The sequence below is a fragment of the Niabella sp. CPT15-335-S11 genome (assembly GCF_058792415.1).
On record NZ_JBYTEI010000004.1, the window covers coordinates 1 to 57,671 of the forward strand.

At 46.1% G+C, this 57,671-nt stretch carries 48 protein-coding genes (1 of these 48 running past the window's edge); 26 read left to right on the forward strand and 22 right to left on the reverse strand.

Going from position 1 to position 57,671, the window contains the following annotated elements:
- Positions 1-264 precede the first annotated feature (264 nt).
- Positions 265-1,038, forward strand: coding sequence for a nucleoside phosphorylase (locus AC3WS5_RS12735; RefSeq protein ID WP_492467772.1), 774 nt, complete (start codon positions 265-267; stop codon positions 1,036-1,038).
- A 68-nt stretch (positions 1,039-1,106) separates the two neighbouring features.
- Here the strand turns inward: AC3WS5_RS12735 and dnaK are convergent, their stop codons facing one another.
- Both dnaK and AC3WS5_RS12745 read right to left on the reverse strand, forming a co-directional pair.
- On the reverse strand, positions 1,107-3,029 hold the full coding sequence (dnaK, locus tag AC3WS5_RS12740) for a molecular chaperone DnaK (RefSeq protein ID WP_492467773.1): 1,923 nt from the start codon (positions 3,027-3,029) through the stop codon (positions 1,107-1,109).
- 160 nt (positions 3,030-3,189) lie between these two features.
- Entirely contained in the window at positions 3,190-3,654 is a 465-nt protein-coding gene (locus tag AC3WS5_RS12745) for a GtrA family protein (RefSeq protein ID WP_492467774.1), read from the reverse strand.
- Positions 3,655-3,927: 273 nt separating this feature from the next.
- Here AC3WS5_RS12745 and argS point away from each other — a divergent pair, with 273 nt between their 5' ends.
- Positions 3,928-5,703 carry an arginine--tRNA ligase gene (argS, locus tag AC3WS5_RS12750; protein ID WP_492467775.1) on the forward strand — a complete coding sequence of 592 codons (1,776 nt, stop codon included), beginning with the start codon at positions 3,928-3,930 and terminating at the stop codon, positions 5,701-5,703.
- 58 nt (positions 5,704-5,761) lie between these two features.
- Here argS and AC3WS5_RS12755 read toward each other — a convergent pair whose 3' ends face one another.
- Both AC3WS5_RS12755 and AC3WS5_RS12760 read right to left on the reverse strand, forming a co-directional pair.
- The gene (locus AC3WS5_RS12755) at positions 5,762-6,667 is read right to left on the reverse strand and encodes a ribonuclease Z (RefSeq protein ID WP_492467776.1); all 906 of its coding nucleotides are present in this window, start codon (positions 6,665-6,667) and stop codon (positions 5,762-5,764) included.
- A gap of 116 nt (positions 6,668-6,783) precedes the next feature.
- Complete coding sequence (locus AC3WS5_RS12760) at positions 6,784-7,194, reverse strand: STAS domain-containing protein (protein WP_492467778.1); 411 nt, start codon at positions 7,192-7,194, stop codon at positions 6,784-6,786.
- A gap of 90 nt (positions 7,195-7,284) precedes the next feature.
- Here AC3WS5_RS12760 and AC3WS5_RS12765 point away from each other — a divergent pair, with 90 nt between their 5' ends.
- Entirely contained in the window at positions 7,285-9,816 is a 2,532-nt protein-coding gene (locus AC3WS5_RS12765; RefSeq protein WP_492467779.1) for an ATP-dependent Clp protease ATP-binding subunit, read from the forward strand.
- 120 nt (positions 9,817-9,936) lie between these two features.
- Here the strand turns inward: AC3WS5_RS12765 and AC3WS5_RS12770 are convergent, their stop codons facing one another.
- The gene (locus AC3WS5_RS12770) at positions 9,937-10,758 is read right to left on the reverse strand and encodes a hypothetical protein (RefSeq protein WP_492467780.1); all 822 of its coding nucleotides are present in this window, start codon (positions 10,756-10,758) and stop codon (positions 9,937-9,939) included.
- A 167-nt stretch (positions 10,759-10,925) separates the two neighbouring features.
- Here AC3WS5_RS12770 and deoC point away from each other — a divergent pair, with 167 nt between their 5' ends.
- From deoC to AC3WS5_RS12795, 5 genes are all read left to right on the forward strand, one after another.
- Positions 10,926-11,594, forward strand: coding sequence for a deoxyribose-phosphate aldolase (deoC, locus tag AC3WS5_RS12775; protein ID WP_492467781.1), 669 nt, complete (start codon positions 10,926-10,928; stop codon positions 11,592-11,594).
- Between the two features lie 56 nt (positions 11,595-11,650).
- Complete coding sequence (locus AC3WS5_RS12780; protein WP_492467782.1) at positions 11,651-12,907, forward strand: PQQ-dependent sugar dehydrogenase; 1,257 nt, start codon at positions 11,651-11,653, stop codon at positions 12,905-12,907.
- Between the two features lie 6 nt (positions 12,908-12,913).
- Complete coding sequence (locus AC3WS5_RS12785; protein ID WP_492467783.1) at positions 12,914-13,384, forward strand: c-type cytochrome; 471 nt, start codon at positions 12,914-12,916, stop codon at positions 13,382-13,384.
- Positions 13,385-13,663: 279 nt separating this feature from the next.
- The gene (locus AC3WS5_RS12790; RefSeq protein ID WP_492467784.1) at positions 13,664-16,153 is read left to right on the forward strand and encodes a YfhO family protein; all 2,490 of its coding nucleotides are present in this window, start codon (positions 13,664-13,666) and stop codon (positions 16,151-16,153) included.
- Positions 16,150-17,283: a glycosyltransferase family 4 protein gene (locus AC3WS5_RS12795; protein WP_492467785.1), complete on the forward strand. Its 1,134-nt coding sequence runs from the start codon at positions 16,150-16,152 to the stop codon at positions 17,281-17,283. The genes AC3WS5_RS12790 and AC3WS5_RS12795 overlap by 4 nt, the downstream gene beginning before the upstream one ends.
- On the opposite strand, the gene AC3WS5_RS12800 is transcribed toward AC3WS5_RS12795, so the two are convergent.
- On the reverse strand, positions 17,284-18,315 hold the full coding sequence (locus AC3WS5_RS12800; RefSeq protein ID WP_492467786.1) for a glycosyltransferase family 2 protein: 1,032 nt from the start codon (positions 18,313-18,315) through the stop codon (positions 17,284-17,286). It lies immediately after the preceding gene.
- A gap of 72 nt (positions 18,316-18,387) precedes the next feature.
- On the opposite strand from AC3WS5_RS12800, the gene AC3WS5_RS12805 reads away from it, so the two are divergent.
- From AC3WS5_RS12805 to AC3WS5_RS12825, 5 genes are read left to right on the forward strand one after another with little or no spacing between them, the layout of a single operon-like run.
- On the forward strand, positions 18,388-19,194 hold the full coding sequence (locus AC3WS5_RS12805) for a TylF/MycF/NovP-related O-methyltransferase (RefSeq protein WP_492467787.1): 807 nt from the start codon (positions 18,388-18,390) through the stop codon (positions 19,192-19,194).
- Positions 19,181-19,900, forward strand: a complete 720-nt coding sequence (locus AC3WS5_RS12810) for a class I SAM-dependent methyltransferase (protein WP_492467788.1) — start codon at positions 19,181-19,183, stop codon at positions 19,898-19,900. The genes AC3WS5_RS12805 and AC3WS5_RS12810 overlap by 14 nt, the downstream gene beginning before the upstream one ends.
- Positions 19,897-21,033 (forward strand): glycosyltransferase family 4 protein, encoded by a 1,137-nt coding sequence (locus tag AC3WS5_RS12815; RefSeq protein ID WP_492467790.1) that lies wholly within the window; start codon positions 19,897-19,899, stop codon positions 21,031-21,033. Before AC3WS5_RS12810 ends, AC3WS5_RS12815 begins: the two co-directional genes overlap by 4 nt.
- Positions 21,034-21,042: 9 nt before the next feature.
- Positions 21,043-22,155 carry a non-hydrolyzing UDP-N-acetylglucosamine 2-epimerase gene (wecB, locus tag AC3WS5_RS12820; protein ID WP_492467791.1) on the forward strand — a complete coding sequence of 371 codons (1,113 nt, stop codon included), beginning with the start codon at positions 21,043-21,045 and terminating at the stop codon, positions 22,153-22,155.
- Positions 22,152-23,078 (forward strand): glycosyltransferase family 2 protein, encoded by a 927-nt coding sequence (locus tag AC3WS5_RS12825; RefSeq protein ID WP_492467792.1) that lies wholly within the window; start codon positions 22,152-22,154, stop codon positions 23,076-23,078. The genes wecB and AC3WS5_RS12825 overlap by 4 nt, the downstream gene beginning before the upstream one ends.
- A gap of 30 nt (positions 23,079-23,108) precedes the next feature.
- On the opposite strand, the gene AC3WS5_RS12830 is transcribed toward AC3WS5_RS12825, so the two are convergent.
- Positions 23,109-23,849, reverse strand: coding sequence for a menaquinone biosynthetic enzyme MqnA/MqnD family protein (locus AC3WS5_RS12830; protein ID WP_492467793.1), 741 nt, complete (start codon positions 23,847-23,849; stop codon positions 23,109-23,111).
- Between the two features lie 126 nt (positions 23,850-23,975).
- On the opposite strand from AC3WS5_RS12830, the gene purB reads away from it, so the two are divergent.
- The 4 genes from purB (at position 23,976) to AC3WS5_RS12850 (ending at position 27,320) form a co-directional block, all read left to right on the forward strand.
- Entirely contained in the window at positions 23,976-25,313 is a 1,338-nt protein-coding gene (gene purB, locus AC3WS5_RS12835; RefSeq protein ID WP_492467794.1) for an adenylosuccinate lyase, read from the forward strand.
- A 293-nt stretch (positions 25,314-25,606) separates the two neighbouring features.
- Entirely contained in the window at positions 25,607-26,347 is a 741-nt protein-coding gene (gene bamJ / locus AC3WS5_RS12840; protein WP_492467795.1) for a BamJ family beta-barrel-assembly machinery protein, read from the forward strand.
- 354 nt (positions 26,348-26,701) lie between these two features.
- Positions 26,702-26,890: a type II toxin-antitoxin system HicA family toxin gene (locus AC3WS5_RS12845; protein ID WP_492467796.1), complete on the forward strand. Its 189-nt coding sequence runs from the start codon at positions 26,702-26,704 to the stop codon at positions 26,888-26,890.
- 28 nt (positions 26,891-26,918) lie between these two features.
- Positions 26,919-27,320 carry a helix-turn-helix domain-containing protein gene (locus AC3WS5_RS12850; protein ID WP_492467797.1) on the forward strand — a complete coding sequence of 134 codons (402 nt, stop codon included), beginning with the start codon at positions 26,919-26,921 and terminating at the stop codon, positions 27,318-27,320.
- A gap of 200 nt (positions 27,321-27,520) precedes the next feature.
- Here the strand turns inward: AC3WS5_RS12850 and AC3WS5_RS12855 are convergent, their stop codons facing one another.
- Positions 27,521-28,027: an Lrp/AsnC family transcriptional regulator gene (locus tag AC3WS5_RS12855; protein ID WP_492467798.1), complete on the reverse strand. Its 507-nt coding sequence runs from the start codon at positions 28,025-28,027 to the stop codon at positions 27,521-27,523.
- Positions 28,028-28,262: 235 nt separating this feature from the next.
- On the opposite strand from AC3WS5_RS12855, the gene ahcY reads away from it, so the two are divergent.
- Together ahcY and AC3WS5_RS12865 are read left to right on the forward strand one after the other, a co-directional pair.
- Complete coding sequence (gene ahcY / locus AC3WS5_RS12860; protein ID WP_492467799.1) at positions 28,263-29,591, forward strand: adenosylhomocysteinase; 1,329 nt, start codon at positions 28,263-28,265, stop codon at positions 29,589-29,591.
- 148 nt (positions 29,592-29,739) lie between these two features.
- Positions 29,740-30,249 (forward strand): DUF4251 domain-containing protein, encoded by a 510-nt coding sequence (locus tag AC3WS5_RS12865; RefSeq protein ID WP_492467800.1) that lies wholly within the window; start codon positions 29,740-29,742, stop codon positions 30,247-30,249.
- 4 nt (positions 30,250-30,253) lie between these two features.
- Here the strand turns inward: AC3WS5_RS12865 and AC3WS5_RS12870 are convergent, their stop codons facing one another.
- The 8 genes from AC3WS5_RS12870 to AC3WS5_RS12905 all read right to left on the reverse strand — a co-directional run bounded on the left by AC3WS5_RS12870 (position 30,254) and on the right by AC3WS5_RS12905 (position 38,491).
- Positions 30,254-31,630 carry a methyltransferase RsmF C-terminal domain-like protein gene (locus AC3WS5_RS12870; protein ID WP_492467801.1) on the reverse strand — a complete coding sequence of 459 codons (1,377 nt, stop codon included), beginning with the start codon at positions 31,628-31,630 and terminating at the stop codon, positions 30,254-30,256.
- Between the two features lie 16 nt (positions 31,631-31,646).
- Positions 31,647-33,062 carry an NAD(P)(+) transhydrogenase (Re/Si-specific) subunit beta gene (locus AC3WS5_RS12875; RefSeq protein WP_492467802.1) on the reverse strand — a complete coding sequence of 472 codons (1,416 nt, stop codon included), beginning with the start codon at positions 33,060-33,062 and terminating at the stop codon, positions 31,647-31,649.
- A gap of 99 nt (positions 33,063-33,161) precedes the next feature.
- Positions 33,162-33,470, reverse strand: coding sequence for an NAD(P) transhydrogenase subunit alpha part 2 (locus tag AC3WS5_RS12880; protein ID WP_492467803.1), 309 nt, complete (start codon positions 33,468-33,470; stop codon positions 33,162-33,164).
- Positions 33,471-33,505: 35 nt separating this feature from the next.
- Complete coding sequence (locus AC3WS5_RS12885; protein ID WP_492467804.1) at positions 33,506-34,645, reverse strand: Re/Si-specific NAD(P)(+) transhydrogenase subunit alpha; 1,140 nt, start codon at positions 34,643-34,645, stop codon at positions 33,506-33,508.
- Between the two features lie 129 nt (positions 34,646-34,774).
- Positions 34,775-35,458, reverse strand: a complete 684-nt coding sequence (locus AC3WS5_RS12890) for an O-methyltransferase (RefSeq protein ID WP_492467805.1) — start codon at positions 35,456-35,458, stop codon at positions 34,775-34,777.
- A gap of 203 nt (positions 35,459-35,661) precedes the next feature.
- Positions 35,662-36,153: a dihydrofolate reductase gene (locus AC3WS5_RS12895; protein WP_492467806.1), complete on the reverse strand. Its 492-nt coding sequence runs from the start codon at positions 36,151-36,153 to the stop codon at positions 35,662-35,664.
- A 117-nt stretch (positions 36,154-36,270) separates the two neighbouring features.
- Positions 36,271-37,092, reverse strand: a complete 822-nt coding sequence (locus AC3WS5_RS12900) for a thymidylate synthase (protein WP_492467807.1) — start codon at positions 37,090-37,092, stop codon at positions 36,271-36,273.
- A 157-nt stretch (positions 37,093-37,249) separates the two neighbouring features.
- Positions 37,250-38,491, reverse strand: coding sequence for a proline dehydrogenase family protein (locus AC3WS5_RS12905; protein ID WP_492467808.1), 1,242 nt, complete (start codon positions 38,489-38,491; stop codon positions 37,250-37,252).
- 155 nt (positions 38,492-38,646) lie between these two features.
- Here AC3WS5_RS12905 and AC3WS5_RS12910 point away from each other — a divergent pair, with 155 nt between their 5' ends.
- Positions 38,647-39,159, forward strand: coding sequence for an acyl-CoA thioesterase (locus tag AC3WS5_RS12910; RefSeq protein WP_492467809.1), 513 nt, complete (start codon positions 38,647-38,649; stop codon positions 39,157-39,159).
- Between the two features lie 20 nt (positions 39,160-39,179).
- Here the strand turns inward: AC3WS5_RS12910 and glgB are convergent, their stop codons facing one another.
- The gene (glgB, locus tag AC3WS5_RS12915) at positions 39,180-41,144 is read right to left on the reverse strand and encodes a 1,4-alpha-glucan branching protein GlgB (protein ID WP_492467810.1); all 1,965 of its coding nucleotides are present in this window, start codon (positions 41,142-41,144) and stop codon (positions 39,180-39,182) included.
- A gap of 203 nt (positions 41,145-41,347) precedes the next feature.
- Between glgB and AC3WS5_RS12920 the strand changes: the two genes are divergently transcribed.
- Both AC3WS5_RS12920 and AC3WS5_RS12925 read left to right on the forward strand, forming a co-directional pair.
- Positions 41,348-44,191 (forward strand): outer membrane beta-barrel protein, encoded by a 2,844-nt coding sequence (locus AC3WS5_RS12920; RefSeq protein ID WP_492467811.1) that lies wholly within the window; start codon positions 41,348-41,350, stop codon positions 44,189-44,191.
- A 12-nt stretch (positions 44,192-44,203) separates the two neighbouring features.
- Entirely contained in the window at positions 44,204-44,944 is a 741-nt protein-coding gene (locus AC3WS5_RS12925) for a GLPGLI family protein (protein WP_492467812.1), read from the forward strand.
- A 4-nt stretch (positions 44,945-44,948) separates the two neighbouring features.
- Here the strand turns inward: AC3WS5_RS12925 and AC3WS5_RS12930 are convergent, their stop codons facing one another.
- From AC3WS5_RS12930 to AC3WS5_RS12945, 4 genes are all read right to left on the reverse strand, one after another.
- Complete coding sequence (locus AC3WS5_RS12930; RefSeq protein WP_492467813.1) at positions 44,949-46,787, reverse strand: glycoside hydrolase family 13 protein; 1,839 nt, start codon at positions 46,785-46,787, stop codon at positions 44,949-44,951.
- A gap of 95 nt (positions 46,788-46,882) precedes the next feature.
- On the reverse strand, positions 46,883-48,400 hold the full coding sequence (locus AC3WS5_RS12935; RefSeq protein ID WP_492467814.1) for an MFS transporter: 1,518 nt from the start codon (positions 48,398-48,400) through the stop codon (positions 46,883-46,885).
- Positions 48,401-48,563: 163 nt separating this feature from the next.
- Positions 48,564-49,844 carry a glucose-1-phosphate adenylyltransferase gene (locus tag AC3WS5_RS12940; protein ID WP_492467815.1) on the reverse strand — a complete coding sequence of 427 codons (1,281 nt, stop codon included), beginning with the start codon at positions 49,842-49,844 and terminating at the stop codon, positions 48,564-48,566.
- 64 nt (positions 49,845-49,908) lie between these two features.
- Positions 49,909-51,333 (reverse strand): glycogen synthase, encoded by a 1,425-nt coding sequence (locus tag AC3WS5_RS12945; RefSeq protein ID WP_492467816.1) that lies wholly within the window; start codon positions 51,331-51,333, stop codon positions 49,909-49,911.
- Between the two features lie 316 nt (positions 51,334-51,649).
- On the opposite strand from AC3WS5_RS12945, the gene AC3WS5_RS12950 reads away from it, so the two are divergent.
- Positions 51,650-53,002 carry an MFS transporter gene (locus tag AC3WS5_RS12950; protein ID WP_492467817.1) on the forward strand — a complete coding sequence of 451 codons (1,353 nt, stop codon included), beginning with the start codon at positions 51,650-51,652 and terminating at the stop codon, positions 53,000-53,002.
- A gap of 55 nt (positions 53,003-53,057) precedes the next feature.
- Positions 53,058-54,026, forward strand: a complete 969-nt coding sequence (locus AC3WS5_RS12955; RefSeq protein WP_492467818.1) for an ROK family protein — start codon at positions 53,058-53,060, stop codon at positions 54,024-54,026.
- 71 nt (positions 54,027-54,097) lie between these two features.
- Here the strand turns inward: AC3WS5_RS12955 and AC3WS5_RS12960 are convergent, their stop codons facing one another.
- On the reverse strand, positions 54,098-54,589 hold the full coding sequence (locus AC3WS5_RS12960; RefSeq protein ID WP_492467819.1) for a hypothetical protein: 492 nt from the start codon (positions 54,587-54,589) through the stop codon (positions 54,098-54,100).
- Positions 54,590-54,812: 223 nt separating this feature from the next.
- On the opposite strand from AC3WS5_RS12960, the gene AC3WS5_RS12965 reads away from it, so the two are divergent.
- Together AC3WS5_RS12965 and AC3WS5_RS12970 are read left to right on the forward strand one after the other, a co-directional pair.
- Positions 54,813-55,718, forward strand: coding sequence for a DUF4382 domain-containing protein (locus AC3WS5_RS12965; protein WP_492467820.1), 906 nt, complete (start codon positions 54,813-54,815; stop codon positions 55,716-55,718).
- A gap of 157 nt (positions 55,719-55,875) precedes the next feature.
- A protein-coding gene (locus tag AC3WS5_RS12970) for an endonuclease MutS2 (RefSeq protein WP_492467821.1) crosses the window boundary here: on the forward strand, positions 55,876-57,671 show its 5' portion. The gene runs 310 nt beyond the window's last position; the window shows 1,796 of its 2,106 coding nt (coding positions 1-1,796); its start codon is at positions 55,876-55,878; the stop codon falls past the right edge of the window.

A 57,671-nucleotide genomic window follows, 5' to 3' on the forward strand; every position in this document is an offset into this window, starting at 1 on the left:
AAAGCTGCCTAATGAAAAAGAAAGAAATCTTAACTTAGCAATCAACCCTGATGGTCCTAAAATTGGGGAGTGTTATACAATACTTGGTCGTGGCACTTGTCTTAGTAGTTGCGATAACAATGCCCCCAAAGGTTTGTAAGTTTAATTATATAACAAATTTATATAAACTGATTCGGAAAAGCGCTAAAACATTAACGTTTTAAAATTTAATGTCGCAGTATCATTTAAATGGGCTTAATCACAATTAAAACCAACTATCGAAACATGTTTGAGACCAAGAACTATTCTGAGGATTCTGTATTTACGCCTGAAAATCTTTTACGGGAAGCCCGTAGGCAAAAGAATATTACTGAAGGCAATATTCCTAATATATGTATCCTCGACCCTGATGGTGATATTGTCAAGTATTTGGTAAAAACCAATCGGGCGGTTTTAGACAGCCATTGGGCATGTTATCATACCGACTTATTCCGATTTCAATATAAAGAACATACTTTAGGGATCATTGGGAATGCTGTTGGGGCATCATTTGCGGTACTTTTAGCCGAACAATTATTTGTTTCCGGTTGTGAACTATTAATTAGCATAACTTCTGCCGGTATTATTAATGAACCCAAAAACAATTCCCGTTTTATACTTATCGAATCAGCATTACGTGATGAAGGTACAAGCTATCACTACATAGCTCCGGAAATAACTGCTACAATAAACAAAGAAATATTTAATAAGATAACAGACTTATTTGGGGTTAAAGAATTATCTCTTGAATCCGGTCTAAGTTGGACTACCGACGCCCCCTATCGTGAAACAAATTCAGCTATTGAAATGGCAAAGAGGAAAGGAGTAACCGCCGTTGAAATGGAGGCGTCTGCCCTTTATGCTTTTAGCATAGCAAAGAAAAAAAATGTAGTCTGTTATGCACATTTAACCAATTCGTTGGCACAGCATGAAATTGACTTCGAGAAAGGTATTGAAAACGGCAGTATTGATTCATTGAATTTGATCTATCATACTATTAACAAATTAAAAATTACCTAAAAAAAATCGCTGTAAATTAGATATTTACAGCGATCTGATAATTTTTGCTCAGCGATGCTAGTCCGTCATTATTTCACTTCCTCATAGGGAACATCCGTAACATCTTCTGCTCCGCCAGATGCATCATGACTTCCATCACCAGCAGCACCCTGACCATCACCGCCAGGATGACCACCGGCCTCCGGACCCTGGCCGCTCTTGTAAATATCTTCGCTGGCCGCAGTCCAGGCTGCGTTCAGCTCCTGCATGGAACTATCAATTTCCGCGATATTCTGAAGCTTGTGTGCTTCTTTCAGTTTTTCAACAGCAGACTCAATAGTGGCCTTTTTATCAGCGGGGATCTTGTCGCCATATTCTTTAAGTTGCTTTTCCGTTTGGAACACCAGACTGTCGGCAGCGTTAAGCTTGTCGATCTTTTCCCTTTCAATTTTATCTGCCGCCTCATTGGCCTTAGCTTCAGTCTTCATCTTTTCAACTTCATCTTTGCTCAATCCGCTGCCGGCTTCAATATGGATCTTTTGTTCCTTGCCTGTGCCCTTATCTTTAGCGGTCACGTGCATAATACCATTCGCATCAATATCAAAGATCACTTCAATCTGCGGTACTCCCCTGGGAGCAGGCGGAATCCCATCCAGGTTAAAGATACCAAGGCTCTTATTGTCTTTGGCCATCGAACGCTCACCCTGCAGTACATGAATCTGTACGCCCGGTTGGTTGTCACTCGCCGTGGAGAAAGTCTCAGATTTTTTTGTAGGAATTGTGGTGTTTGATGGGATCAGGGTGGTCATTACGCCGCCGAGGGTTTCGATACCCAGTGAAAGCGGGGTCACATCCAGCAACAGCACATCTTTTACTTCTCCGGTCAGTACGGCACCCTGTATGGCAGCGCCTACGGCAACTACTTCATCGGGGTTCACGCCCCTGTTGGGTTTCCGCCCGAAGAACTTCTCAACCAGTTCCTGCACTTTCGGAATACGGGTACTACCGCCTACCAGGATCACTTCTTCAATTTCGCTTGCGTTCATTGATGCGTCTTTCAACGCAGCCTCACAAGGCTTCAGGCAACGGGCGAAAAGATTATCGGCCAATTGTTCAAATTTGGCACGGGTCAGCTTTTTCACCAAGTGCTTGGGTACACCATCAATAGCGGTAATATAAGGAAGGTTAATTTCTGTTTCTATAGATGAGGATAATTCGATCTTTGCTTTTTCAGATGCTTCTTTCAGGCGTTGAAGGGCCATCGGGTCTTTCCGAAGATCCACGGCTTCTTCTTTCTTGAATTCATCAGCCAGCCAATCCATCACCACCTTATCAAAATCGTCACCACCGAGGTGGGTATCCCCATTAGTAGATTTTACTTCAAAAACACCGTCGCCCAATTCAAGGACGGAGATATCAAAGGTTCCGCCACCCAGGTCAAAGACCGCAATTTTATGGTCTTTGCCGCCTTTGTCGAGCCCGTAAGCGAGCGCGGCTGCAGTAGGTTCGTTTACAATACGGCGGACTGTCAGTCCGGCAATTTCCCCGGCTTCTTTGGTCGCCTGACGTTGTGCGTCGTTAAAATAGGCCGGAACAGTAATTACAGCTTCGGTAATTTCCTGACCAAGGTAATCTTCGGCAGTCTTTTTCATCTTCTGCAACACCATGGCCGAAATTTCCTGGGGGGTGTACAGCCTGCCATCAATGTCTATTCTGACTGTATTATTGTCGCCTTTGGCCACTTTATAACTCCAGTGGCTAATCTCGTCCGTCACTTCGTCGAACCGTCGACCCATAAAACGCTTTACGGACATAATGGTGTTTTGCGGGTTAGTGATCGCCTGCCTTTTTGCGGGATCACCCACTTTCCGCTCACCATTTTTCAGAAATGCGACAACTGACGGCGTCGTGCGCCTGCCTTCGTCATTTGCTATGACGACCGGTTCACTGCCTTCCATCACGGCAACGCAGCTATTCGTGGTACCCAGGTCTATACCAATAATTTTGCCCATATAAATAAATTTTTTCCGGTTTATGCTAAACCGCAATTCGCGGCATCATTTCTTCGGCAATGATTGTGCCGTCCGGACCAAATATGAAAAAATGGCAGAAAATCTGGAAGCGGATGGGTGCCTGATAACCAGCGAGCTGAGTTTGCGAGACTTTGCAGGATTACTCCGAAGCGCTATCCCGGTCCGTGTCTTCCTCCAGGTAACCGGGCTCATCAGCTTTCTTAAACGTAAAATGCCGCTGGGCCAGATAGCTGAAAAGAATGATCACCGTGGTAGTTCCCACCTGGGCGAATACCGGGTAAATATGCCAGATTTCCACAGCAATTTTCAGTAACAGATAGTTCATGAACAAATTGAAGACATTGACCATCAGATACCTGAAAAGCTGAACCCTCCCCTTGATCTTGCTGTCGTCAAAAACCACGTATTTCATCAGAAAAAAACCAACCACGAAGGAAATACAAAAGGAGACAAACAACGCGGCAATGTGGGATTTGAAGGCAAAGAAACCAAAATGAAAATCCTGTCGCCTTAAAATAAACCGAAATGTGATGTAGTAACTCACCCACCCCAAAACTGTATTCGCCAGGCCGGATCCCATGTAGCGGAAAGTCTGGATAGGCATTAACCGTCTGAATAGCGGATAAAAAAAATCGAGGACAGGCAAAATAAGATTCCGGATACGATAAAAGTGCTGCCTCATGAGGTTGCGAAGATAAAGCAGCCATAGCAATTCAAAAAAATGAAAATATGAGAATACTGGGTAAACCCTATGCGTTTTGCTCAAAAACTTCTCATTACATGGAGATTTTCTTTATTTTAACAAAGCGGGCATCCATGGTGTATCTGAAATATGACTAAAGATGATTATCGCTTACATTTGCACAAACTTGAAAAAATGAACATCGCAGCGGTATTGAAATCGATGGTGGCAGGCGCACTGAAAGACCTGTACGGGAAAACGGTTGAAGAAGCTTCTATTACCATTAATATAACGAAACCCGAATTTGAGGGTGACTACACGCTGGTATTATTTTCACTGCTCAGGGAGCTCAGGAAGAAACCCGAAGAACTGGGTCATGAAATTGGCGAAAAACTACTGCAGGATCATCCGGAAGTAATTCAGGGATTCAATATCATCAAAGGTTTTTTAAACCTTGCAATCACCGATAGCTGGTGGCACCAGTACCTCCAGGATCAGTATACCAATGCGGGTACCGGAAAAATAATCAGCTCCGGGGAGAAGGTAATGGTCGAATACGCATCTCCCAATACAAACAAACCCCTCCATCTGGGACACCTGCGAAACATTTTTTTGGGATGGTCTATCGCCGAGATCCTGAAATCACAAGGTGCAAAAGTCAGGAAGACATCGGTTGCGAATGACCGCGGCATTCATATTTGTAAATCGATGGTAGCCTGGCTGCGGTTCGCCAATGGCGCTACACCTGAAAGTACGGGCATTAAAGGCGACCACCTGGTTGGCGATTATTACGTGATGTTTGGCGAAAAGCACAAAGCCGAGGCAGCAGAGCTGGAGAAGCAGGGCATGTCAAAAGAAGAAGCTGAAAAAAACACACCCCTCATGCTGGCTGCACAGAAAATGCTGGTCGATTGGGAAAATGGTGACCCGGAGGTGGTGGCCCTCTGGAAAATGATGAATCATTGGGTTTACGAAGGGTTTGACCAGACTTACAAAAGGATTGGGGTTGATTTTGACAAGACCTATTACGAGAGCGATATCTACCTGCTTGGAAAGAAATTTGTTGAAGAAGGCCTGAAGACAGGTGTTTTCTATAAAAAAGAGGATGGCAGTGTCTGGATCGATCTCACGGCTGAGGGGCTGGATGAAAAACTGGTACTTCGCAAAGACGGGACCTCAGTCTATATGACACAGGATCTGGGGCTCGCTGAAGAAAAATATAAGGACTTCCCTTACGACCAAAGCATTTACGTGATTGCAGATGAGCAGAACTATCACATGAAGGTATTGAAACTGATCCTGCAAAAATTAGATAAACCCTACGCGAATGGAATCTACCACCTCAGCTATGGTATGGTGGAACTGCCTTCCGGCCGCATGAAAACCCGGGAAGGCACGGTTGTGGATGCCGATGAACTGCTTGATGTACTGGTTAATGTGGCGGCTGCCAAAACGGAAGAACTTGGCAAAGTGAAGGATTTTAATGAGACGGAACTCGGGGATCTTCACCAGATCATCGCACTTGGAGCGTTGAAATTTTTCCTGATGCGGATGGATCCCAAGAAAAGAATGGTCTTCAATCCGGAAGAAAGCATCGATTTTCACGGATTCACCGGGCCTTTTATTCAATACACCTATGCCCGGATCCGGTCTATGTTGCGCGCGGAGACTATTGAGTCGGGCAAAGTGGCAACCTCTCCCCTGCTGCCCCTGGAAAAAGAACTTATCTTCCTGTTGGAACAGTTTGATACGATTAAGCTGCAAGCCGCAGCCGAACACAACCCTTCTGTAATAGCGATATATGTATATAGTATAGCCAAGACCTTCAACAGTTTCTATGCTGCACATTCGGTGCGAAGCGCAGAAACAGCGGAGAAAAAGATCCTTCGTCTGAAAATCTGTACCCTCACCGCAAATACGCTTTCATCAGGGATGGCACTGCTGGGCATCAGGATGCCGGAACGGATGTAAATCTGTACAGGTAGAAATCTTCCGGCCAGTCCGGGATGTATTGGCGCTTCCTGCCGCTTTACAATAGATAAGTAACTCCTTCAAGCGCCAGTTCAGTATTAGGGAATACCTCCCTGGTTTCATTCGCGAAATCATCCAGGTTCTCATATTTGCTGCTGAAATGTCCGATCAGCAATTTTTTCACACCTGCTTTCCTGGCAATCGTACCGGCCTGCCGGGTGGTAGAATGAAACCGCTGACCCGCTTTTTCAGCAAAATTATCCAGGTAGGTCGTCTCGTGATATACCAGGTCCACACCCTCGATATGCGGTATCAGTGATTCATCATATTTTGTATCTGCACAAAAAGCGTAGGTTTTGCCCGCCGGCGCAGGACTGGTGAGCAGTACGTTTTTAATGACCTTACCCGTAGATTCACTCACATAATCATCCCCTTTCTGCAAGCTCGCAAGGGACGAGAACGGAATATCGTACTTCATGATTTTCTCCGGATCGATCTTTCTGGGGTTTCTTTTTTCCCGAAAGAGAAAACCGTAACATTCAATCCGGTGGTTGGTTTTGAAACAGGAAATATCTATATCGTTCACGGTCATCAGAAAGCCCGGATTTCTGATCGTATGAAAATGCAGATCGTAGGTTAGCTGGGTGTGGGCCACATTCAGTTGGAATTCCATGATCTGTTGCAGCGGAGCCGGCCCAACGACGTGTAATTCCTGAATACGCCCCAGCAGTGCAAAGGAATTGAGCAGGCCGATTAATCCGAAATAATGATCCCCGTGTAAATGGGAAATGAAAATATGGGAAATCCGGCTGCGCCTGATCTTATAGCGCATCATTTGGATTTGCGTTCCCTCACCGCAATCAACCATAAACTTACCTTTTGAAGTAGCAATGATTTGGCTGGTCGGGTGCCGGTCAAAGGCCGGAACGGCAGAATTATTTCCCAGGATAGTAATTCCAAGCATGAACGGAGGCAATAATGACTTAAACGCCAAAACTAAACCCTAAATTCCAATTTCGGCTTCAAAATACCAAAAAAAGCGCCGTTAATACGTTCTAATTGATCGGATTGGTCATTTTTTCAGAGAAGTTCATCATCGATTTCCTCCAGGTGGGGGTCGTCAGAATCCATCAATTCCCGTTCAATTTCTTCCATGAGTATGATATCACCCGCTTCGCTTTCGGTAGGTGTGCTGTTGAACAATTCCATGATCCCTGCCTCTGACAGAAAGTCTACCACTGGTTTTTGAAGGGCACAGGTGACGAAAGAAGCATTATTTTCGTAAAATTCCCGTTGAATTTGTAAGAGTTGCAGTGCAGCATCCCTGTCTATTTCCTCTACTGACTGAACGTTTAATATAATATTTTTAATTTCATTTTGCAGAAAAGGAAGCAACGCTACACGCATCCCGTCTGTCATAGTTGCAGGAAGAATGCGGTCTGAGGTGCTGATTACGTGAAAATTCTCTTTGGTATCAATTTTGACTTGCATAATTTACATTTTGGGGCCGATGTTCAGAAACTTGCTGAACCAGTACCAAATATATTTGTTAATATTGTAATTAATCATTTTATCTTTAATATGGATAATAATTTTTCATCACAGGTAAAAGAAATCATCTCCTACAGCAGGGAAGAAGCGCTGAGATTGGGGAATGATTTTATTGGTACCGAACACCTGCTGCTTGGGTTAATACGTGAGGGCGATAATACCGCAATCCGTATCCTGAAAAGCTTTAACGTGGACATTTTTGAGTTGAGGAAAGAAATCGAACTTGCCATCAAAGACAAGACAGGCAAGAATATAGCTAATATCAACAGCCTTCCCCTGACCAAACAGGCAGAAAAGGTGATCCGTGTAACCGTACTAGAGGCAAAGGCCCTTAAAAGCAATATGGTGGAAACTGAACACCTGATGCTGTCTATCCTTAAGAACAAGGAAAATATCGCCACGCAGATACTAAATCAGTACGATGTGGATTATGACCTGTTCCGCCAGGAACTGGGTATTCTGAAATCGAATGAACCCCGTGCGGAATTTGGCGAGGAAGGTGAAGATGAATTTGAAGAAGAAAAGAAATACGCCCAACAGCCCCGAGGTACTGCAGCCAAAGGCAACGTAAAAAGCAAAACGCCGGTGCTGGACAATTTTGGCCGTGACGTAACAAAGCTGGCAGAGAGCGGCAACCTGGATCCGATCGTCGGACGGGAAAAGGAAATTGAAAGGGTGTCGCAGATCCTCAGCCGCCGGAAAAAGAATAACCCGATCCTGATCGGTGAACCCGGAGTTGGAAAAACGGCCATCGTGGAAGGGCTCGCCCTGCGTATTGTGCAGCGGAAAGTGAGCCGCGTGCTGTTTGACAAAAGGGTTATTTCACTTGATCTGGCATCGTTAGTTGCGGGAACTAAATACCGTGGGCAGTTTGAGGAAAGAATGAAGGCCATCATGAACGAACTGGAAAAGAACCGGGACGTGATCCTCTTCATCGATGAAATGCACACGATAGTAGGTGCAGGTGGAGCCAGTGGTTCTCTGGATGCCAGCAATATTTTTAAACCCGCATTGGCCCGGGGCGAACTCCAGTGCATTGGAGCGTCCACACTTGACGAATACAGAATGTATATTGAGAAGGACGGAGCACTCGATCGGAGATTCCAGAAGGTGATGGTAGATCCGCCCAGTGTGGATGAAACCATCGAAATCCTGAACAATATCAAATCCAAATACGAAGATTTTCACAGTGTAACTTACACGGACGAAGCTATTGATGCCTGTGTAAAACTCAGCGATCGCTATGTGACCGACAGGCTGCTTCCCGATAAAGCCATCGATGTGATGGACGAGGTTGGCGCCAGGGTGCACCTGAAGAACATCAACGTGCCCCAGAATATTGTGGAGCTTGAGAAAAAGATCGAGGACGTGAAGAATGAGAAAAACCGGGTCGTGAAGAGCCAGAAATTTGAAGAAGCAGCTTCTCTGAGAGATACGGAGAAACGTCTGGCCGAAGACCTCGAAAAGGCAAAAACGGATTGGGAAGAGGAAAGTAAACATAAAAGATACCCCATCACCGAGGAAGATATCGCTGAGGTGATCCACAGTATGACCGGCATACCTGTCCGGAAAATGGTTGAAGCTGAAACCGAAAAGCTCCGGAAAATGTCTGAAGATATGAAAGGCATGGTAGTCGGTCAGGATGAAGCGATTTCCAAGGTAGTTAAAGCCATCCAGAGAAACCGCGTCGGGCTGAAAGATCCCAGGAAACCAATCGGCACCTTTATTTTTCTTGGTCCCACCGGGGTTGGTAAGACCGAAATGGCGCGTTCCCTGGCCAGGTATCTTTTTGATGCTGAGGACGCCCTGGTACGGATCGATATGAGTGAATACATGGAAAAATTCACGGTGAGCCGTTTGATCGGTGCACCTCCCGGATATGTGGGTTATGAAGAAGGCGGACAGTTGACGGAGAAAGTACGCCGTAAACCGTACAGCGTTATACTGCTGGACGAGATCGAAAAGGCACACCCTGATATTTACAATATCCTGCTGCAGGTGCTGGATGACGGACAACTGACTGACGGGCTGGGCAGGAAGGTTGATTTTAAAAATACAATCATTATCATGACGTCTAACATCGGCGTCAGACAATTGAAAGATTTCGGTTCCGGTGTTGGTTTTGCAACCTCGTCTAAAGTGGAAAGTCAGGATGAAGAAAACAAGGCAGTGATCGAAAAAGCACTTAAACGTACTTTTTCACCCGAATTCCTGAACAGGATTGATGATGTCGTAATCTTTAACAGTCTTTCCAGGGACAATATTTTCAGCATTATCGACATTTCAATGAAAGGCGTGTTGAAGCGGATCGAAAACCTTGGCTATGGGCTGGAACTCACCGAAGAAGCTAAGAACTTCCTGGCAGATAAAGGCTATGACCAGCAGTTTGGGGCCAGACCGCTCCACAGAGCCATCCAGAAATACCTCGAGGACCCGCTGGCAGAAGAAATCCTGAATATGAACGTGAGACCAGGGGATATCCTGCTGGTGGAACTCAACAAAGAACAGGACAAGCTGTTTTTCACGGTTAAAAAAACCGAAGAACAGATCCACAAGGCCTAAAAAAAGAGCCTCACAGTTGATTAGGGTCGCTGGCACAGGCTATATTACAGAACGACCCCGATAAGATATAGAAACCGGTTCCGGTCACGATGACGGGAGCCGGTTTTATTTACAGGTTGCTTAGAAAACAAATGCTACACCTCCCTTAAAAATAAAGATAGATTTCGGGTAACTGGCAGATCCATAATATCCATCCAGTCCCTTCGTATTTTCAGGAATTGCGAGCAGTGGGGTAGCAAGCAACTGAACATGCTTGCTTAATCCCAATTTGACAGGGAGGCTAAATTCCAGCGACATCGGCTGAAACGTCTTGAAATTTTCACTTGTTGTAGTTGTTGGCGCGCCTTTTCCTCTATGTTTTGTATAGTGCGATTCTGCAAAGGACTGTGTTCCAAACCAGACATAAGCCGAGGGGGTCATTGAAAAACTCCCCGACTTGAACACGTGATCCGCTGATATTTCTTTGGTCAAACCTGCGCCAAGAACAAAATCGGTATTGCCATCGCCGAAGCTAAAATTAGGTTCCACATTCAGGGTAACAACTTTGGCATTGTAAGATAAATATCCACCAATTGAAGTACTGATCGCCGATTTTATCAAACGACTCTGCGTGTCGAAGAAATATTTGCTGACAGCGGCGCCGCCGTTCCAGTCGCCCTTATCAAACTCATATCCGGCAGCAACATATCCCCCATCTACTTTGTGGTCATTTAGATTAAAATAACCTTCACCTTCCAGAAAAAGTCCGCCTTTTGTTGAGAACCGGGCATTGGGAACGATCAGCGGGATTGTGAGTGAATCCGTCCTTCCCAAATACTGCATCCGGTTCTGATATTGGGCTCCAATGGTGAACTGGTTGTGTTTGGCTTCCTGTCCGAATGCGGAAACACCGTTGACGATGGACGAAAGTCCAACTATCACGTAGAGTAATAATTTTTTCATTTTGATTTAGTCTTAAGGTGCAAAATTATAATCTGTTCCATGATTTTTTTATGAAAAACTGATACTCAAGGCACAAGGAATAAGTTATTTGCAAATATTTAACTGGATTCTGACTGACTGGCATTTCCGCTGAATCAGTTAGGTTTGCATATAAATTTATCAGTCATATGCATATCGCATCGTTTATCGATCATACGATTTTAAAGCCTACCACGCTGATAGGAGACATTGAAAAACTCTGCAGTGAAGCCGGAGAATACCAGTTTGCAGCCGTTTGCGTACCCCCGCCTTTTGTGAGAAAGGCAAAGGAATTGCTTCAGGGGAGCAGTGTGAAGACAGCCACAGTCATCGGATTTCCGTTTGGATACTCCGCCGTCGAAGCCAAGTTGGCCGAGGTCGTGCTGGCGCTGGTTGACGGAGCCGATGAGCTGGATATCGTCATCAACCTGATTGCTTTGAAGAACAATGACTGGCAATACCTGGCCAATGAAATCAACCATTTACTGCCCATCATCAGAGAGAAAGGAAAGGTGGTGAAAGTTATTATTGAAAGCGGGGTCCTGACCGATGATGAGATCATTCAGTGTTGCAAATTGTATGGCATAGCGGGAATCGATTACCTCAAAACCTCAACCGGCTATGCGGAAAAAGGAGCCAGTCTGCACGCCGTGGAACTATTCAAGAAACACTTACCGGCCGGGGTAAAAATCAAGGCTTCGGGAGGCATCAGGGATTATGAGTTCGCGAGGCAATTGGTGGAAGCCGGCGCAAGCCGGTTAGGTTGCAGTGCCAGTGTTGCTATTGTGAAAGGTGAGCAGGGAGCGGCCAACTATTGAACATTTTTTTTAACTTAGCGCAAATCAACTTTAAAAAAATTAAAAAAATATTTCCAATGATAACCATCCGCACACCCATGAGGTGGTATTTGATTATTGCCTGCCTTGCATTTTTTTCCCTGAACACATCGGCCCAAAATACTACTGGCCTTGCTCTGGAAAAGGGTTTCACCGCGAAAGCTGTCGCCGAGAACCTGGGAAGGGCCAGGGATCTGGCCATAACAAAAAATGGTGATCTTTATGTAAAACTCGCCAGACCAAAAGACGGTCATTCTGTGTTGTATTTACAAGACAAGAATAAAGACGGCGTTTATGAACAGGTATCTGGATTTGGCGATTATGCTGGCACCGGACTTCTTCTGAAAGACAATTATCTCTATACTTCATCAAACAGCGATGTTTACAGGTACAAACTAGACGCCAATCAGAAGGTAATCGATACCAATGCGCCCGAAACGATTATTAAAGGTTTGATCAACCGGCGGCAACACGAAACCAAGTCTTTTACGTTTGACACAAATGGGAATATCTACGTTAATGTTGGCGCCTACTCCAATTCCTGTCAGGTTCAGGACCGCCGGAAAGAATCCCCTGGCATTAAACCCTGCCCGGTATTAGATTCAGCCGGTGGCATCTGGCAATTCAAGGCAGATAAGCAAAACCAGACCTACGGAGACGGTACCAGGTTTGCCTCAGGCATCAGGAATGTGGTTGGTCTGGATTGGAACAAGCAGACCCAGTCATTATTTGTGATGCAGCACGGCCGCGATCAGTTGACTATGTTCCCGGAATATTTTGACGACCAGAAATCCGCTGATCTTCCGGCCGAGGTGATGTTCGAGTTGAAAAAAGGGGATAATTGCGGCTGGCCCTACATTTATTACGATGGCGTTCAGAAAAAAAATGTACTGGCTCCGGAATATGGCGGTGACGGGAAAAAAGAAAGTCCTGAAAAATATACATTACCGGTAGCTGTCTATCCTGCACACCTGGCTCCCAATGGTTTGTTATTTTATACGGGTAGTATGTTTCCCGAAAAATACAAAAATGGTGCTTTCATAGCCTTTCATGGCTCCTGGAACCGGGCGCCGCTTCCCCAGGAAGGATTCTACGTAGTTTTCCAGCCTTTTAAGAATGGAAAGCCTTCAGGTGACTGGGAGATCTTTGCTGATAATTTCTCGGGGTCAAAGGAAAATACGGCATCAGGAAAAGCTGAACACCGCCCCAGCAGCCTGGCTCAGGGTCCGGATGGCGCCTTATACGTTTCCGATGATAAAGCTGGTACTATTTATAAAATCACATTCACCAGATAAACACCTATGATCAAAAAAGTTTTTGCCCTGGCAGGATTTCTGTTTTTCTGCCTGGGTGCATGGTCACAAACTGTGTCCAAAGCCCGTTCCGGATCGTCTGCAAAATCCGCCCACTCCAAACGCCCTGCAGCCAGCCCTTTCGCCATGGCCATGCAAAGAGGCAGTGTTGTGTATCGTAAAGAATGCCTGACCTGCCACCAGGCCGATGGCGGCGGTGTGCCCAATCTGAACCCGCCGCTCATCAAGACCTCTTACGTTCTTGGAAGTAAAAACAAGCTGATCCAGATCCTGCTGAAAGGAATGGATCAGGAAATAGAAATCGGCGGAGATTATTTCAGTAACCCGATGCCTCCGCATAATTACCTCAGTAACCGCCAGATTTCCGATGTCCTGACCTACGTGCGCAATAGCTTTGGGAACAAGGCGGGGTCTGTTTCTGAAGAAGAAGTGAAGAAACAGCGCGGGGCCGCGAAATAATTTAACTGGGAGATTTGCGGTGCGTGCGCCGATAATAAGTTTGCGGCCAGTCGGGAAAACAAATTTTCCCGGGCGCTGATCGTTGATTTTTCCTTTGCGTTCAGATTATAAATTCCCGTTTTACGAATAATCGGTTTAATTACCTGTATTATTCGTGGAGAATATGGATAAATCCGGTAAAATAATCTTATTTTGCCCCAATAATGGTGTATAGCCAATACCAATTTCCGGAAGATAATCCGACCGGGAACTAACATTAAACATACACAAAAATTATATATGAAGATCCGGCTGAACAAGATTACTCCCCATCTCGCTGCCATCGCAGTTTTCGTGCTTGCCTCCCTGTTGTTCTGCAAACCTGTGTTGGAGGGCAACGTGTTGCAACAACACGATATCATCGGTTGGAAAGGCGCAGCCCAGGAGTCATTTGAAGTAAAAGCAAAGACGGGGCATATGCCGCTTTGGAATACCCATGTCTTCAGTGGTATGCCTAACTACCAGATTGCCCTGGAGGGTAAGCAATCACCATTACCCAATCTGCAAAAAGTTTTTGGACTATGGTTGCCGAACCCGGCAAATTTCTTTTTTATTGCCTGCATCACCTTCTATATACTTGCGCTGGCGCTAGGTTTGAATCCGCTGACGGGCATTCTGGGCGGACTTGCTTTCGCTTTTTCAACGTATAATCCGGTCATCATTTCGGCAGGACATGAGACCAAGATGTACGCCATCGCGTTCATGCCGCTGTTGCTGGCGGGTCTGATACTGATCTTCAACAAAAAATATTGGGTAGGCCTCGCGGTTGCCACGCTCGGCGCCCACATGGAACTGACGGCCAATCACCCGCAGATCAACTATTACTTCTTTATCGTGGCTGCTTTTATATCGCTTTTTTATGCCATTGAATGGATCCGGCAAAAAGACTTTAAACATATCTTTATCACGCTTTCCCTGGTTGTGGTTGCTGCATTGGCGGGGCTTGGCACTTACTATCTGGCCTATTCAACTACTAAAGAATACGCTGCTTTTACGATGCGAGGCGGCAAGACAGTAGAAATTCAGGGAAACCAGGTTAAGGCTGTGAACACAAAAGGCCTTGATGACGATTATGCACTATCGTACAGCATGAAAATCGCTGAGCCATTGGTGATGCTGATGCCCAATGCATTCGGGAGCAGCAGCAGCCAGGTGATCGGTGAGAATTCCAAAGTGATTGAAAAGCTGGTCCAACGGGGAATTCCCGAGACCGGCGCAGCTCAACTCGCCACCCTTCCTGCTTACTGGGGGGGAATGATCAAAGCGAGTGAGGTAGGTACGAGCGGACCACCCTATGTAGGTGCTATCATCTGTCTGCTGGCGCTGATCGGCTTTGTATGCGTATCCCACCCGCTGAGGTGGGGATTGCTGGCTGCGACTGTCTTAGCGATTTTCATGAGCTGGGGCAGCTATTTCCCGTCTTTTAACCTGTTCCTGTTGCATCACCTGCCACTTTATAATAAGTTTCGCGCGCCATCGATGATCCTGGTAATACCGCAATTAACCCTGGTCATTATGGCGGCCATAACAGTTCAGAAAATATTCTTCTCCAAAGACGGAAGAGAATTCCTGCAACAGAACTTTAAGAAAATATCGCTGGCAACCGGCGGGTTGATTGTCTTCATTGGTCTGGTGTTCCTTGGTCAGAGTTATACTCCGGGGTTAGCAGAGCACGTGTTACAAGCTAATAATTTCGACAAAACCAACGCGGAAATCTATCCCACGATTGTAGCAGGACTTAAGGCCGACAGGCAGTCTTTATTTGGCGCACAGCTTTTGCGGACGATTTTGTTTGCGCTGGTTGTACTGGGCATCCTTTGGCTCTACCTCAAAAATCGCCTCAAACCGGCGGTTGCTACCGGAATACTGGGACTGATCCTGCTGGTTGACCTTTGGGTAGTGGACAAAAAATACCTGACAGATGAGTTTTATGTCCCAAAAGAAGAAGCAAAAGGCAACGCATTCATAAAATCACCGGTTGATGAAAAAATTCTGCAGGACAAAGATCCGCATTTCAGGGTCTTTGACGTCACGAACGGGTTTACAGATAACAGGGCTTCTTATTTTCACCGTTCAGCGCTTGGATACCATGCTGCCAAGTTGCGTGTTTACCAGGATGTCATCGAACGATATTTCACACCCGTGCCCAACGAACAAATTCTGAATGCCCTGGATGTAAAGTATTTTGTCAACCTGAACTCGCAGGGGCAGCCCGACGTGGTGCAAAATCAACATGCCTATGGCGCCGTGTGGTTTGTGAAAGGAATGAAGCCGGCGAAAAATGACGTGGATGCTCTGCAGGAAATCGGTCAGACAAACCTCAGGGATACAACCGTTGTTGCGGCTGCCGATGTTCCGAAACTGACTGTGGGTGCTGCTGACTCCAGTTCAACCATCCAGTTAGTGAACTACGGGAATGACAGGATTGAATACAAATCGGCATCGGGGACGCCGCAGTTTGCGGTTTTCAGTGAAGTGTATTACCCTGCAGGCTGGAAGGCTTCTATTGACGGGAAGCCGACGGAAATCATCCGGACCAATTATTTCATGCGGGGTTTGAGCGTGCCCGCTGGTAACCATACCATCACCTTTGTTTTTGACCCCGATTCTGTAAGAAAAGGAAATACGATTTCGTATCTCAGCGGATGGCTGGTGATCATCCTGGTGTTGGGCGGATTTGCCATGGAATATTGGACGACTCGTAAAAAACAAAACCCTCCGGCAAGTTGATCAGACTCGGTTCATTGATACCTTACCCATTCATCCCTCCTTCAAAAGGAGGCGAAAGGGCCATTTATTTCTTGTTGAAGCACCTCGCCGCCTATGCGGAAATTTACTGTTTTACGGTATCTGAGAATCAATCCGGACTTGAATCAGTGAAATTCTATCCGGTGCTTGGGCACAGCAGCAATAAACTCAGGTATGTCGATCCGGTTCTTATTTTCAGACTGAAGAAAGTATTGAAACAACAGGGCATTCATGTGCTGATGATTGAACATCCGTACTACGGCTGGTTGGGGGTTCTGCTAAAAAAAATCACGGGGTTAAAGCTGGTGGTCCGATCTCATAATATCGAAAGCCTTCGATTTAAAACCCTCGGAAAATGGTGGTGGCCTTTATTGAGGGCTTATGAAAAGTACGTGCACCGGCAGGCTGATCTGAATCTTTTCATCACGCCGGAAGACCGGGATTACGCAGAAAAATTTTTCGGTCTGCTGCCAGCCAGATCCATCGTAGCCACTTATGGCGTTGAAAGAACCGTGCACCCGAAGATCGAAGAATACATCGAGACCAAATCAGGATTGTGTAAAGGGTTGGGGTTGTCGGAGGACAACATCCTCCTCTTTTTCAACGGTTCATTGGGCTATAAACCAAACCGGAATGCGTTGGACAAGATCCTGTTTCAGATCACTCCCCTCCTCAAAGAAAAGCTTCAGGTCCCGTACAAGATCCTGATTTCCGGAATGGATCTTCCCGCCTCCTACCAGGATCTTAAGGACTATAAAGAAGATAATATCGTGTACCTTGGATTTGTAGAGGACATTGATCGTTATTTCCTGGGGACAGATATCTTTCTAAACCCGGTTACTGAAGGTGGCGGCATCAAGACCAAGCTGGTTGAGGCCCTGGCTGCCGGGGCTTCTGCTGTGTCCTTTGCTACGGGAGCCTGGGGTGTGCCGGTTTCCGTTACAGGTGAGTCGCTCACTGTGGTGCAGGATGGTGACTATGTTGCTTTTGCTGACGCAGTGTTTGATTACACGAACCATGCTACTGCCAAGATACCTCAACTATTTTACGATTATTTTAACTGGGACAGGATTGCAGAGAGGACAATTGCCGGCATCCGATCCCTGATCTGATCAAATCACCTTATAGAAATAGGGGCGGTTCCTGATTATTTTGCAGAAATAATAAAGCGATCTGAAAACATTACAGGAATAACCAATCCATGATTGCCACTCCGGTCCGACTTTCTTGCGGGGACTAAGGCTCCGTACAATCAGGATCAGCAGCGCAAGCGGAACTGTAAGAATATTCGCCAGTAAATGAAAAAGATACCAGGCCACACCATATTGTTTTCTCATACGCAGGAAATGGGAGACCATGATCTGGAATCCTTTCTTGTCGGCCCAAACCTGGTAGCCGCGGGTCTTCGAGTCAAAAGTTGCGGAAGATGTTGCCCCCTCCAGATGTGTGACATGCAGATCTCCGTATATGCACAGTTTACCGGTCTTTCCCAATCGGTGACACCATTCAGTTTCTTCCGAGTATAGAAAAAAATCCTCATCCATCAATCCTGCCTGCGCAATCGCACTTTTTTTCACCATGAGGAATGCACCATTGATCCAGTCGACTTCCTTTGTGCCGGTTGCTTCCGGGAGATTTGTCTTTTTTACACCGGCATAGAGTCCGGCCCGGCGTATTATGTTTCCAACGTATGGCAACACCATCAAATAATTGAGGGCTCCGGTAATGAAATAATTCCCCGAGATCTGGGGGCTGCCATCAGCGTTCAGGAGTTGTACACCGGCGGCAATATATGGGTCTGATTCCAGTTTTTTGAAGCAGCGTTCGAGGGCGTTATCGGGGCAGATCGTATCTGAATTGAGCAGGAGTATAATGGAGCCCGATGAACGCCGGATCCCCTCGTTATTTGCACGTGCAAATCCACTGTTATAACCCATTTGCAGCCATTTTACCGATGGAAATTCTGTCGTGATCAGGGTTTCACTATCATCACCCGAGGCATTGTCAACGACCATAAACTCGATTTCGCTGTTTAGTCCGCCACCATAAACCGACCGCAGACACTGCAAAACCAGGTCTGGCGACTTATAATTGACAATGATGACAGAGTACAGAATCACAAATATTTCGTTGAAACGGCTCAAAAATAGTCAACCTTTTATTAATTGCTGCATTCCTTTATCCCGTGCATGAGCTGAAGCAAAAGATTGAGGTTAATGCACTACATTTACGCCCGGGAGAAAGCTGAATATATGATTAGAAAATGGGTACAAAATAGTCTTGATGTGCTGGGATATGAAATCAGGCGAAAGAGTACAATAAGTGATGTGCCTTCAGACTTTGAAGAGGAACATATAAAGACTTTGCATTTGGTGAAGGATAAAACGATGACGAGCCCTCAAAGAATCTTTAGCCTGATCGAAGCAATAAAATACATTGAAGTAAATAAAATTGAAGGAGCTATTGTGGAGTGCGGCGTATGGAAAGGTGGAAGTATGATGACAGCGGCAATTACTTTGAATAATTTGGGTAACAATAAAAGACATTTATTTCTTTTTGATACGTTTGAAGGTATGAGTGAACCCACGGATTCAGATATCAGCGCATCGGGTCAATCAGCCAGAGATTTGTTAAAAGCCAATGCGGACAGGAATCTGAATCCGGTATGGGCTTATTCTGCGTTGGAGGAAGTAACCAATAATTTGAACTCCACTGGCTATCCCAGTCAAAATATTCATTACATTCAGGGAAAAGTTGAAGAAACAATACCGAAAACTATTCCGGATAAAATAGCGATTTTGAGGCTGGATACAGATTGGTATGAATCTACCAGGCATGAACTGGAACATTTGTTTCCGTTAATCGTCGACAACGGCGTTTTGATTATTGACGATTATGGACATTGGGCGGGTGCGAGAAAGGCCGTCGATGAATATTTCCAAAACCAGGAAATCATACCTTACCTGAGTCGCATTGATGAAACCGGAAGAATTCTAATCAAAAATAGTCATGCGTCCAGGTAGCATTTCCAAAGAATTCAATCCGGGCATGTCGCAACCTAATTATCTGGTGCGTAGAGGATTGCTGACGGCTTTTGAAGCGCTCGTTCCAAAACTTAACGGACAGTTGATGGACTTTGGATGTGGCTCGAAACCTTACAAAAGCCTGTTTAATGTTACAGAATATATCGGCGTGGACTATGATAGTAAGGGTCATTCACATGCAAACGAAGAAATCGATGTTTTTTATAATGGGAAAACCATTCCTTTTGAAGATGACCGGTTTGACGCCATTTTTTCATCAGAAGTGTTTGAGCACGTGTTCAACCTGGAAGAGATCTTGAAAGAGTTAAACAGGGTGCTGAAAGTAAACGGTAAAATACTCATCAGTTGCCCCTTTGCCATCTGTGAACACGAAGTCCCGGTAGATTTTGCCCGCTATAGTTCTTATGGCCTGACCGAGCTTTTGAAGAGAAACGGTTTTGAGGTACTGGAATTTCATAAAACAGGTACGGCTGTTACAACCGTTCACCAACTCTGGCTAACCTATATCCACCAGCACATTTCACCTATATTCAAAAATATTCCTGTGGTGCGATCAGCATTCAGGACTATCACTTATACGCTCATCAATCTTTGCGCGCTGTTTTTAGATTCTATTCTTCCGAGCCGCGATGATTTGTACCTCAACAATGTTGTACTGGCAAAAAAAACGCGAAACATCGTATGAAGATAGCGGTCATTTCCATGATACGTGAAAGCTGGGGCGGCAGCGAAGAGCTATGGTATGAAATGGCCAAAGAGGCGCTGCAACAAGGTCATGAGGTTTCCCACCTGTCTTATACGACTCCTGACAACCACCCTAAACTTAAAGAACTCATCGTTCTGGGTTTAAAAGAATATAAACGGCCGGGGTTTCAGAGCAGGTTCAAGTCAGCCTTTCTCCGGTTCGTAGCCAAGATTTTTTATTTTCTCCGAAAAATCACAAACCGTTCGCTCGAAGATATTTTTTCATTAAACCCCGATGTGGTCTTATACAATGGCACCTGTTATTCTGTAGCTCACGAGAAAAAATTGCTGGAGCTTCTAAAAACGTTTTGGGGGATTAAGTTTTTTATCCTTGGTCACCTGAATCCCGAGGGGGGCGCTCATCTATCAACACTTGAAATCGCTAATATTAAATGGGCTTACCAACGTGCAGATCATGTTTTCTTTGTTTCCGAACGGTCTAAAAAAAATGCACAAGGAGACCTGGGATATATTATACCCAATGCCCATATTGTCAAAAATCCCGTAAACCTCAAAGAGCGATCCAGGATAGCATTTCCAAAGGAGGGCGTACCTCAGATGGCTATTGTCGGGATATTGGTAAGCGTTCACAAGGGGCAGGATATTGCGCTCAGGGTTTTATCAAATCCGCGGTGGCAAGAATTAGACTGGCACCTGAACCTTTACGGCTCCGGACCCGATGAACAAAAGTTAAAAGCCCTGGTCGATGAATATCAGCTTGGCGATAAAGTTACCTTCCATGGAAAAGTTTCAGACGTAAGGGATATTTGGAAAACAAACCATATATTACTCATGCCCTCGCGGATGGAAGGGATGCCGCTCGCACTTGTGGAAGCAATGCTCTGCGGGAGGCCATCCGTCGTGACCGATGTAGGCGGGAACGCGGAATGGGTAAGAGAAAATATCGAAGGCTTTATTGCCGGATCGGCCAATGACGATGAATTTGAAGAGGCGTTGGAGAGAGCCTTTGAAAATAGACATCGCTGGGAAGATTTGGGCATCGCCGCGCACGAAAGAGCAATCAAATTGTTTGACCCCGATGCCGGCGCAACCTTGTTGAAATTAATATCATAAACATTAGCATTGAAAAAAAAGTTACTATTCATTTTTGGAACGCGCCCCGAGGCAATAAAGATGGCTCCAATCATTATGGAAGCCAGGAAGAGCGGAGATCTTGAAGTAGAGATTTGTCTAACAGGGCAACATCGTGAAATGCTCGACCAGGTGATGCATTTATTTGAACTCAGGGCCGATTACGATATCGCTCTAATGAAACCGAATCAGACGCTGTTTGATATCACTGCCAATGCCTTATTAAGTTTAAAAGAAGTGATCACGCGCTCTGCACCCGATTGGATATTAGTTCAGGGCGACACTACTACCGCGTATACCGGAGCGCTGGCCGCTTATTACCTGAAAAAGAAAATTGCGCACGTAGAAGCAGGCCTTCGCAGTTTTAATAAGTACGCGCCTTTCCCCGAGGAAATAAACCGAATGATGATCAGTACCATGGCCGACCTGAATTTTGCGCCAACCCAGGGTGCAAAAATGAATCTCGAGAAAGAGAATACCCGGGGTAAAATTTATATCACAGGTAATACAGTCATTGATGCGCTGTTGTATACAGTTAAAAAAACAGATACGGGTGAACAATATCTGAACTACTTTTCATTCCTGGATCTTGACAGAAAGATCGTGCTGGTTACCTGTCACCGCAGAGAAAATTTCGGTAAGCCCCTGGAAGAAATTTGTGAAGCTATCCTGCAATTGAGCGAACAATATCCAGCGGTTCAGTTTGTTTACCCGGTACACCTGAATCCGAATGTTCAATCCGTCGTAAAGCAAAAACTGAGCGGTCGTGAAAATATTTTTCTAATCGCGCCGCTTGACTATGCTTACCTGGTCTGGATCATGAACAGGTCGTTTTTCATTATTACCGACTCCGGGGGAATCCAGGAAGAAGCTCCGGCGCTGGGAAAACCGGTGCTGGTCTTAAGAGAAGTCACCGAGCGGATGGAAGGTGTAGAGGCCGGAAACGCGATCCTGGTCGGAGCGTCAAGAGAAAAAATTCAATTAAATGCGCGAAGACTGCTGGAGGATCCCCAACATTACCATCTGATGTCCAATTCGGTGAATCCTTATGGAGACGGTACCAGTGCTGAACAGATTGTCTCATTATTAATTGATGAATCGTGATTGACCAACCTGAAATATCTATTGTCCTGCCTACCTATAATGGATCAAAATACATCCGCGCGTCCATAGAAAGCTGCCTGAACCAGACTTTCAAAGACTTCGAATTGATCATCGTTAACGACAGTTCAACGGATTCAACACCTGAGATCATAAAACAGTATGCCGCAAAGGACAACAGGATAAAGGTTATTCACAATGAAAAAAATCTGCGGCTTCCGCTTTCCCTCAATAAAGGTTTTGAAGCGGCTGGAGGCAAGTATTTTACATGGACCTCCGATGATAATTACTATGCTCCTTTCGCTTTGCAGGTGATGTATGACGAATTACAATCAAAACCGGAGGTGGACCTGACTTATACTAATTACACGCTAATTGATGATGAAGGTAAAGTTACCGGCACCCGGACCTTTAACAACATTTATCAGAGCTTTCAGCGCTGGCTGGGATGTGGAGCCTGTTTCTTATATAAATCGGTGGTGCATTTCGAACTTAAAGGCTATAACCCTTCCTTCTTTTTGATTGAAGATTACGACTTTTTTGTACGCGCCTTCACCCGTTTTAAATTCAGCTACATTAACCGTTATGACACTTATTTCTACCGTGAACATGCCGCCTCATTAACCGGCAATTTCGCCAGTAGCGTCAATGATATATCTAAAATTGCTGTAGAACGACAAATTCCTGAGCTTGTAAAAGTCTTATCAAACAAGGAGGTCGCATTATTGTACAGGAAATTCGCCGTGTTTTCCGCCGTACAAAAGAACGACGCGAAAAAGTCAGTTTATTTTATGGGTAAACTGGCAGACGTCTCCAAAAGGCAATTACTGCTCACCGTGGCTTACATTCCTTTAAAAAAAACATGGGACACTTTTTCGGTATCCGTGGGCGTTCTCGCCAAATCATTAAGACTACTTTTCAGATAGGCCGGATTAGTTTAAATAAGCCCGCCTAACTCACCCCAATATTTTCAGGAATTTCGTTAGCCCCTCTCGCTTTGCATCATCGAGTTTATAACTCAGGTCCTGTGAATAGTACTTCCTGAGGTCATAGATGCCTTCGGGGATGCGGGCAATGACCTCATCCAGGTGATCCAGGCCATAAGCGTTCGCCCGATCAAATTCGCGGATAAAATCTTCCGGCAATGGGCGGGTGCTCACCCAGGCGGCAAAGACAAATGGCAGGCCCGTTGCAGCTTTCCATTCCCCTGCCAGATCATAAATATATTTGAATTTTGGCCGTTGCTGCAATGCCCGGTCACCAATGACCAGTCCCGCGGTAGTCCCGGAGATCTGATCCAGGTAGGATTCATTCTCAGCGTCCAGGATCTCAGGATTGATTTTCCAGTGATGGGCGATCAGCCACCTGCACAATGCGACCGACGATCTGCTCTGATAGTCGAGGTATATCCGCTCTATCTTGTCCAGTGGCACCTGGCTGAATACACAAACTGAAGCCACTTCGCCAATAGCGCCGATGCAATAACTGCCATTGATATAATAGTTGGGCAACTTTTTGGTGATAGCCACTGGTACCAGTCCCACATCAATCTGCCCATCGATAAGCATTTCAGCCAGCCGCGCAGGCACGTCTTCAATCAGTTCAATTTTCTCATTTATTGGGGGCAACTGTAATCCAAATAACAGTGGCCGGGTGTTAAGGTAATTAATGACACCTACCCGAATCTTTTCTTCCACAACGAATCCTTTATTTTTGTAGCGCAAAAATAAATAAAGTTCAGCGTTTTGGGCTGCAAACCTTAAATTGGTGGTAGGTCTGCCTCCCAGTAACTCAGGTGCGCAGCCAGCAACAATAAAAAACATATGTCTTTAACCGCAATCTCGCCCATCGACGGCCGCTATCAGAAACAGGTTCAGCATCTACAGGAATACTTCAGCGAATACGCCCTGATCAAATACAGGGTGACGGTAGAAATAGAATATCTGATTTTTCTGGCAGACCACAAGTTTATCAAATTATCCCCTGCCGCCAGGAAGCACCTCAGATCCGTGATGGGAGATTTTTCTTTAGCTAACGCTGAAAAAGTGAAGACGTTTGAAAAAACAACTAACCACGATGTTAAAGCGGTTGAATATTTCGTAAAAGAGGAACTGGACAAGACCGATGCTGCAGCAGCGAAAGAGTGGGTTCATTTCGGGCTGACCTCCCAGGACGTCAATAATACAGCCATTCCGCTGTTGTGGAAGCAAGCCATGGAGGCCGAATTATTACCTGCTTACGTAAACCTTCAGACCAGTCTCCACAAGCTGGCTGTGCAATGGCAAAATATTCCCATGCTTGCCCATACTCACGGGCAACCGGCATCGCCTACAAGGCTGGGCAAGGAATGGATGGTGTTTGTAGAACGAATGGAGAACCAGATTCGGTTGTTCTCGTATATTCCTTACACGGCCAAATTCGGAGGCGCGACAGGTAATTTTAACGCGCATCACGTGGCATTTCCGGAGACGGACTGGATAAAACTCGGCGATCAATTTGTGGAAAACCGGCTGGGATTGCAGCGATTAAAATTTACCACTCAGATAGAACATTACGACAATCTGGCTGCACACTTTGACTGCATCAAACGGATCAATACGATTTTGATCGACCTGTGCCGGGATATCTGGACCTATATCAGCATGGACTATTTCAAACAGAAAATCAAGGCCGGCGAGGTGGGTTCCTCGGCGATGCCGCATAAAGTCAATCCTATTGATTTTGAAAATGCCGAAGGTAACCTGGGTGTTGCCAACGCCCTGCTGGAGCATATGGCAGCCAAATTGCCGCTAAGCAGGCTGCAACGAGACCTGACGGATAGCACTGTCCTGCGGAATATTGGCGTACCTGTGGCGCATACCATCCTGGCTATCCGGAGTCTGGAAAAAGGACTCGGTAAACTGGTGCTTAATGAGGGGACTCTGAAAGCAGACCTCGAAAATAACTGGGCGGTTGTGTCGGAAGCCATTCAAACGATCCTGCGCAGAGAAAATTACCCCAACCCCTACGAAGCGCTCCGCGACCTGACAAGGGGAAACCAGCATATTACAAAGGAATCACTGCATACCTTTATCGATCAATTGAAAATCCCGGCCCGTTTGAAAAAGGAACTTAAAAAAATCACGCCTCATAATTACCTTGGGGTAGTTGCTCCTTATTGATTTTTAAAAAAGGACGTTTTGAAAAGTGACTTTTCATTCGTTAAGAAAGCGGAAGGAAATTACGAATTACGAGGAACCCGAAGATGATTTGGGTAAACAAGTCTCTGACCGCGCCGAAAGTAACCTCTATTGAGAATAGCCGCTGCTTTAAAGATCCATTCGCAATTGAATTTCGTATTTGAATGAATTTCGCTTGTCAGGACGTCAATCAATAATCCGCGTTCAGCACCACGAAAAAATAATAAGCTTTCGATAACAGTTAGCCGGTTATTTTTGCATCTCAATATTCAGAAATGAAAAAAACAATCACCGTTACACTGCTTTTTTTGACTGCCTGGGCCAGCTATGGACAAACCAAGACCAAGCCTAAACCCACTACTTCATCCCCAAAACCGGTTGCGGCGCCAGCAGCACAGGAACCTGCGCTTAAAACGTTGGCGGATTCTGCAAGCTATGCTCTGGGAACCAATATCGCGCAAAATCTTAAACATGACCTGGGCGACCTGAACACGAAACTGTTGATCAGGGCGATGGAGGATGTTTTCAATAATGGGAAACCCCTGCTTACAGAAGAAGTTGCCTATTCCACCCTCAGCAGCTACTCGGAAAAAGTACAAAAGGAGAAATCAGAGGCCGTTGTGAAAGCGGGACAGGCTTTCCTGGAGAAAAACAAAGCAAGACCGGAAGTGAAAACAACCGCCAGTGGACTGCAATACGAAGTGATTAAAGAAGGCAGCGGTGCCAAACCAACGGCTGCTGACTCGGTGACTGTTCATTATCGGGGCACGTTGACCGATGGGACAGAGTTTGACGCTTCCTATAACCGAAATGAACCCCTTACCATTCAACTAGGCCAGGTCATCCGGGGCTGGACCGAAGGCGTGCAACTGATGACCGTTGGTTCTAAGTATAAATTTTATATCCCGTATGAACTCGGTTACGGACTACGTGGCGCGCCTCCCACCATCCCCGGGGGCAGCACGCTCATATTTGAGATCGAACTGCTGAAAATTAAAAAAGGAGACGCCAGATAATAAATAGTACCCGCTCGCACCGCTCGGTACGGGCGGGCGGGGACGCTAGACTTTAGATATTAGATTTTTTTAATTGCGAATTACGACAGAATCTTCTTGAGGCAGCCCTCTCTTCTTTACAGATACATTCGTTATCACTGCTCTCAGGGAAAAAATGCAATGCTATCTCCAGGTAGGGATTTGTCTGCGTATTTTATTGGATAAATAGGTATTCCGGCGTCTGCTAAGCCACCGTACAAACCGGACACTCTTGGCTGGTTCTTCGAAAAATAGTTCCTTCGTATTCCTTGGTTTTCCTTCACAATTTTCAGAATTGATATTAAAATTCGTATCTTCGTTATACAATTGATTCGGGTGAAATACTCAGAAATTGAAAAGAAGGTAAAAAAAGCAGGGTGCTATTTTGTTCGTAACGGTAAAAAGCACCCGATTTGGTTTAGCCCGATTACAGGCAAAGAGTTTCAGTTAAGTCATCATAAGAGCGAAGAAGCCAAATTTGGTACCCAAAAAAGTATTAGCCGTGATTCAGGAATCAAGTTATAATCCCAATTTTAACCACAAAATTTCTTATATGAAAGCTACAGTAATTATAGAAAGAGGCGACGACGGTACATATAGCGCCTATATTGCAGATGACAATGTTCCTTATGGTATTTTAGGTTCCGCTAAAACTGTACAGGAAACTATAGACGATTTTCGTAATTCATATGAGGAAATGAAAGCCTATTATAAAGAAGTGAATAAAAAATTTACTCCTTTAGAGGTAACATTTAAATATGATATGGCTTCTTTTCTTGCGTATTATAGCAATGTTTTATCATTGGCCGGGCTGGAACGATTAACCGGGATCAACCAGGGGCAATTAAGCCATTATGTTCGAGGACACAGAAAACCAGGCAAAAAAACAGTTGAAAAAATTGAAAGGAAATTACACGATTTTGGAAAAGAACTCTATCAGTTACAATTTGCTTGATTCGGCCCCAAGATATAGTAAATCTAACATTTTTATCACTTTTTTGTGCCAAAATTCATCACTAAACTTATGAATACCTGATAATCACGTTGATATAATATTAGTTGTATATCCCACAAAGACACTTGATAATCAATCACTTACAAAACATAAGTGGTTTATATTTTAAGACATAGATTAACAGCCTGATTATATTGCTGTCAATGAATAAGCTGGTACTCCTGCTTCACAATACCCATTACGAAAATACTTTGTACATGCCCCATGTTCTCAACCTGACTGAGTTTATTCACATGGAAATCATAATAACCTGCCATATCAGAGGCAACGACTTTTAACATAAAATCAAACTCCCCCGAAATACTGTAGCATTCGGTTACTTCGTTTAATGCCTGGATAGCCTTGATAAAACGGAGTCCTGCATTTTTATCATGCTGACGTAAAGAGACGTAACAGATCACCATCAATCCCCTGCCCAGTTTTGCCGGATCCAGAACGGCAGTGTATTGCATGATCACGCCTTCCTCTTCCATCCGCCTAATACGTTCGTGCACCGGCGTGGCGCTCAGGTGAATGGCTTCCGCAATCTCCCTGACCGGAATACGTGCGTTTTGTTGCAGCATTTTGAGAATAGAAAGATCTTTTTCATCCAGATTCAGGACTGGTCCGGGGGAAGTATTTTCTGCTGTTTTGAGCTTTGATCGCATTTGAATTTATTATTATTCACTATTAATAACTATAAAATTATTATTTTTCTCTGATATTTTAGCTATAATTAGTTTATTCCAATAACTGCGTAACTTTGTATGATGGACTTTCGGGCAGGTTACGTGACTAAGCGACCCCGGCCCCTGCCGTTGTTTATTTTGGTGCAGGTTCCCAATTTAAACCGGCTCTTTAAACACAAAAAAATGAATAAATTACATTTACAAAAATAAGCATATGTCAAACAGCACAAAATCCCAAATCGAATTTGATTTAAAGTATAAAGTAAAAGATCTTTCCCTGGCCGACTGGGGCCGCAAAGAAATCCGCCTGGCAGAAGCCGAAATGCCCGGCCTGATGAGTATCCGCAGGGAATATTCAGCTTCCCAACCGCTAAAAGGCGCCCGCATTGCCGGTTGCCTCCACATGACCATCCAGACCGCAGTTCTGATTGAGACGCTGACTGCACTTGGCGCCGAAGTGAAATGGAGCTCCTGCAATATCTTCTCGACGCAGGACCATGCTGCAGCCGCTATTGCCGCCGCAGGGATCGGCGTTTTCGCCTGGAAAGGTCAGACCCAGGAAGAAGCAGACTGGTGTATTGAGCAGACCTTGTTTTTCGGTGGATCAGACAGGCCGCTGAACATGATCCTCGATGACGGTGGTGACCTCACTAATATGGTGCTGGATACCTACCCGGAGCTGGTTCAGCACGTGAAAGGCATCAGCGAAGAAACAACAACCGGCGTACACCGTTTGTATGAGAGAGTAGCCAAAGGAACCCTTCCCGTTCCCGCGATCAACGTGAACGACTCCGTAACCAAGTCTAAATTTGATAACAAATACGGTTGTAAAGAATCGCTGGTGGATGCAATCCGCAGGGCTACCGACCTGATGCTCGCAGGAAAAGTTGCCGTAGTAGGCGGTTACGGTGACGTAGGCAAAGGTTCAGCCGCTTCGCTGCGCGGCGCTGGTTGCCGGGTAATCGTAACCGAAATTGACCCGATCTGCGCTTTGCAGGCTGCCATGGACGGCTATGAAGTAAAAAAGATGATCGACGCGGTGAAAGAAGCGGATATCATCGTAACTGCTTCAGGCTGCCGCGACCTGATTACTGGTGAGCATTTTAAACTGATGAAAGACAAAGCAGTGGTTTGCAATATCGGTCACTTTGATATTGAGATTGATGTCGCCTGGCTGAACAGTAACTATGGCCATACACGCGACACCATCAAACCCCAGGTGGATATCTATAACGTAGAAGGTAAAGATGTTATCCTGCTGGCTGAAGGCCGCCTCGTAAACCTGGGTTGCGCTACCGGACACCCCAGTTTCGTGATGAGTAACAGCTTCACCAACCAGACGCTGGCCCAGATCGAATTATGGACCAACCACGGCAATTACAGTAACGAGGTCTATGTCCTGCCCAAACACCTGGACGAGAAAGTTGCAAGGTTGCACCTGGAAAAAATTGGTGTGGAACTTGACATACTGACCGATGCGCAGGCTGGTTACCTGGGTATTCCAAAAGAAGGCCCCTTCAAATCTGATATGTATAGGTATTAGAAATGAACTTTTCCATATATAAAAAAACCCGCTGAAAACAGTGGGTTTCTTTTTGCCTGTAGGGTCCGGCATTATACAGATTAAAGAAAAATAACAATTCGTTTGTGGAATTTTTCGTAACTTTTCAACAGTTCAAAACAAGAAAACTATGAAATACCTACTCCTCGCAGGTGTGAGCAGCCTGGCAGTAATCCTTTCCTGTTCTTCCCAGAAAACAGCGGTCGAGGCCACGCCGGTATCTCAGCTAGTTGATAAGCAGCAATACACTTTTGTTGCCCGTGAAGTATTTCCGATGGAAGACAGCCGCTATAATCCAAGGCTGATGCTGCCTGGGGGCAGTAATCTTTACCACCTCACGTCCCGTTACGACCTAAGGGTAACCCCGGATTCAGTCATTGCCTATCTGCCGTTCTTTGGCCGTGCTTATACAGCTCCTTTGGATCCGTCCAAAGGTGGCATTAAGTTCACTTCCACAAAATTTTCCTATAAGAAATCGATGCGGAAAAATAATTTTGAAATTGAAATTACCCCACAGGATAACACGGAAGTACGTAGCCTGTTTCTTACCATTTCACAGAGTGGTAGCGCTTCCCTTAGGATCATCAACCTGAACAAAACGCCCATCGCGTTTAACGGTGACATTGAAGCGAACAATTAATGTTTCAGTTATTTTTTTCCTTGAGGATGCGCATCTCTTTTGGAAAGTAATTATTCACCCGGTTAGACAACACATTGATCCAGCCGAGCGGGTGTCCCCGGAAGGTTACCAACTGCCACCCCCGGGAAAGTTCATCCGATGGCAGGTTTTTACGCTGTAAATAAGCAATCGACAAATCATAGTTTAACTCCGCTCTGAGAACCTTTTCTGAAATGGTCGGACTCATCGCCAGCGCATGATCGGGAATTAATTTTTCATGTGCCAGGCTACCCACACTGGTTCCGGCATAAACAGCCCGCAAGCTTTTTGCCAGAAAAGAAAAATCGTCAGCCAACGCGGTTGGCCAGGCATAAATTTTATCATTGATTTTCACCAGTGTGGACCCTTCCGTGTCCACCCAGGGAAATAACAGAAGTTCCTCCTTACGGGAAACACGGTTGAATACAGTTTTTGAGACCCTGTGCTCCTCCTCACCATCTTCCTTTCGGAAAGCAGCAATAAAAAAACCTTCCCCCCGACTAAGATAGGGCCAGAACCGGTATCCATAATTCTTGTTTTCAGTTTGTACTGGTGTAACGCCCCACACTTTTTCAAAAGCCAATGGAAGACTCTTCACTGAAAACCTGTCCGAGATCCAATCCAGGATCTCTTCGTTTTCCGAAGCCGAGTAGGAGCAGGTGGAATAAATCAGGACTCCTCCTTTCTTCAGCGAAGGCAGGGCATTGGCCAGGATCCGCTGCTGGCGCTGACTGCAAAGAGAAACTACATTGGTACTCCAGGTTGCTATCGCCTCGGGATCCCTTCGAAATAGTCCGCTCCCACTGCATGGGGCGTCCACGATGATGATATCGAAATAGCCGGTCAGCCCGGAAAAATGTTCGGGGTCATTGCTGGTGACGACCACATTAGAACTTCCCCACCTGGTGATATTATCTCGGAGCACCTGCACTCGTGGTCGTATCACTTCATTACTGACCAACAGGCTGTCCTCCGATATCAGGGATTGAATATGGGTTGATTTGCCGCCGGGGGACGCACACAGGTCCAATACCCGCAGCGGCTCTTCCAGTGATGTCGTTTGCTTTAATGCCTGCTCCAGAAACATGCTGCTGGCCTCCTGAACGTAATAACAACCTGCGTGAAAAAGTGGATCGAAAGTGAAAGAGGGTCTTTCGTCGAGATAATAACCGTTATCACACCAGGGAACCGGAGTCCGGCTATCCTCTGCAAAAATCGACAATTCCTGTGGCGCTGAAACCTTCGCCGGGTTGATCCGCAGCGAGGTAATTTTTTCCCCCGATTGGTGAATTTTTATAAATGCATCCTCATCAAAACCGGGAAGGCCTCGTAGTGAATCGATGAGTGGTTGTGGTAATTGCACGGGACAAAATTCCGGCTTACATACTTTTGATTTCGGCCGCCAGGTCCTGCAGTACTTTCTTGGCATCGCCAAATAGCATCGAAGTCTTTGGCCCGAAAAACAGCGCGTTTTCAATGCCTGCATAACCAGGATTCATACTGCGCTTATTGACGATGACTGTCTTTGCCAGCTCAACATCCAGGATCGGCATCCCATAGATCGGAGAAGAGGGATCTGTTTTAGCAGCGGGGTTTACAACGTCATTAGCTCCCAGAACCAGCACGACATCAGTCGTTGGGAACTCCTCATTAGCCTGGTCCATTTCCAGCAGTTTATCATAAGCCACATCAGATTCCGCCAGCAGTACGTTCATATGCCCGGGCATTCTGCCCGCTACCGGGTGAATGGCGTATTTTACGTCTACCCCTTTACTTTCGAGTAATTTTTCCAGTTCGTGGCAGGCATGCTGTGCCTGGGCCACTGCCAGTCCGTAGCCTGGAACAATCATCACTTTGTGTGCATAACTCAGTACAACCGCTGCATCACTCAGCGTGATCTGTTTTACGGTTCCATGCACGGTGGCACTACTACCCGCACTGGTATGGTTTCCGCCAAAGGAGCCGATGAGCACGTTGAGCAACGACCGGTTCATAGCCCGGCACATCAGGACCGTCAGTAACGTACCTGCCGCGCCTACCAGAATACCACCCGTCAACATCACTTTATTATCATACAGAAAACCACCGCAAGCGGCAGCAACGCCTGTGAATGAGTTCAGCAGTGAAATCACGACGGGCATATCGGCACCGCCAATTGGGAAGACAAACGCCAAACCATATAAAATGGCCAGTGCGAAAATGATATAAAAAATGACTTGTGAGCCCGGGTTAAAACTTACTACCAGGTAAACCGATAAAACCAGTATAGTAAACAGGACCAGCAGGTTCACCACGTGCTGCCCCGGGAACGAAATGTCTTTGAAATGGCCGTCCAGCTTAGCCCAGGCGATCATACTGCCTGCAAAGGAAACGGAACCAATGATCAACCCCAGCAGGATCACGATCAGCAAACCAATCTGAGACTGGCCCTCAGTTGTGTGGTGTACGAGATGATCAAACTCCACTATGGAAATCAGCGCTGCACAGGCACCACCCATCCCGTTGAACATACTCACCATCTGCGGCATTGCGGTCATCTTCACCCTTTTTGCTGCCACCGTTCCAACGATGGAACCAATGAATATTCCGCCAAAAATCCAACCATAATTCCGGAGAGGTTTATCGATCCCGTCCTCATGGTAAGTATATAAAAAAATCGTGCCCAGAATGGCAATCGTCATACCTGCTGCCGAAATCAGATTCCCGTTCCTGGCCGTAGCAGGATTGCTCAGCATTTTCAGGCCAAAAATAAATGACACAGATCCGATGATGTAACAGAGTGTAAGAATGCTCATAGTAAAAATTCTGAATTTCTAAATTCTTTTGATCCCAACCGTTGCTTTACCGCCATTCTCCCCGGTGAATGGGAGATGTTGCGAATCCGCAACCGGCTATCAGGGCTTGGTTGGCTTCTTTTTAAACATTTCCAGCATACGGTCGGTCACTACAAAACCGCCGACAACGTTTAGTGTTCCCAGGATCACCGCCAGAAATCCAAGCGCGAGTGCCAGGTAATTATCAGGCTCAGCCTTACCCATTACGATGATCGCACCAATGATCACGACACCGTGGATCGCATTGGCGCCACTCATCAGCGGCGTGTGCAACACACTGGGCACGCGGCTGATGACTTCAATCCCAACAAAAATCATCAGGATAACGATATAAATAATTTGCTGGTTTGTATTGATCCATTCAAGCATATAAAATGGTTTGAAGGTTAAATGTTATGATTTACTTAGCTTTTTAATACCCTTTCGTGTACAACCGCACCGTCATGTGTAATACATGCCCCTTTGACCAGTTCATCTTCCCAGTTAAGGTGGATTTGATTTTCTTTATCCACGATCAATTGCAGGAAGTTCAGCAAATTCTTACCATATAATTTGCTGGCATCCGAAGGCATGGTCGATTGCAGGCTGGAATTCCCGATAATGGTCACCCCCTCATAATTCACCGTTTCATCGTTTTTGGTCACCGGCGTGTTCCCCCCGGTTGCTGCGGCCAGGTCCACCACGATCGAACCATTCCGCATCGTTTTCAGCATGTCTTCCGTCACCAGGATCGGCGCTTTCTTTCCGGGAATCTGAGCTGTGGTGATCACAATATCAGCTTTCGCGATAGCTTCCGCGATCTTCTGCTGCTGTTTTTGCTGGTATTCCTCCGACTGTTCCACCGCGTAGCCGCCAGCTTTGCTTGCATCGGCTGCACCATCCACTTCAATAAATTTTCCTCCCAGGCTCATCACCTCTTCCTTAACAGCGGGGCGGGTATCAAACACTTCCACTACGGCTCCGAGTCGCCTCGCTGTGGCAATCGCTTGCAAGCCCGCTACACCAGCGCCCAGGATCAGCACCTTTGCCGGTGCAATTGTTCCGGCAGCAGTCATGAACATCGGAAAATATCTGCTATAAGTGGACGCCGCCACCAGTACCGCCTTGTAGCCGGCAATATTAGCCTGTGAACTGAGCACATCCATCACTTGCGCGCGGGTTGTCCGGGGCAGCATATCCAGGGAAAAGACCGTCAACCCCTTAGCGGCAAGCTCCCCCATCAGCTCTTTATGGAAAAGGGGCTGATAGGCCCCCATCAGAATTTGGGGCTCTGAATTTGAATCGCTCCTGGCCTTTCCTGCCAGAAAGGCTGACGCTTCCGGCGTATGGATAGACAGCAACACATCAGCGCCTGCCAATACTTCGGCGCGACTAACCAGGGTTGCTCCGGTTTTTTCATAGTCCTCATCGGAACTAAATGCTTTCGCCCCGGCTCCCTTCTCCACCAGTACCCGGATCGATTTTTTTGTCAACACAGAAACCGATTCCGGTAAGAGCGAAACCCTGGTTTCAAAATCAGGTTCTTTTAATACACCAATGGTCATATTATTAGGTTGATGAATTTCAGAATGGCGCAAAGATATTGAAATTAAAAGCTCTCCCGAATGATAAAAATCATCTAAATATCAGAGAAATAAGCCAGTTTCCGTCAAAACGCGCAGCGTTTACCCGAATCAGAATCTAACCTGAAACTGTTCCTTCTCCCGGAACTCTTTTCTAAACGAAACGATACCCAGGTAATACAGGTCCACCGAGGCCATAACCGCCGGATGTCCGGTGATCGCTTTCCAGGCGGCCTCCATTTCATCACTCCAGTGAATATCATCAATGACCAAAAGCGTATCGTTGTAAACCTTTGGAAGCAGCAGGTTAAAATACCGTTCTGTGGGTTCCTGGCGATGGTTCCCGTCCAGAAACGCAAAGTCAACCTTTGGCAAGGCTTCGAGTGCGAGCGGCAGCGTATCATCGATATTCCCCCTGATCAGCCGGATATTTTCTATACCAAGTTTCTTAAAATGCTGTTCTGCCAGATCGGCAATACGGTCGGCGCCTTCTAGCGTAACAAGCTCTCCATCAGGATTTGCGGCAGCAAGATAGCAACTGGTAACTCCCAGGGAAGTTCCCAGCTCAAGCATATGTTGAAAATGATAATATTTGACCATCCGGTACATCAACCTCGCAAATTTTGCGGGCTTCACGGCGTGTTTCGCAATGGAACCAACCGTTCGCTCCCCCGAATTATCAAACGCTGAACCTGCACCAAAATCTGTTACCCGTACTTTCGTATGATCCCGCAGCAGCCTGTGTCGCAGCGCTTCGATTTTTTGATAGTCTGCATAGTCCGTAAAATCATTCATGACACGGGTAATAAACTCATATATGAATGGCGAATGGGTTCCATGTCCCCTGCTGTTCGCGGCATGGATATAATACTGAAAATATTTTGCGGCAGATTTTAATGGGGAATAAACCAAAATTTCAGAAGAATTAAGAAGTGAATGATGGATTTTCACAAGTTACTGGTTAAGTGCTCCGGCGACACTATCCCGGGAATTTCCGGTTATTGCCGTACCCATTCTTCAAAAGCATAGTCGTAGGCGTGACGATCATCAGCTTTGTTTTCAATCCTGCTGACCAGTTTCCAGTCCTTTTCACTGATGACCGGGAAGAAAGTATCGCCATCAATGACGGTGTTTACCCGGGTCAGGTAGATCCTGTTTGCCTTTGGAAAATACATTTTATAGATTTCCCCACCCCCGATCACCATCAATTCTTTTACATCCATACCCTTGACCAGCAGCTCCACATCGCGGAGGTTGTCTACCACAATGGCATTGTCGGGTTTATACTCTTTCTGCCGGCTGAGGATAATATTTTTTCTGCCTTGCAGGGATTTCTTAAAACTCTCGAAGGTTTTCCGTCCCATCACTACCGGCATGCCCCAGGTTACATTCTTAAAATGTTTCATATCATTAGGCAGGGTCCATAACAGACGATTATCCTTGCCGATGACATTGTTCTGCGAAGCGGCAACTACCAGACTGATATTCATATGTATATATATTTAATTTAAAATGTCTGCGGGATTTTTCCGGTCTCCCTTACTTCTTCCGGTCGTTCTATGCAAGGTTTATCCGGCAATTGCGGAAATCGCGCCGGCCCGCAGATTTCAGACTGACACCGCTGCTTTAATGGCCGGGTGCGACTGGTAATTCAGCAGCCTAAAATCCTCGTAGGTGAAATCAAACAGATCTTTCACGGCAGGGTTCAGCGCCATCTGCGGCAGCGGGTAAGGCTCCCGGCTAAGCTGGAGTTTTACCTGTTCCAGATGATTATTATAGATATGTACATCACCGAAACTGTGAACAAACTCCCCCGGTTCCAGGCCACAGACCTGAGCCATCATCAGGGTCAGTAATGCGTATGAGGCAATGTTAAAAGGGACACCGAGAAACACGTCCGCCGATCGCTGGTAGAGCTGGCAGCTCAACGCCTGCTTCCCCGGTTTGTCGGGATTACGGGATGGCGCCACATAAAACTGGAACAAGTTGTGGCAGGGCATCAGCGCCATATCAGGCAGATCGGTCACGTTCCAGGCGCTTACTATAAGCCGCCGGCTGTTGGGGTTAGTACGAATCTGGTTCACAACCTCTGTGATCTGATCCACCACCCTGCCGTCGCGACCCTCCCAACTTCGCCACTGTTTCCCGTAAACCGGCCCCAACTCACCATTTTCATCGGCCCATTCATCCCAAATTCTAACGCCATGATCTTTCAGGTACTTAATATTCGTGTCTCCCCTTAAAAACCAGAGCAGTTCATAGATGATACTCTTCAGGTGTACCTTTTTTGTCGTTACCATCGGGAAACCTTTCTCCAGGTCAAAGCGCATCTGGTATCCGAACACACTCCGGGTGCCTGTACCGGTGCGATCGGTCTTCTGGGCGCCGTTATCCAGGATATGTTGTAATAATTGCAGGTATTGTTGCATGAGCGCAAGATAAAAAATATCGGCCACTGACAATAATATCCTGCCTCCCTTTCTGGCAAAAGCAGATAAAGTATCGTTGGGATCTACAAAAAGATTTATCCGGGCCGAATTCCGTAAAAATGATTATCTTTAAAAAGTTGGTCTTTTGTCTCCTTATTCAGGAGACTTTTTCATGTCGTCTTTTAAATTCCCGGTTGATCAATCCCAGCTCGCGACCAGTTTGTCCGCCTACGGACGTATTTTCCTCCGCCCGGCGCATAAGGTAGGGAATAACATCTTCAATAGGGCCGAACGGCAGGTATTTGCTGACATTGCATCCGGCATGGGCAAGGTTGAAGGTGATATTATCGCTCATGCCAAACAACTGGCTGAAGTGGACATGGGGATGATTTGCGGGCAGACCTTTCTCCTGTAGCAGGCGGGCGCCCAGCAGGTTACTATTTTCATTATGCGTGGAAATGATAGTCGAGATCCTGTCAATATTCTCTATGCAGAACCTGACGCTTTCGTCAAAATCCCGGTCGGTATTTTCCTTGTCGGGTTGGATAGGCGAAGGGTAGTTCATCGCTAGGGCCCGGTTCCTCTCTTTTTCCATGTAAGCGCCTCTCACCAGTTTCATGCCCAGGATATACCCGTTTTCTGCAGCGGCCCGGTGACTCTCTTTAAGAAATTCAAGGCGGTCATGCCTGTACAATTGAATCGTATTGTAGATAACGGCCTGATCCTTGTTGAATTTTTCCATCATCTGCATCAGCAGTGCATCCATCGGATCCTGGATCCAGGTTTCTTCAGCGTCAATGAGCATGCCGACTTTCTTTTCGCCTGCCTTCTCACAAATTGTATACAAGCGCGACCTTAAACGTTCCCATTCTTCCTGTTCGGCAGCAGTCAGATTCTCCAGGGCTTTTTCAAGCCTCGGGATCAGCCCACCCGGTTCGCGGCGCATCAGGCTATTCATTTTATCGAGCAGCGCGAACCTGGAAAGCCCGGTTACCTTGATGCTCATAAATGGGATATTGGGCTGGGTAGCGGCGTAATCGATTACCTTCAGAAATTCACCTGCCGCCTGTTCGAAATCCGCTTCGCTGTCATCACCTCCTTCCACGGCATAATCCAGGATTACCTGAACATGGTATTTTCCCAGCAATTCAGCAACCCTGGCAGTTTCCTGCAAAGTCTCGCCGCCGGTAAACTGTCTGAAAATAGTACTCCGGACCAATCCCTTCACCGGCAGTTTATTCCGGATTGCCCAGGGCGTGAGGTGGGTACCCAGTTTTACCAGCAGTGGTTTGGCCATCAGGGAAAACAGCATCCTGGCCTGTTTCAGATCCTTGTCGCCCTTATACTGAAAAGCAAGTTCTGTGTTTTCAAATGAAATTGAAGAATCGTTAACTGTCATAACTTAAAAATTGCTCAAAAATACGGAGAGATTGGGAAAACAAATTCACCCTGAAAATTTTTCAGTTTTTTCCTATCTGCCAGACGCTGATTCAGAGAGAAAAATACGTCCTCCGCCACTCGGTTAACTTCCTTTACATTTGCAAAAACAAGCAAATGGAAAAATCGCCTGGTGATAGCTTAACGATCATGACGGAACTAGTACTTCCCAACGATACCAACTTCTTAGGAGGGTTGATGGGTGGCCGTTTGATGTACTGGATGGACATTGCCGCCGGTATCGCGGCCCAAAAGCATTGTAACTCGATGGTTGTTACGGCATCGGTCGATAATCTATCCTTTGTAAGCCCCATAAAACTGGGCAATGTGGTACACATTGAGGCGAAGGTCACACGAGCTTTCAATACTTCCATGGAAGTCAGGCTCATGGTCTGGGGCGAAGATCTGGTCAGCCGCTACAAATACAAAAGCAACGAGGCTTACTACACTTTCGTGGCCGTGGATCATAACAGAAGACCCCGTCCTGCTCCGTCCGTAGTGCCAGCCACCGAGGAAGATCAGAAAATATTCGAAGGTGCACTACATCGTCGCCAGATACGGTTGCTACTGGCGGGTAAGATTAAACCGGGGGATGCGACTGAGTTAAAAGAATTCTTTTCTGGAATCTGAACTGCCGCAGCTTAAGCGGATCAATGTAGTATCAGTCCGGCCAGTGGTGGAATATTCAGCGTTATCCGATATTTTTTATGGTCTTCATCCAGGCATTCTGACCGGATATCGGGGTTAAACACATCACCGGTACCATCATATTCAGAAGCATCTGAATTGAATATTTCGCGGGTATATTCTTTTCCCGAGACTTCAACCGGCCAATCGTAACGCACTTCGGGCGTCATATTCAGCACCACCAGCAGGTCGTTCTCCGGTTTTTTCCCCTTACGTTTATACACGATTACACATTCATCCCGGTGATCCAGATCCACCCATTCAAACCCATCAATATTAAACTGATTGATGTACATGGCGGGCTCGTCTTTCAGGATGGCGTTCAATCGCTTCAGACAATTGCTCACTCCCTGGTGACTTTTATGCTTCAGCAGGAACCAGTCCAGTTCCGATTTGTAATTCCACTCGGAGGTCTGACCGAACTCATTGCCCATAAACAACAATTTTCCGCCGGGGTGGGTCCACATATAAGTATAAAAAAGTCTCAGGTTGGCGAATTTTTGCCAGAGATCTCCCGGCATCTTGAAGATCAGCGGGCTTTTGCCATGCACCACTTCATCATGACTGATGGGTAGCATGAAGTTCTCATCATAATAATACATCATACTGAATGAGAACTTATTCTGGTAATGACTCCGGTAAATGGGGTCCAGTTTGAAATAGTCCAATGTATCGTGCATCCAGCCCATCATCCATTTCATACCAAATCCCAATCCGCCTGCATAGGTCGGACGCGAAACCCCGGGCCAGTCGGTGGCCTCTTCCGCGATAGTTTGCACATCCGGAAAATCGCGGAATGCCATTTGGTTCAGGTCTTTGATAAACTGAATAGCCTCCAGGTTCCCATCGCCGCCGTGTTCATTGGGTTCCCATTCACCTTCTTTCCTGGAATAGTTAAGTTTTAGCATGGAACTGACCGCATCCACGCGTATCCCATCTATATGAAAAATATCAAACCAAAAGCGGGCACTACTGATCAGGAATGATTTGACTTCTCCCCTTTTATAGTTGAAAATATAACTGTTCCAATCGGGATGAAAGCCCTTGCGCATGTCGGCGTATTCATAGGTATGCGCACCATCAAACATAAATAACCCGTGCGCATCGTAGGGAAAATGCGAAGGCACCCAGTCCAGAATCACACCGATGCCTTCCTGGTGAAACGCATCCACCAGCCGCATAAACCCCTGCGGATCTCCAAAGCGGGAAGTGGGTGCAAAATATCCGGTGACCTGGTAGCCCCAACTGCCATCAAAAGGAAACTCGGTGACCGGCATCAGTTCCACATGGGTAAAACCCATTTCCTTTACATACGACACCAGTCGCTCCCGGATCTGGTCGTAATTATTATAGGAAAATTCATTGCCCGGTTCAGGCCTTTGCCAACTCGCCAGATGCACTTCATACACACTCCAGGGTGCGTCCAGGGCATTATTCTTTTTCCGCGCCTGCATCCAGTCTGCATCCCGCCATTCATAATAAAGATCCCAGGTGATGGAGGCTGTCAGCGGTTTTAGCTCCCAGAAGTTCGCAAAAGGATCGCCTTTGTCCGTGACCCGGTTTTTGAACCCGACAATATGATATTTATACAATTCGCCCAGCCTGATGCCGGGTATAAAACCCTCCCAGATACCGCTCTTATCCCAGCGCGGTGTAAGGGGGTGCGTGAGCCGGTCCCAGTCATTGAAATTACCGGTTACATAGACATAGCTGGCATTCGGCGCCCACACACAAAAATACATGCCCCAGGTTCCGTTGACCTTCAGTGAATGTGAACCGAATTTTTCATACAGACTGTAATGGGCTCCCGATTGAAAATTCCGAATATCCTCTTCCGATAACAGGGAATAATTCCACACCGGCAGGGTAGTATCGATGAAATTTTCCTTCTCGTATTTTTCCTGCAGTATCCGGTAATCAACTGGCATAAAGATGAATTGTACTAGCAAGTTAAGCAAATCCACACCAAAAAAATGATCTACGTTTTTTTCGTAATAGTATAACTTTTTCGTACTTTCTCATTTATTTAACAATATTATCTTGTGTAAATCAATAAGTTTTAAAGAAAACCCTGAGATTTGCAACTGTTTACGGGAACTTGACACGAACGTTTAATGCTATCACAACCGTTATGAAAACAATTGTACTTTTTGCCTTGTCACTCTCACTGAGCCCAATCCTTTGGTCGCAATCGACCGGTATCCGGGGAACACTGGCCGATTCATCCGACAAAAAGAATCTTCAAAATAGTGTGGTCTCCCTGTTGTACATGAAAGACACGACCCTGACCGGTTTTACCCGGGCCGATGCAAACGGGCATTTCGAGCTCGCGGCCCCCGACAGCAGTGGCCAGTACCTGCTCCTGGTGACGCATCCGTATTTCGCAGATTATCTCGACAGCGTGAAAATTGTCAGCGGACAGCAGGTCAACCTCGGCATCATCCATCTCTTTTCCAAAATCAAGATGCTGGAAGAGGTGATCGTACGGGGGAATCGCGCTATTATACTTCGGGGAGACACCACCGTGTTTACTGCGGATAGCTTTAAAGTGGCCGAAGGAGCAAATGTGGAGGAATTACTTCGGAAACTCCCGGGCATCACGGTAGACCGGACGGGGAAAATCACCGCTATGGGAGAAAATGTAAAGAAAGTGCTGGTTGATGGAGAGGAGTTCTTTGGCACCGATCCGGGGATCGCCACAAAAAATCTACGGGCCGATGTGGTACAGGAAGTACAGGTATTTGATAAAAAAAGTGATCAGGCGGCATTTACCGGAATCGACGATGGCGTGAGGGATAAAACCATTAACCTTAAACTCAAAGATGATAAAAAGAAGGGATACTTCGGAAAGATCGATGCCGGCGCCGGCATGAAGGACGGCAAGCAACCGTATGACAACTCTGGTACCGGACGTTACTACGGAGCAGCCATGATCAATGCCTTCCAGGGAAAAAGAAAGCTGGCGGCTTATGGCATCAGCAGCAATACCGGGTTTATGAACCTCTCCTGGGACGACGCGGATAAATACGGTGCCTCAAGTAATGTTCAGGTCACACCAGAAGGAGGAATAATGATCTGGAGCGGGGGCGACGACTGGAACAGCGCCACGGGGATCCCGGTAAACTATAACGCCGGCATCCATTACAGCAACAAATTCAACGAGGATAAGAATTCTGTAAATCTGGGATACCGTTACGTGGATATTAACTCACCGGGAAATACCAGGGTCTTCTCAAAGAATTTCGTGAAAGACTCTTCCTGGAGTATGAACTCACAAACCGATTTCAGGAATATTAATCAGAAACACGCCGCCAACCTGATTCTGGAATCCAAACTCGATTCGATGAATTCACTGAAGCTTACCATGACCGGCAATCTGAATTATACAAAGAACCGTTCTACTTATTACGCGGAAAATATTAATGATAAGAACGGTCAGTTTATCAATACGAATAACAGAACCAGCACCAGCAACGCGGACCAGTCGGCCTACAACGCTAACTTGTTATGGATGCATAAATTCAAAAAAGCATTCAGGACGGTCTCGATCAATAGTTCATTCAACAATAATGTTAGCAACAGTGATGGGTTCCTTTATTCAAAAATAGATTTCTACAGGAACGACGTGGTGGATAGTACTTCAATCATAGATCAGCGAAACCTGGTGGATAATAACAGCAATACCTTCAACACCCGCGCCGCTTATACAGAGCCGCTGGCCAAGGACTTTTATATGGAGACCAGCTACGCCTTCAATTACAATAAAAGAAATAATATCCGGAATATCCTGGCCAAAGGGAACAAGGGCGAATACGACCGGAAAATAGATTCACTCAGCAATGAATTTGAGTATAATGATATGTCAAATGCACCAGGGCTCAGTTTCCGGTACAGCAACACTAAAGTAAACCTGAACTTCGGATCCAGTGTGGCTTTCACCAAGTATGAGCAGCTCAATAAGACTGAAAATACGCGTACAGATTTCTCATTTGCCAATCACTATCCCAGAGCCAGTTTTAACTACAAGCTCAAACCCCAGGAAGGATTTCGGTTCAATTATAACGGAAACACTTCTGCGCCCAGCCTGAATCAGTTGCAACCGATCCGGGTGAACACGGACCCCTTGAATATTTTCATTGGCAACCCGGATCTGAGACCATCTTTCTCGCATCGCTTCAGCCTGAATTATAACTCATGGAAAATGCTTTCTCAAAGAAGTATATTTATTGCCGTTGATTATGGATTTACGCAGAATGCATTTGCCAATCTGGATTACATTAAAGATGCCGTGCGAACTACACAGACCGTCAACACAAACGGAATGTACAACTACAACGCCTTTATGTGGTTCGACCGTAAGATCCAGAAAATAAACCTCAGTGTAGGTTTTAACCCATCTTATAATTTTTCACAACGCGTTGATTTTATTGCAGGCGCTAACGGGCAATCGCTCAAAAACCTGACAGTCAATGAAACCTACAATATGCGGATAAGTTTCGGCAAGGATGAAGACAAAAAGTATCGCGTCTATCTCAGGCCATATATAGGTTACAATATTGCCCGGGCAACGGTTAACACCATGGCCAATGCGAAGTACTGGACTTCGGGTGGCAGCCTCTGGAGCACAGTCTACCTGCCAAAAGAATTTGAGATCAACAATAATATCGATGCCCAGTTCAGACAGAAGGATTCCCGCTTCCCCACAAATAACAATTTTGTATTTTGGGACGCGGATATCTCCAAATGGTTTAATAAAAAGAAATTCCAGGTTAAACTGTCCGTACGGGATGCGCTGAACCAGCGAAATGGCTACAACCGTAATTTTGGCAGCAGTAGCTTTACCGAGACCTACAACACCGTTTTGCGCAGGCACTTTCTGCTGGGGTTTGTATGGAATTTTTCAAAAATGAATGCCGGCACTAATTCCAATCAGAAAGATACACCGTCCGGAAATAAAGTTATTATAACAAAATAAAAAGATTTTACTATGAGGGCGCTGATACTGCTTTGCTTTACCCTGTTTCTTTTCCAGGCAGAAGCTCAACAATTTATCACATCGGGTACGATTGAATTTGAAGTCCGCACGAATGTTCACCGTCAGATGGAAGGGAACGACTTTTTCCAGCGGCTGAAAGACCAGGTGCCGCAGTTCACCACCAATTACTACAATTACAGTTTCGCCGGAAACCGGTCGGTTTATAAATTCGACCGCAAGGGCGATACGAGAAATATGCCCATGTTCTTCGGGCGCGGAGATGATGAGAATATCTGGTATAATGATTACACGCAAAAAAAATTCACCAACCTGATTACGCTCGAAGGTTATATCCTGATGGAAGGTGATCAAAAACCTGTCCGGTGGAAAATTGATCCCGATGACCAACGTGTTATTGCCGGATTCAATTGCCGCAAAGCACAGACCATCCTGTTTGACAGCGTTTATGTCTTTGTATATTACGCTGACGAAATCAAGATAAGCGGTGGACCGATGGGATTACATGGTTTACCAGGCATGATTCTCGGCGTAACCGTCCCGCGTTTATTTACAAGTTGGGTGGCAACCGGCGTAAAAGCGGTCGCACCTGCAGCAACAGCTATTCAAATTCCCACAAAAGGTAAAAAGAAATCTGCCGACGAAATCAAAACAGATATCGAGAAACTGAGTAAATCCTGGGGAGGCGAGTCCAGGAAATGGCTCGACCAGATGATGTGGCGAACACTGATCTGATACCCTACTTAAGCTCTAGTACCAGGTTCGACATCGGGTTGAGGTTCCAGGTGTCCTGCAATGCATACCCCTGGCCTGTAACCACATCACGAGCTGTTTTGAATCTTTCTGTGCGCTCCCGGAACCTGTCCAGTTTCAGGTTCATTGGTTTTTCATTCGTATTCATCACACACATGATCGTCTGCTTTTCGGTATAACGGAAATACACGTACACGCCATCGATCGGATAAAACTGCATCAGTTTACCTTTTTTAATGGCCGGTGAATTTTTCCGGAAGTTTGCCAGTGTCCTCACATAATTAAAGATGGCGTTCTCACGATCTGTCCGGCCCGAAGCCAGGAACTTGTTCACTTTATCACCCGGCCAGCCACCTGGAAAGTCCTGGCGCACGTAACCGTCGTTGGGTGAGGTGAGGCCAGTCATCAAAATTTCACCGCCGTAGTACAATTGAGGGATACCCCGGGCTGTCAGCAGCCACGCGAGGGCGGTCTTATATTTGGCTGTATCTTCTTTAACGACGGAATAGAACCGACTAAGATCGTGGTTATCAAGAAATATCACCTGGCGCATCGGATCTTTATAAGCCAGGTCCTGGGCTAGCGTATTGTACAACTTGTTAACACCTTCGGTCCACCCAAAGGGTTCGTTTACGGCCGGTTGAATACCGTAAAACAGCGTTTGGAAATCCGTGGTAGCCTGCAGATTGCTTTTGAATGGTGTATTGAAAATATTCTGACAGAAATAGCTTTGGTTGATAACGCCGTGTACCCAGGTCTCGCCGAAGATGCTGATATCGGGATATTCCTTGTAAAGCGCTTCATTGCAGCGATTCATGAAGTTAAGATCGTTGTAAGCATAGGTATCTACCCGCCAGCCATCGACGCCAAATTCCTCTACAGACCAGATCGCATGTTGAATCAGGAAATTTGCAGCGAAAGGGTTCTGTTGATTCCAGTCGGGCATAGATTGAACGAACCATCCATCCGACATAATTTTTTTGTCGATTGCCGAACCGTGGGGATCAAATAACGTTTGTTCTTTGTAGTTGGTCTGGGTAAAGGTTGGCCAGCGATGAAACCAGGAACTGTCGGGCTGATCGCGAAACAGGAAGTGTTCCAACCCTACGTGATTATACACTGCATCCTGAATAATTTTGATGCCTCTTGCATGGGCAGCATCGGATAGGTTTTTATAAGCCTGGTTCCCACCCAATCTGGGGTCCACTTTATAGTGATTGGTGAAGGCGTATCCGTGTTCTGTGCGTTCGGGCATATCATTCTCCCAGACGGGGTTCAGCCAGATGGCAGTCACACCCAGGTCCTTCAGGTAATCCAAATGATTCTCCACACCCTTCAGGTCACCGCCATGGCGATTAAAAACAGTGTCGCGCCTCAGTGACTGATCTCTCATCCCTGGAACTCGGTCGTTGCTTAGATCACCGTTACTAAACCGGTCGGGCATAATCAGATAAATGAGGTCGGCTGATGTAGCGCCCTTGGCGAAGAGCGTACCGTTGCCTTTCCTTAGTGCCTGCAAGGGCCAGTTGATCGTCTCGCCACCGGCTTTTATTTTCACCGTTCCGGGCTTTGCATTGGGCGATATGGTGAGGTCCAAAGCCAGGTAATGCGGATTGGCAAATGCTGAGACTTTTTCCAATTTTACACCCGGATAGTTGATGCTAACAGATGGCTTACCCTTCTCCCAGGCTGTGTTTCGGATGAGCAGTTGCACTTTGTTCCAATGCATGCCAATCCACCAATTGGATGGATACACGGCAGGTTCCTGGGCATAAATGAACAGTACTGAAAATACAAGCAAAAAAGCCGATGAAATCTTTTTCATTTTTATATATAATTATCTTATACTAATATTATATAATATATTTTATACCATGGGATAGTCGTCAGGTCCCGGCGTAAGCCTCAGGACCGGTCTGTTTATTTATCTTTTATTCTCAGATTCAGCAGGGCCGCAACGATCATGAACAAACCACCCAGCAGGATCGTATAAATAGCTTCTCCGTGAAAAAAATGACGGGTAAAAATACCAAGGATCGTAGCCGCCAGGATTTGGGGGATCACTATGAAAAAATTGAAGATCCCCATATATACGCCCATCTTTTTAGGGGGCAATGATTTTGTCAGCATGGCATAGGGCATCGACAGGATGCTCGCCCAGGCGAGGCCAACGCCGACCATACTGATCAGCAACAGTTTTTCATCTCTGATGAAAAAAAACGAAATCAATCCAATCCCGCCGGCCATTAACGCGATCAGGTGTGTGACAGGTCTGGAAAACCATTTTGCCAGCAACGGCAGCAGAAGGGCCAGCAACGCGGCAAATCCATTATACGCCGCGAACAGCACGCCAACCCAGTTCCCGAGATTATTGTACTCAGGGGAAGAGGTGTCTTTTGTGTGATAGAGATGCTGCGCCAGAGCCGGCGTTGTGTAAATCCACATAGAAAACAGGGCAAACCAGGTAAAGAACTGGACCCAGGCCAGTCGTTTCATGGTATCGGGCAGAAAATTAAGGTCGTCCATAATTTCTACCAGGCCATTAGACTTATTCATTTTCAGCCGGTTTGCTGAAGCCAGTTTGAGCAACCCAAAAACGCTAAGAATCCCTGTCAGCACGTAGAGTTCTTTTTCGAGAGGCTGTTTTGCTCCTTCATTATAGAAGAAGAGGGCGGCGGTCAGTACAATGCCCGTTCCCAGCCATGTCCATCCACTCGAGACAAATTTCCTGTATGGTGTCCGGATCACGACATTGTCGGAATCGTCCTGTTTCAGTACGCCGAATGAAATCAGTTCCTCGCGCGAGTATTCACGGGTTGTAATCACCGTGTAGGACACCGCGAGCATATAAACGATGGCGCCGAGGTAGTAGGATAATCTTACCGATTCGGGGATCGCACCGGCCGGTGCTTCATTGGATACCCCTGCAGCAGTTAATAGCCAGGGAAGGGCAGATGATATAACCGCACCCAGACCAATAAAAAAACTCTGCATGGCAAAGCCGGTCGTTCGTTGTTCATCAGGCAGCATATCTCCGACAAAAGCCCGAAAGGGCTCCATAGAGATATTGATAGAAGCGTCCAGAACCCAAAGCATCACAGCCGCCAGCCACAGCGAGTGTACATTAGGAAAGATAAAAAGAGCCAGCATGGCAAATATGGCGCCTATCATAAAGTATGGCCGGCGTCGGCCCAACCGCCCGATCCAGGTTTTGTCGCTCATGTGGCCAATGATCGGCTGCAGAATCAAACCCGTCACCGGCGCCGCGATCCATAAGATTGGGATCTTTTCAATTTCTGCGCCTAGGGTTTGAAAGATCCTGCTGGTATTGGCATTTTGCAAACCGAAGGCAAACTGGATCCCAAAGAATCCGACGCTCATGTTAATGATCTTTGCCAGACTAAGCCGGGGCCTTGAACCCGGAGAAGCGTCCACCATATTGTTTTTTTTGGTCTTCCGCTACACAAACGTTACGCTCCGGAAGAGGATGAAAAGGATCAGTGATTAAACCGTTATGAACAGATCTGCAAACTTAATATGTATTTAGTACACAATAAATTTTATTTTTAAAAAGACCGGCAGAAGCTACCGGTCTTAAAAATTATAAAACAAATCCGTCGGGCAGAACAGCACCTTTTTTGACCACGATTATTCCGTCCCTGATGGTAAAGAGATCGGTCTCAGCGGGTTCAAGATGGGGGCCACCGTTCAGCCTGACATCATCTCCGATCCGGACATTTTTGTCAATGATACAGTTTCGCAGGTAACAACGTGAACCTACACCTATCGGGGGAATACCCCTGGTTTTGGCGGTATTAATATCTTCGATCGTTTCATAATAGTCTGCGCCCATGATATAGCAGCTCACGACGGTGGAACCATAGCCAACCCTGGCTCTTACGCCCACAACACTGTGTTCAATTCTTGAGGCATTGATGATGCATCCTTCTGCAATGAGCGTTTTTTCGAGCGTCGTACCACTCATTTTGGCGGGTGGCAGCATCCTGGGCCGGGTAAATATCGTCCGGTTGTTATCGAAAAGATTGAATTCAGGGATATCGGATGTAAGCTCCAGGTTTGCTTCAAAAAAAGAATAGATATTTCCGATGTCGGTCCAGTACCCCTCATATTGATAACTCGCAACTTTATACGCGTCAATAGAGAGAGGGATCACTTCCTTGCCAAAATCTGTCGCCTGCGGATAAATATTATTCAGCAGGTCAAAAAGCAGTTTTTTATTGAAAAGGTAGATTCCCATGGATGCCAGGTAATTTTTTCCTTTCAGCTTCATTTCTTCCCCGGTATCGCTTACCCATTCCGGTAACAATTCTTTTTTAGGTTTTTCTATGAACGAGGTGATGGTATGGCTATCATCAGACTTCAGGATGCCGAATTCCGGCGCTTCCCTTTCTCCAACCGGGATTGTTGCAATCGTAAGATCGGCATTGCAGTGTTTGTGATGCTCCAGCAATTTGCTGAAATCCATCTGATAAAGCTGATCACCTGAAAGGATCAGGACGTAATCGCTTTGATAGGGCGCCACATGTCGCAGGGTTTGTCTGACCGCATCAGCCGTTCCCTGGAACCAGTTCCGGCTTTCTGGAGTTTGTTCAGCGGCAATAATATCCACGAAGGCTTTGCTGAAATTACTAAAATGATAAGTGTTCTTAATATGCCTGTTCAGAGAGGCTGAATTGAACTGTGTAAGGACGAACATCCGGTTAATGTCAGAATTCAGGCAATTGGAAATGGGGATATCTACAAGCCGGTACTTACCTGCAATTGGCACGGCAGGTTTGGACCTGGTGCTGGTAAGCGGCGCGAGCCTGGTTCCGGCTCCCCCACCAAGGATAATCGCCAAAACTTCTTTCTGGATAGACATAAATTATTGTTTTATTAATAAAAAATTGATTCCTACGGTCCAATCGTTTCCATCTGAACGTTGATCAGGACAAAACCGACTGATATAAATGCAGGTATTGCTGCGCGGAACTGTCCCAGCTATGATCGATCTGCATGATGCGTGCCCTGATATCTTCAAACTGTTCCTTACGGTTCTGAAAGAGATCCAGTGCCCTCCCAACGGCATAAACAACATCCCCCGGGCTGGATTGCTCCATGCGAATACCGAATCCATCCTTATCGCCAAAGTCGATAACTGTATCTTTCAATCCGCCTATATTCCTCACGATCGGGATGGTGCCATAGCGAAGCGCGTACATTTGATTCAGGCCGCAGGGTTCCACCCGGCTGGGCATCAACAAGAAGTCACATCCCGCGTACATCAGATGGCTTAACGCCTCATCATATCCAATCAGTGCATTAAAATAACCTTTAAGCTGCTTTTTCATGGAGACCAACTCCCCTTCAATCCCTGAATTTCCGTTCCCCAACACCAGAAAACTCATTTTGCCATTGTGTTGGTAAATGGATTGACTGATTGCCTCAGGAAGAATATCGGCTGCCTTCTCATCGACCAGACGCCCTATAAAACAGGTCAGTGGCCGATCCGGGTTCAGTCCGAAACGTGCAGCCAGTTCAGCCTTGCTTTTATTCTTCCCGGCCGCAACTGTTTTTGCATCGTATTTGAGGGGAAGATAGTGATCCGTATCCGGATTCCAAACATCCACATCGATACCGTTGATGATGCCACTACATTTACCTTTTTCATACTCAAACAGATTTTCCAGCCCTCGTGCCGATTTCTTCAACTCTTCCATGTAGTTCGGACTGACCGTAGTAACCCTCCAGGCGCATTTGATCGCGGAGGCCATCGGATTGATATCATTATGCCAGTCTAGAAAGCCCCAGTTCCAGGTGTCGTATGCCGGAATATAGGCGTATTTGTCCCAACCAAACTGGCCCTGGTATTCGGCATTGTGTATTGTAAACACCGTGGGCACATTGCCCAACTGGTAACGGAATGCAAAACAATGATGGGCAAAGAAAGGAATCAGACCGGCCTGATGATCGTGGCAGTGAATAACATCGGGCGTATGTTTCCATCGGCTGACCCAGTCACATACCGCCAGCTGAAAGGACACAAACCGTTCCGTGTCATCATCATATCCGTAGATCCGTTCCCGGTCCAGAACCCCGTTGATATCCACCAGGTACAGGTCGAAACCTAACTTATTCGTTCTTTCGCGGATTACACTGTATTTAAACCAGTTCGATCCCAGCGCCTGCCCCCCTTCGTGAACCAGTTCCCATTCATTTTCATACAAGAACTTCGTCCTGTACATCGGCATCACTACTTTCGCAATATGGCCCAGTTTATTTTGGTATTTGGGGAGCGCTCCCACCACATCGCCCAATCCACCAGCTTTCGCCATGGGGAAGCACTCGGCAGACACGTGTAAAATTTCCATGAAGCTGAATTTTTTTTACCAGTTTAAAGTTATAGAATTTATTTCCAAATGCAAACTTATCATAGTCACCCACTTTTTAGAGAACTTTGTTGTCGTCTTTCACAAGCATTTGAAATTTTTATAGGAAAAAAAGCGATTTCTGTTAAATATATATACATTTGTCCCTAATGTTGCAATAAGTAAAATTTGCCTTGTACATGAAACTGACGATCTCCGAGACAATGATCTGCCGGAATTTTTCCGGTTGTTTGTTTGAATTGTTGTTCTCAGAATCTGATACCGACTAATCCTATTTTATAATTACAAATACTTAAAAATGAACACAACTGTGAACGCTGAGAAAGGGAAAAGTTACGTACTACCCATTGTGATGATGATCATACTTTTTGGTATGATCTCTTTTGTTACTAATCTGGCTGCACCGATGGGACAGGTATTGAAAGACCAGTTTTCTGTTTCCAACTTCTTAGGGCTGCTAGGGAATGCCGCCAACTTTATCGCTTACGCGGTCATGGGTATTCCGGGCGGACTGATGCTGCAGAAGTATGGATATAAGAAAACAGCATTGATCGCTATAGCAGTTGGGTTTGTGGGTGTATTGATTCAATACTTATCCGGATATGCATCGCACGAATCGGCGTTTGGCGTTTACCTCCTCGGCGCTTTTGTTGCAGGGTTTTCAATGTGTCTGTTGAACTTAGTGGTAAATCCAATGCTGAACACGCTCGGAGGCGGAGGTAACAAGGGTAACCAGTTGATTCAGGTAGGTGGTTCATTTAACTCTGTCATGGCCACTTTTACACCTGCTTTCGTGGGCGTTTTGATTGGTTCTGTGGCCAAAGCGCAAATTGCCGATGTATTCCCAGTGATGTATATTGCAATGGGTGTTTTTGCACTGGTATTCTTTGTATTGCTGTTCGTAAGTATCCCAGAGCCTCATTTGCAGCAAGCTTCAGAACCCATGGGCTCTCTGATGTCAGGCGCATTAAAGTTCAGGCATTTCGTCCTTGGCGCTATTGCCATCTTCGTATATGTTGGCGTGGAAGTGGGTACTCCCGGTATCATGATTCTTTGGCTTTCTGACTCGAGCGTTTCGTCGGTCGGTAAAACCACGGCCGGTTTCGTGGCCGGTACTTATTGGTTCCTGATGCTGATTGGAAGACTGGTAGGTGCATCGATTGGCAGCAAGGTATCCAGCAAAACCATGTTGAGCATTGCCTCCTTTGTTGGCCTGATCTTAATAGGGTTGGCTATTTTCTCTCCCACAACATCCCAGGTATCATTGCCTGTGCTTCAAAAATCAGCTACGGGCTCATTATCTTTTGGCATGGCAGAAGTGCCTATCAACGCGATGTTCATTGTTCTTGTAGGTCTTTGCACCTCCATTATGTGGGGAAGCATCTTTAACCTGGCCGTTGAAGGTCTTGGAAAATATCTGGCAGCAGCTTCCGGTATATTTATGGTTCTCGTTTGTGGTGGTGGCATCCTTCCTGCACTTCAGGGCAGCATAGCCGATTCAGCTGGCTATATTGCAAGCTACTGGCTCATCTTTGCCGGTCTGGCCTACCTGCTTTTCTACGCATCGGTTGGAAGCAAAAATGTGAACAAGGATATCCCCGTTGGTATACCTGCGGGCAATTCTAACCTGATAGCAGAAGAAAACATCTGATACTAACCGTCGTTTTAAACATACAATTGATTTACTTAAATAAATTCAGACTGAAATGGCTATTTTAGATTTATCGAAGCAATTTGCCATTGGTGTTGACATCGGCGGTACCAATACGAAATTTGGTATTGTAAACCACCGGGGCGAGATCATTTCCAAAGGCGAGATTAAGACAGAAGATTATCCAGAGATTGAGGACTTTATTGATGCGCTCCATAGTAGTATAGACCCGTTAGTGAAAAGCTACGGCATACAGGATCAGATCATAGGGATTGGAATGGGAGCGCCTAACGGAAATTATTATTCAGGAACCATCGAGTACGCACCGAACCTGCAATGGAAGGGTGTAATTCCGCTGGCAAATCTGATTAAACAAAAATTCGGTATACCCTGCACACTGACCAACGATGCTAATGCAGCAGCACTTGGTGAAATGATGTATGGTGCCGCCAGAGGGATGAAGGATTTCATCATGATCACCCTGGGTACCGGCGTAGGAAGTGGTATCGTAGCAAATGGACAAATGATTTATGGTCACGATGGCTTTGCGGGGGAACTGGGCCACACGATCATCCGCCCGGGAGGAAGACCTCACTGGGGCACCAAACTGAATGGGTCGCTGGAAGCATATTGTTCTGCTACAGGTATCGCCATTACAGCCAAGAAACTCAGAGCTGAGAACCCCGCTTCCACCCTGAATGATATTCCGGAAGAAGATCTGGACTCAAAGGCTGTCTCTGACTGTGCCCAAAAAGGAGATGCCATTGCCACGGAAGTGTTCAGGTATACAGGACAGATCCTGGGTGAAGCACTGGCCAATTTTATCATGTTTTCCTCACCTGAAGCCATTATTCTTTTCGGTGGAGTTATAAAGTCAGGAGATCTGATCATGACACCGGCCCGTGAGCATATGGAGAAAAACTTGTTGCCCATTTTCCAGAATAAAGTTAAACTGGTATTTAGCGAACTCAAGGAAGCTGATGCTGCTATTCTTGGCGCCAGCGCCCTGGCCTGGGAAAAATAAATAACCGGTTCTGAACCTATTGTAAAGCTGTTCCGCGAGGGCAGCTTTTTTTTGTCTTTTCATTGGCCGTCTCACTGAGCAGGTTTGAAAACCTGGTTGGAAAAGGGTGGAGAATCTGGAATCTTCACAATATTAAAACCAAAATCAGTTTGCTTGTGGCAGGTATTGCAGGTCTCCGTAAGTACATTGAAATTCTTCCGGAAAGCGATTTCATTGCCAGTCCTGACCGCAGCGCTCACGCTATCCAGGACAGGCAGCAGGATATCGACCTCCCTGGATTCCTTTCTCCTGGTTTGGTATTTTTGAATATACCCAACCGTTTCAATGATCTCGTGAATTTCAAAATCCGCCAGCGGCCAGTTTCTATTGATCCCCGCAAACCATAATTTATTGTGATGTACCTGGATGCCACTCATAAACTCGCCAAAACCGGGCACATAAGCCTGATTCAGGCGATTTTCCAGACTATCTATTTTGGTCTGAAGTTGGCTGACTTCCCTGTTTTTATGGTTGCAGGCCATTATCAAAAACAAAATTCCCGTGAAAACTATATTTTTTTTCATCGTGAAAACATTTTGAATTTAGCTGGCTTCCCTGTGCATACTCCATTCAAAACTACGAAATTATCCGCCCGACGGAGCTTGTCGATACCCTGAATCTTTGAATCTTTCGTACTATTAAATTCGTGCTACTAAAAGAAATCTATGAGAATTTTCATTTTTTTTTCATCATTTGGCATGTACTTTGTCCTGTCGAATAGTATAAATTAAAATTAAAAATAGTCTTATGAAACAATTTCTCCTGCCCGCAGTCATTTTTTTGGCGCTGGCTGGGCTTACAGCCTGCTCTAAATCAGATACTAACGGTCCGGTAACCAGTTCGAATAGTCCCAGGACCTTGTCCGTTTACTTAACGGACGCACCCGCAAGTTTTGACGCCGTATTTCTTGATATCCAGAAAATAGAGGCCAAAGTGGATTCCAGCAGTAACCGGGACGATGATCATTTCGGCGATAGCGACAAGGATGAGGATGACAACCACCAGGGCGCTAAAGGCGATGGAGATCACCAGGGGGAAGATCATGATAATTATGGTTACTGGGTAACGCTGAATTCTCAACCAAGTCTGGTAAACGTATATAATTTAAGAAATGGACTGGACAGCATGGTAGCCCATGGAACTATAAAAGGTACGGTTAGAAAGATCCGGATGACACTTGGTACTAATAGTTACGTTGTAAAGAACGGAGTGCACTATCCGCTGACTTTGGTTAACGGAGAGCATTCCCAGGGTAAATACCTGTATGTTAAACTTCATGACGAAGACCGTGACGAGTCAAACGGCAAAGTTGGCGTTTGGATTGATTTTGACATAGCAAGATCCATCTTTTATGCCGACGGGAAATATTATCTCAGGCCATACCTGAAACCCTTCTGCGATAAGAATTTTGCTGAAGTGGAAGGTAAAGTAACACCTTGGGAAGCAAGTCCTGTTGTTAAGATGTACAACGCAAAGGATACCGCTTCAGCATTCCCCAACCGTGAAGGCGAATTCAAGATCCGCGGTTTGCGCGAAGGAACCTATACCCTTGTTTACGAGGCTTCTAACGGTTACAAGAGCGTTACCGTAAATAATGTTGCTGTTTCCCGTAGTAAAGAATTGGAACTTAAGCCAGTTGTCTTGACAAAGTAGAGGTTTGTTCGAAATAGAATCTGTTAAAGGGCCGGGCTTCATTGCCTGGCCTTTTTTTGTTCAATAAACGCATGGTCGGCAACAACTGCACGTAATTAATCAGGTTGTTTGCCTCTTTATGCCTAGCCGCCAAAGTTTTATCTTTGACGTTCAGAATATGAAATTATACCCCGAATCGGCCTATCAGCAACTTGAGTTTGAAAAGATCAGAGAGCTGCTGGCATCTCATTGTCAGTGCGATTATGCTCGTCAGAAAGCAAAGGAAATCCGGATCCATACCCAGTTATCTTTTGTGGATCTGGAGCTGCGGCAATCACACGAATACCGGCAACTGATTCAAAATGCCGTCTACTTCCCGAATGATTATGTGTTGAACCTCGCCAGGGAGCTTAAATTGCTTTCCATACCAGGAGCTGTATTACAGGGTGATCAACTGATCCAGGTTCGCCGACTAGCTGAAAGCGCTGAAAAAATATTCCGCTGGTTCGATGCAGAGCGCCGCCAGATTTATGCTTCCCTGGCAACCGTCATTCAACACACCCATTACGAAAAGGCGATCATCGCCCTGATCGATGAGGTGATCGACGAGACCGGCATCGTCAAAGACTCGGCTTCACCTGCTTTGCGCGAGATTCGTCAGAACCTTTACCGGAAAAGAAACGAACTGCGCCGCGTTTTTGAGAAGATTATTGCCCGCCTGAACAAACAGGGATACCTGGCTGAGATTGAGGAGAGTTTTATGAATGGGCGCAGGGTGGTCGCCGTTTTTGCAGAACAAAAACGTATGGTAAAGGGTGTGCTGCATGGCGAGAGTGATAGCCGGAGAACAGCGTTTATTGAACCAGAGGAGACCATGCACCTGAATAATGAGGTCAGTGAGCTGGAGACCGGCGAGAAGAAGGAAGTCTACCGGATACTGCGCCAGCTAACAGCCAGCCTTTCCGGCTATGCCGGCTTGCTGCAACAATACCACCTCATCGTTGGGGATTTCGATTTCATCCGTGCGAAGGCAAAACTGGCCCTGGACATCAATGGAGAATTTCCTGTGGTAACCGACAAGCCTCAGGTGAACCTTGTCAACGCCTGCCACCCTTTACTTTACCTGTATAACAAACGAAACGGGAAACAAACAATACCGCTGTCTCTTCGCTTGGATGAAAAACAACGCATTCTCGTGATCAGCGGTCCGAATGCAGGTGGAAAAACTGTGGCAATGAAAACGATCGGTCTACTGCAAATGATGGTCCAGAGTGGTTTACTGGTCCCCGTTCACCCCTCCAGCGTATTCGGAATATTTAAGCAGCTCATGATTCATATCGGCGACACCCAGAGCCTGGAATTTGAACTGAGCACTTACAGCAGTCACCTCATCCATATGAAATATTTTATGGAGAACGCCAATGGCAGAACCCTTTTCTTCATCGATGAACTGGGCAGCGGCAGTGATCCCAATCTTGGCGGGGCTTTTGCCGAAGTTATCCTGTTGGAACTGGTTCGTAAACATTCGATTGGTGTAGTCACTACACATTACCTGAATTTAAAAATAATGGCGGGTAAAACGCCCGGCATTATCAACGGGGCCATGGCATTTGATGAAAAAAAACTGGAGCCTCAATACCAGCTGATCACTGGGAAACCAGGAAGCTCTTACACGTTCTCGATTGCTGAAAGAATTGGTCTTGACAAACGGCTGATCGATAAAGCGCGGGGTTTAGTGGAAGAAGACCAGTATCGCCTCGACAAACTACTGAACCGTACAGAGCAGGATCTGCGCGACCTCGCAAAAAAAGATCAGCAACTGGAAAAACTGCTGAAGGAAAATGAGCGCCTGCAAAAAGAAATGAAACAAGTGATGGACCAGGAACGCCATCGCCAGCACGTGGCCGTATTGAAAGAACAAAACAAGATCAGCGAGCAACGGATCACTTATCTGAAAGACATGGAACGAAAGCT

What these genes read in the sequence shown, in the direction of transcription:
- AC3WS5_RS12735 (WP_492467772.1), top strand. Translation starts at nt 265, where the DNA reads ATGTTTGAGACCAAGAACTATTCTGAGGATTCTGTATTTACGCCTGAA.
- dnaK (WP_492467773.1), bottom strand. Translation starts at nt 3,029, where the DNA reads ATGGGCAAAATTATTGGTATAGACCTGGGTACCACGAATAGCTGCGTT.
- AC3WS5_RS12745 (WP_492467774.1), bottom strand. Translation starts at nt 3,654, where the DNA reads ATGCCTATCCAGACTTTCCGCTACATGGGATCCGGCCTGGCGAATACA.
- argS (WP_492467775.1), top strand. Translation starts at nt 3,928, where the DNA reads ATGAACATCGCAGCGGTATTGAAATCGATGGTGGCAGGCGCACTGAAA.
- AC3WS5_RS12755 (WP_492467776.1), bottom strand. Translation starts at nt 6,667, where the DNA reads ATGCTTGGAATTACTATCCTGGGAAATAATTCTGCCGTTCCGGCCTTT.
- AC3WS5_RS12760 (WP_492467778.1), bottom strand. Translation starts at nt 7,194, where the DNA reads ATGCAAGTCAAAATTGATACCAAAGAGAATTTTCACGTAATCAGCACC.
- AC3WS5_RS12765 (WP_492467779.1), top strand. Translation starts at nt 7,285, where the DNA reads ATGGATAATAATTTTTCATCACAGGTAAAAGAAATCATCTCCTACAGC.
- AC3WS5_RS12770 (WP_492467780.1), bottom strand. Translation starts at nt 10,758, where the DNA reads ATGAAAAAATTATTACTCTACGTGATAGTTGGACTTTCGTCCATCGTC.
- deoC (WP_492467781.1), top strand. Translation starts at nt 10,926, where the DNA reads ATGCATATCGCATCGTTTATCGATCATACGATTTTAAAGCCTACCACG.
- AC3WS5_RS12780 (WP_492467782.1), top strand. Translation starts at nt 11,651, where the DNA reads ATGATAACCATCCGCACACCCATGAGGTGGTATTTGATTATTGCCTGC.
- AC3WS5_RS12785 (WP_492467783.1), top strand. Translation starts at nt 12,914, where the DNA reads ATGATCAAAAAAGTTTTTGCCCTGGCAGGATTTCTGTTTTTCTGCCTG.
- AC3WS5_RS12790 (WP_492467784.1), top strand. Translation starts at nt 13,664, where the DNA reads ATGAAGATCCGGCTGAACAAGATTACTCCCCATCTCGCTGCCATCGCA.
- AC3WS5_RS12805 (WP_492467787.1), top strand. Translation starts at nt 18,388, where the DNA reads ATGCACTACATTTACGCCCGGGAGAAAGCTGAATATATGATTAGAAAA.
- AC3WS5_RS12810 (WP_492467788.1), top strand. Translation starts at nt 19,181, where the DNA reads ATGCGTCCAGGTAGCATTTCCAAAGAATTCAATCCGGGCATGTCGCAA.
- AC3WS5_RS12815 (WP_492467790.1), top strand. Translation starts at nt 19,897, where the DNA reads ATGAAGATAGCGGTCATTTCCATGATACGTGAAAGCTGGGGCGGCAGC.
- purB (WP_492467794.1), top strand. Translation starts at nt 23,976, where the DNA reads ATGTCTTTAACCGCAATCTCGCCCATCGACGGCCGCTATCAGAAACAG.
- bamJ (WP_492467795.1), top strand. Translation starts at nt 25,607, where the DNA reads ATGAAAAAAACAATCACCGTTACACTGCTTTTTTTGACTGCCTGGGCC.
- AC3WS5_RS12850 (WP_492467797.1), top strand. Translation starts at nt 26,919, where the DNA reads ATGAAAGCTACAGTAATTATAGAAAGAGGCGACGACGGTACATATAGC.
- AC3WS5_RS12855 (WP_492467798.1), bottom strand. Translation starts at nt 28,027, where the DNA reads ATGCGATCAAAGCTCAAAACAGCAGAAAATACTTCCCCCGGACCAGTC.
- ahcY (WP_492467799.1), top strand. Translation starts at nt 28,263, where the DNA reads ATGTCAAACAGCACAAAATCCCAAATCGAATTTGATTTAAAGTATAAA.
- AC3WS5_RS12865 (WP_492467800.1), top strand. Translation starts at nt 29,740, where the DNA reads ATGAAATACCTACTCCTCGCAGGTGTGAGCAGCCTGGCAGTAATCCTT.
- AC3WS5_RS12875 (WP_492467802.1), bottom strand. Translation starts at nt 33,062, where the DNA reads ATGAGCATTCTTACACTCTGTTACATCATCGGATCTGTGTCATTTATT.
- AC3WS5_RS12880 (WP_492467803.1), bottom strand. Translation starts at nt 33,470, where the DNA reads ATGCTTGAATGGATCAATACAAACCAGCAAATTATTTATATCGTTATC.
- AC3WS5_RS12885 (WP_492467804.1), bottom strand. Translation starts at nt 34,645, where the DNA reads ATGACCATTGGTGTATTAAAAGAACCTGATTTTGAAACCAGGGTTTCG.
- AC3WS5_RS12890 (WP_492467805.1), bottom strand. Translation starts at nt 35,458, where the DNA reads ATGAATGATTTTACGGACTATGCAGACTATCAAAAAATCGAAGCGCTG.
- AC3WS5_RS12895 (WP_492467806.1), bottom strand. Translation starts at nt 36,153, where the DNA reads ATGAATATCAGTCTGGTAGTTGCCGCTTCGCAGAACAATGTCATCGGC.
- AC3WS5_RS12900 (WP_492467807.1), bottom strand. Translation starts at nt 37,092, where the DNA reads ATGCAACAATACCTGCAATTATTACAACATATCCTGGATAACGGCGCC.
- AC3WS5_RS12905 (WP_492467808.1), bottom strand. Translation starts at nt 38,491, where the DNA reads ATGACAGTTAACGATTCTTCAATTTCATTTGAAAACACAGAACTTGCT.
- AC3WS5_RS12910 (WP_492467809.1), top strand. Translation starts at nt 38,647, where the DNA reads ATGGAAAAATCGCCTGGTGATAGCTTAACGATCATGACGGAACTAGTA.
- glgB (WP_492467810.1), bottom strand. Translation starts at nt 41,144, where the DNA reads ATGCCAGTTGATTACCGGATACTGCAGGAAAAATACGAGAAGGAAAAT.
- AC3WS5_RS12920 (WP_492467811.1), top strand. Translation starts at nt 41,348, where the DNA reads ATGAAAACAATTGTACTTTTTGCCTTGTCACTCTCACTGAGCCCAATC.
- AC3WS5_RS12925 (WP_492467812.1), top strand. Translation starts at nt 44,204, where the DNA reads ATGAGGGCGCTGATACTGCTTTGCTTTACCCTGTTTCTTTTCCAGGCA.
- AC3WS5_RS12930 (WP_492467813.1), bottom strand. Translation starts at nt 46,787, where the DNA reads ATGAAAAAGATTTCATCGGCTTTTTTGCTTGTATTTTCAGTACTGTTC.
- AC3WS5_RS12935 (WP_492467814.1), bottom strand. Translation starts at nt 48,400, where the DNA reads ATGGTGGACGCTTCTCCGGGTTCAAGGCCCCGGCTTAGTCTGGCAAAG.
- AC3WS5_RS12940 (WP_492467815.1), bottom strand. Translation starts at nt 49,844, where the DNA reads ATGTCTATCCAGAAAGAAGTTTTGGCGATTATCCTTGGTGGGGGAGCC.
- AC3WS5_RS12945 (WP_492467816.1), bottom strand. Translation starts at nt 51,333, where the DNA reads ATGGAAATTTTACACGTGTCTGCCGAGTGCTTCCCCATGGCGAAAGCT.
- AC3WS5_RS12950 (WP_492467817.1), top strand. Translation starts at nt 51,650, where the DNA reads ATGAACACAACTGTGAACGCTGAGAAAGGGAAAAGTTACGTACTACCC.
- AC3WS5_RS12955 (WP_492467818.1), top strand. Translation starts at nt 53,058, where the DNA reads ATGGCTATTTTAGATTTATCGAAGCAATTTGCCATTGGTGTTGACATC.
- AC3WS5_RS12960 (WP_492467819.1), bottom strand. Translation starts at nt 54,589, where the DNA reads ATGAAAAAAAATATAGTTTTCACGGGAATTTTGTTTTTGATAATGGCC.
- AC3WS5_RS12965 (WP_492467820.1), top strand. Translation starts at nt 54,813, where the DNA reads ATGAAACAATTTCTCCTGCCCGCAGTCATTTTTTTGGCGCTGGCTGGG.